The organism is Micromonospora sp. bgisy143, from assembly GCF_057708145.1.
This window is the reverse complement of record NZ_JBYIRN010000004.1, coordinates 111,758-167,388: the sequence shown is the minus strand read 5'-3', so window position 1 is coordinate 167,388 and position 55,631 is coordinate 111,758. Positions and strand designations below refer to the sequence as shown.

Genomic DNA, 55,631 nt, shown 5'->3' with positions numbered 1-55,631 from the left:
TACGCGTCCGGATAGGCGCTGACCTGGACCTGCTGCGCCACGACGGTCAGCGGTCGGTGCTGCCAGCTGCGAACCTTCACGAGCTTCTCGTAGAACTTCCGGGCGGTGTACGCGGGTGTCATCCGCTCGGCGATCGAGCCCCACCCCGGACGCTGCTGGAAGAGGCCCAACGAGTCGTGGTCGGCGCCGACGCCCTCGTGTGGCAGGGACAGCGACTCGGGTACACCACTGTTGGCCAGGTTGCGCAGGGCGGACTCCTGCATCGCCGTGGCGAGGGCGATCACCCAACCACGCGAGGGGACACCCATGTCCTGACCGACCTTGATGATGATCGCCGCGTTGCGTACCTGCGCGTCGCCGTACTCGCTGAACCGGGGCAGTTCGCCGGTGATGTCGACGGGACGCACCGGCCCGCAGCCCCAGCCGGCCAGGGTGTCCCCGTTCTCCGCGTCGCCCCCGAGACCGCTGAGGAAGAAAGCCGCCGTCCCCCCGGTGCAGCAGAGCAGGAGCAAGATCCCGGTGACAACCGAAGCGATCACACCGGCGCGGATCGGCCGACGCAGAACGCGGCCGGCTCGGCCGGCGATCACTGTCGCTCCCAGTCGACCACGTCGACCAGCCAACTCTTGTCCGCCATCACCAACTCCAACCGGAGACGACCGGTGTCGAGCGGTAGCAGCACCTCGACGAAGGTCTCGCTGCGCGACCGCACTGTCGGCGGCCCGGTCAGTTCCTCCGCCGGCACCCCGCCCGGCTCGGCGCCGGCCAACTTCTCGGTCAGCGCCGGTGTCGACATCGGCCGCAGACCGGCCTGCCACTGTTCGGTCGTCATGCCGGGCCGGCCGAGCCAGGCCGAGGCGAACCGGTCGGCGACCTGCTCCGGTGTGCGGGCTCCGCGCGGAGTGACCGGCGACGGTGGGGCCTCGGTGGCGACGACGCCGTCGTCACCGGCCGTCGGGTCAACGGTGGTGATCGGTCGGTTCGGCCGGTTGCTCAACCCGTCCGCCGGGTCGCTCGGACCGGACGCCAGGCGGGCCGCTCCGATCACCCCGAGGATGAGGACCGCGATCACCGCGGCCACCCCCAGCCGGGACCGTAGCGCCCGGGTGAAGAGGAACTCCAGTGCCCGTCGCATCGCTGTCACCGAGCCTCGGAACGCACCCGCGGTCCGGTGCGGTCCGGCGCACGCTCGGTGGAGCCCGGCCGGTAGACCACGAACGACGGGTTCTCCGCCGGGACGTCCGGTTCGGTCCAGGTCGCCGGCTGGCGGCGACGGGGCTGCGGCGGCACGGGACGATCCCGACCACCGGTGTCTGTGGTCGGCGCCTCGTCGGCGCGTTCCTGACCATCCGGTCGGGCGTCGTCGGCGCGTCGGCCTCCCGCCGGGTTGGGCGTCGGCGTCGGGGCCGGGTCTTCCCGGCGCGCTTCCGGACGCAGCCGGGTCTGTTCGGCGTCCGGTGACCGGCGACGCCCGCCCACCGGTTCCACCGTGCCGCCGGGCTCCACGATGTCGAGTCGCGCCGCTACGCGCATGTCCCGGAAGAACCGGCGGTGCCAGGAGCCGGCCGAGCTGACGGCCTCGCTGCTGTCCTTACCGCCGAGCTGGGTGATCCGCCGGTACGGCCGTAGCAGTAGCCAACCGACCACGCCGCACAGCCACACCAGCACCACCTGGAGCCATCCGGGAAGGGTGGGCGTACTCATGATCAGGTCGACCGCGAACAGGTAGATGGCGGCCCCGGTGCCGAAGATGGCGATGTTGAAGATCGCGGCGACGACGGCGTTCGCCAGCCGTCGCAGTCCGGCGCTCGCCGGTCGGAGCAGCCCGACGGTGCCCAGGATGGGTGCCGCGATCACCGCCCACCTGAAGATGAGGAAGCCCAGCAGGACCAGCAGCGACGCCGTCAGGTCGAACATGGCGAACAGCACCGAGGCCAGCACCGCGATGAACCCCGCCCCGACCCGGTCCATGTCCCGGACACCCTGGAGGTACTCGTACGCCTCCGGGTCCTCGGTCTGGATCTGCTGTGCCACCCGCGCCCACTGCTGCTGCTTTGCCTTGATCGTCGCCTCCCGGGTGGCCGGGTTGGCGCGCATTGACTGGGCTTCGCCCCACGTGAGAGATCGCGCGTCGTACAACGCCGGCCCGTACTTGCGAGCCGTCTCGCTGTCGGCCGATCCGAGGACGCCCCGGACCCAGTTTCGATAGAGCATGGTCTCGGTAGCGGTGTCGCTCGCGCGGACGGCCGGAGTGCGCAGGTCCTTGCAACGGTCGGGGTCAATGCATCGCCCGGGGTCTGGTTCCTTCGCCTGTGGGCCTACCGCATCGTGAACCACTCCGAGGCTGGTGACGAGCGCGCCGTCGGCGATGTTCGCCGACTTGACCGGCCAGGCGGCCAGCGCCGTGACCGCGACCATCACGAGGAGGGCCCAGCCCGCGGTGGTCATCGCGTTGCTCATGTCCGACTGACGGGAACGCCAGAGCAGGTAGAGCCCCACCACGCACAGCGTGACGATCCCGAAGACGCTGAACACCTTCTCGTAGACGGCCTTCGTCGCCTTCTCTACCAGCGGGTCCGCCCAGCCCCACATCGAGCCCGGGTCCCAAGCACGTTCCCTGAGAGCGTTCGATGCACCGATGATCGCGGTGGCAGCCATGAATTCGCCGTTGGCGATCGTCGTGGTGAACTTGTAGTCCGGGTGCAGCACGCTCGATGCGCAGCCGCCGTCGATGTCGTAAGTGTTGTAGCTGTAGCCCGCGTATCCATAGAGGCTGTACCGACCGGCTATGCCGTTCGCCGCCTCAGCCGGTGGTGCCGCGGCGAACCAGCCGGCGAGGCCGGAGTCGGGGGTGCCCGGGGTCGGCGCGTTGCGGCACTTGACCTCGTCCTCGCTGACCTCCTGGAGCTTCCCCACGCAGGCCCGGAAGTCGGCCTGCCACTCGGCGGTGGTGCAGAGATCGGCCCGGGCCTGGGTGACGGGTGGGGCGGCTGCGGCCGCTTCCGCGCCGAGCAGCGGCCAACTGAGGGTGGCCATCGCCAGGACGCCGAGCGCGAGCAGGAACGACGCGATCCGAACCCGGGCCCCAGCCATGTCACGCCTCCAGATCGGGCAGGGAGATGCTCGGTAGGACTCCGGCCGCCGCAGCGATCGCGGCGGGCGTCGTGTCGAGGTGGTCCAGCAGGCCGTCGACGTACGAGACGTCGACCCGGACCTTCTGCACCCGGCCGTCGACGTCGCGCATCACGAACTCCCGGAAGCCGAGGCGGGAGGCCGAGTTGCTGTCGGCGGCGGAGAGTGAGGCCAGGGTGGCCTCGTACCCGTCGTTGACCGGTACCCGCAGCAGACGCAGCGCCTCGGAGGCGATCTCGGCGTCTTCGGCGATCCGGCCGACGAAGACGGTGGAGACCAGGTTCTGCACGTCGAGGCCGAGGATGTCGCGGGGGTTCTGCGAGGCGACGAGCGCGGCGAGGTTCCACTTGCGGGAGTCGCGGGCGAGCCGGACCAGGAACGAACGCCCGGACCGCCAGCCCTCCATGAAGTGCGCCTCGTCGAGGCCGACGAGTTTGCGGGACGACATCGACCCGCCGTAGCAGCGGCGGACGGCGAGCCGGTGCGCGGTGTGCAGCATCGGCAGGGCGAGGGCCTCCTCGGCCGACCAGTACTCACGTTCGATCTTGAGGTCGGGCAGCCGGAGCCCGGCCATGGTGATCACGGTGAGCGCCGCGTCGGCGCCGAGCAGCCCTTCGGGCGGCCGGCCGAAGAACAGCATGGCGAGAGGCATCTCGGCGGTGTCCAGGAGGAGGTTCGCCAGCTCCTTGCCGGCGTCGTCGTCGAGCCGCCCGAGGCAGCTCACCACGTCGTCCAGGGTGGACGTCTCCTCGGCGGGTACCTGCCGGACGGCGTGCCGGAACAGGGTGGCGGTCGACGCCTCCCGGGCCACCTGTGGCGGCACGAGCATCATGCAGATGTCCTGAACCAGCATCCGGCGCTCGGCCCGCGCGTTGGAGACGGCGATCTCGAACTCGCGGTCGCCGGCCGCCCCGCTGGCGAACTCGCTGCGCAGGGGCGTAGGGATCAGCGAGTAGGGCGCCAGGGTGCCGTGTTCGGACCCGGTCAGGTTCAACACCCGGGAGTACGGGCGCAGTTCGGGCATGGCGCAGAGCCGGGCCAGTGGCCCGGACGGGTCGAGGAGCGTCACCTGCACACCCCGTCGGGCGGCGAGGTAGCCCAGCGCGCCGAGCAGGGTCGACTTGCCACCGCCCGGCTCGGCCACGAACACCGCGAGCCCGGAGCGTTCCCGTACCTCCATGGGGAAGTGCAGGTCGAGGAAGACCGGTCGGCGGCAGGTGCCGGCAGTGCGACCGATCAGATCGCCCCGGCGGTCGCCGACGGTGGAGGCGGCCTGGGGGAGCGCGGCGGCGAGCAGCGGGACGGGCATCCGGCGGACGTAGCCGGTGTTGGCGATCGGTTCGCCGGGGATGAACTCGCGGGCGAGCCAGTCCTGGTTCTTCGGGTGCTGCAGCGAGATGCGCAGCTCCCGCGAGTAGAGCTGGATGAGCCGGCGGGCCCGCTCCAGGCACTCCTCCCTGGTCCGGCCGCCGACCGCGATGCGGTGCCAGCCGTGTGCGCGCGCCGAGTCGACAGGGAGCCCGGTGGTCATCTCGTCGCCGATCACCAGCGCCCGCTTGGCGAGGCGTTCCAGCTCCGGGGGCGCGTCGATGCCGTGCTCGGCGTAGTCCAGCTGCTGGGAGCGGATCATGCGCAGCCGGTGTTCGAGGTTACGGAACGAGTCGCCGGAGCCGAGGATGTCGACCCGGGTGGAGATCTCCATGGGCCAGGGCAGTCGTTCGTGGAAGTGCAGCCACGGCTCGTGCCGTTCCGGGATCTCCAGCGGTTCCATCCGGCCGACGGCGAGCACGGCCACGTGTCGTTCCTCGCCGGTCATCCGGTTGACCAGCTTGACCGTCGAGCCGTACGGGGTGCGGTAGCGCTCGACCTGTTCGGTGAGGGCGAGCAGGTCACCGCGTTCCCAGTGCCCGTCGGTCACCGGTGAGAGCCGGCCCGGGGGCGCCATGCACAGCGCGACCGAGCGGTAGAGCAGCCACTCCAACTCCTGCGCGGTGACCCGTCGGCCGCGCATACCGAACGCCCCGAGCACCTCGTCGAACTGCTCGACCGTGCGGCCGAGCTTGCGGCGTTCGTTCTCCGCGGTGCCCCGGCCGAAGGTGCGCAGCAGCCGTTCGGTCATGGAGTCGCCGAGGGAACGACGGGCGAAGGTGACGCCCAGGTAGGTCTGTCCTTCGGCGTGGTTGACCGCCATCAGGTGCCGTTGCGCGGCGACCAGGTGGTCCGCCCAGCCGGTTGTGCCGGGGACGTCGGGCAGCGGCGCGGCGGTGTGGGTGTCGATGGTGCGGGCCCACTCGTCGGCCGGGAACGGCCGGGTGGTCCGGCGCAGGTGCAGCCGGAAACCGGCGAGGCCCGCGTACTGCTCGGAGATCGCCGACAGCAGCGCCTCGCGTTCGGCGTCCGGCCGGAAGGCCCAGCGCACCTCGGGCAGCCAGTACCAGGCGGTCACCGTGTTCGGCGTGAAGGTCAGGTGGCCGGCGATCTCGGTGATGGCCAGCTCGACCGACGGGTCCCGGTCGCCGAACTTGATCTTCGGGGCGCGGACCCGGACCGGCTTGATCGGCCGGTCCTGACGGTTCGTGGCCCGCTGGCGGGGCGGGGCGACCTCCGTACCGGCGCCCTTGGGCCGCTCCGACCGGCGCGGTCCGCGTTCCAGAGCCGGTCGGTCGACCGGGGTGGTGCCGCCGGCTCGTGCCGCCGGCGCGGCCGGCTGCTCCGCCGGGGCGCTCGGACGCTCGACCGGCGCTGCGGTCGGCCCGGCCGAAGCGGCGCTGGACACCCGGGATGCCGGGCCGGTGACCGTCGGCGCGGACGCGGTGGGCTGCTCCACCTCGGTCGTGGGCGGTGGAGTCTGCCGTCGGTCGCCCGCCTGGTGGGGCACCCGGGTGGGACCGGTCGGATGGGTGTCCGCCCGGTGGCCGCCGTTGGCGGGGTCGTCCGGCGTCCACGGCGGCTCCAACTCGGGAGCCGGCCGGACCGGTGTCGACGGCTGCTGCGGGAGCGCCGGCTGACGGCGGCTGGCGGGCGCGGCGGTCACGGCCCGGGGACCGGCGGGCCGCGCGCCACCGAACAGGTCCAGGAAGGGCGAGTCGATGTCGGCGTTCTCCCCGGCCGAGACCGTGCTCGGCTCGGCGGGAGGCGTCCGGCGGGTGACCGGCCGGGGCGCCTGGAACACGCCGACCGCGCCGTGGCCGGGCGAGGTCACCAGCGCGGGATCGAGCGCGACCTCATCCTCGGTCTCGGGGTAGTCGAACGACTGCGCACGGTGACTGGCCGGCACGGCCGGGCGGCCGGCCGGGGAACCCGGCGTGGAAGAGCGACTCATGCGACCGCCTCACCCGCGTGAAACAGACCGTTCGACGTACCCCCGGTCATGCCAGCTCCTCCCGAATCCTGATCCGGCTGCCGACCAGGCGCGGATCACGCTGCTCGACCGCCGGCTCCCGGGTACGTCGCCAGTCGGTCAGCGCGGTACGGATGACCACCCGCGCCGGCCGGTCCGGATCGACGTGCCGGAAGATGAACGACGTGGTCACGATGGCCAGCGCGATCTCCCAGGCAGGGAAGAGGTCGACCGTCAACGTGAACAGCCAGTGGATGAACATGTAGAGGGGGACGAGCAGGATGAAGAGCCCGTACTGGGCGTAGGGCAGGTGGACCGGAAGGGTGTAGCCGGGCGGCCCGAGGTAGACCAGGCGGGCCCGGTAGATGTCGTCGTCGGTGCGCAGCCGCATCTGGTGACCGCGCCTATTCGAAGATCAGGTCGATCAGGTAATCGCCGACGAAGAAGAGTGTTGCCGCGCCGGCGATGAAGGCCAGTCCGACGATGGCGATCGCCGAACTCGTCAGGACCTTGGAAATCTCACCCCGGCTGGCGCGACCGATGAAGATGACGCCCAGGACCGCGAGCAGGATCGGGGCGATCTTGCTGGCGAAGAAGGTGACCACACCGTTGGTGTCGATCCCCTTCGGCGCCGGTTCGGCGAGCGGAGCCGACGCCAGGGTGGAGAGCGCGTGGGCGACGCCGGACGACGCCGTCTCCATGAGCTCGAAGGCGATCACTGGAACCTCCCCATATCGCGGCCGGCGGAGCCGCGGCGGTGCAGTAGGCAAGCCTGGCGGGAAATCTGCGGACAGGGCGCAGCGATTTCGACCCTGTGTTCGTTACTCACCACGGAGGGTGGCGAGCTTTGGGCGGTTTTTCCCCGCTTCGGCCCTCCCTCCAGGCTTCGCCATCTCCATGCTGGCCAATTCCAAAGCGTACGGGCCGCCCCGGATTGCGACAAGCCGCGAAGGGGCTGCCCGTTGCTGCCCGGACGACCGATAGTACACCTGTTCTAATGCGCACGTCAGGGATGGTCGACCCGGGTCGCCGAGCTCCGTCGCCACGACCGGTACCGTCTAGTCGTGACCGATCTGGTACGGGCTCCGGGCCCGGTGGTGATGGGCGTCCTCAACGTCACGCCGGACTCCTTCTCCGACGGCGGACGGTACGCCGACCTCGACGCGGCTGTCGCACACGGCGTCCGTCTGCGGGAGGCCGGGGCGGACCTCGTCGACATCGGCGGCGAGTCGACCCGCCCGGGCGCCGACCGGGTGGACGCGGCGACCGAGGCTGAGCGGGTGCTGCCGGTCATCCGCGAGCTGAGCGCCGCCGGGGTGCCGGTCAGCATCGACACCAGCCGCGCGCGGGTGGCCGAGGCGGCGCTGGGCGCCGGCGCCGTGGTGGTCAACGACGTCTCCGGCGGACTGGCCGACCCGGACATGGCCCGCGTCGTGCGGGACGCCGGCTGTCCCTGGGTGCTGATGCACTGGCGTGGCCACTCCCGGCAGATGCGTGACCTGGCCAGCTACACCGACGTGGTGACCGAGGTACGCGCGGAACTCGGGCAACGGGTCGACGCGGCGCTGGCCGCCGGGGTGTCCGCCGACCGCATCGTCGTCGACCCCGGTCTGGGTTTCGCCAAGACGGCCGCCCACAACTGGGAACTCAGCGCGCGCCTGCCGGAGCTGCTGGACCTCGGCTACCCGCTGCTCTTCGGCGCGAGCCGCAAGTCCTACCTCGGGCGCCTGCTCGCCGCCGCTGACGGCACACCGAGACCCACCGCCCAGCGGGAGGCCGCCACCGTGGCCACCAGCGTGCTGGCCGTCGCGGCCGGCGCCTGGGGCGTACGCGTGCACGACGTGCGGGCCACCGCGGACGCGCTCGCCGTCTGGACCGCCACCGGTAGGCCGCGCCTCACGCCCGTCCGTCCAGATGGTCGGCCTGTCGACCGGGAAGAGGCGAACGACCGGGAAGAGGCGAACCGATGAGTGACCGGATCCAGCTGACCGGCCTGCGCGCCCACGGCCGGCACGGGGTGTACGACTTCGAGCGGGAGCAGGGGCAGGACTTCGTGGTCGACGCCGTCCTGGAGCTGGACCTCGCCCCGGCCGCCGCCAGCGACGACGTCACCGCCACGGTCCACTACGGCGAACTGGCCGAGCGGCTGGTGGCGGTGGTGACCGGAGAGCCGGTCAACCTGATCGAGACCCTGGCCGACCGGCTGCTGGCGGTCTGCCTGGCCGACGAGCGGGTCGTCACCGCGACGGTCACCGTGCACAAGCCGGAGGCGCCGGTGCCGCACACGTTCACCGACGTGGCCGTCACGATGACCCGGACGCGTACCCGATGACCCGGGCCGTGCTGTCGCTCGGCAGCAACCTCGGTGACCGCCTGGACCACCTCCGGACCGCCGTCGCGACGCTGGGTGACGCCGTGCTGGTGGTCTCGGGCGTGTACGAGACTCCACCGTGGGGGGACGCCGACCAGCCCGCGTACCTCAATGCCGTGGTGCTCGCCCAGGACGACAGCGCGACCCCGCGCGACTGGCTGGCGCGGGCCCACGACGCGGAGCGCGCGGCCGGTCGGGTCCGTGACCCGCAGCGGCGGTTCGGGCCGCGCACCCTCGACGTGGACGTGATCGCGGTCTGGGGCGACGACGACGAGCCGGTGCTCAGCGACGCGGAGGAGCTGACGCTGCCGCACCCCCGCGCGCACCTGCGCGCGTTCGTGCTGCGACCGTGGATCGACATCCAACCGTACGGGCGGCTGCCCGGCCACGGCTGGCTGACCGATCTGCTCACCTCCGGCCCGGCCGCCGACGACGCGCTGGAACTGCGTCCCCGGCCGGAACTGAGGTTAGAGTCGACGGCATGACCCAGTGGAGCCGGCCGGCATGAGCCAGGCGAAGTCCCCACCGCCGGGCCCGGACGGGTCGCGGATGGGCCCGACCCGGATCTCGACGCTGGTCGTGGCCGCCCTGGCTGCGGCGGCGGTGGCCTGGCTGCTGATCAGCGCGTTCTACTACAGCGGCATCCCCCGGTTGCCGTGGCTGCCGGTGGTGACGCTGGCCGCGCTCGCCGTGCTGGAGGCGTACGCGGCCGTCAACACGCGTGGGCGCATCGACCGCAAGCCCGGTCGGGATCCGGTCAATCCGCTGCTGGTCGCCCGGTTCGTGGTGTTGGCCAAGGCGTCGGCGCTGGCCGGGTCCATCTTCGCCGGCTTCTACGCCGGGCTCAGCGGATGGCTCTTCGTGGAGACCACCCGCGCCGCCACCGAGGATCGGCCGGCCGCCGGGGGCGGCTTGCTGGCGTCGCTGGCGCTGGTGGGCGCCGCGCTGTGGCTGGAGCGTTCCTGTCGCGTCCCGGAGCGTCCGGACGACGAGCGCGAGCAGGACCAGCGCGAGAGCCGCCCCGGCCAGCGCTGAGCAGGGGGTTACGTCCGGCTCCGGCCGCGGGTACGGTGCCTCCGATCGGAGAGCAACGGCCGCCCCGGTCCGTCCGTGTGCCGGGACGGAAGCGGCCGGCCACTGGGGAGGCGGTGCCATGGGGTACGAAGACACGGGCCGGGAGCGGTCGGTCGACGCCTCGTCCGCGGTTCCCGCCGCCGTCCTGGAGAACGTCTTCGACGATCCCACCCATGGCGAGCCGGGCCGCGACCGCGTCGGCGTGCACGTCTTCTGGGAACTCCTGCTGTTGGCCGGTCTGGCCGCCCTGGGCTGGCTGCTCTGGCGGGCCGACCCGGGCGCGTTGCGCGGTGCCGACCTGCGCACGTTGCTGGTCGACGCGGTCGGCCTGGGGCTGCTCGCGCTCGCCGCCGGGCTGAGCCTGCGCACCGCCGTCCCCAACCTGGCCGTCGGACCGGTGGCGGTCGCCGCCGCGCTGCACTACGCGGAACAGGGCGACCGGGGGCTGGCCGCGTCCGTCGGGTCGGCCGTGCTGGTCGCCGCGCTGGGTGGTCTCGTGCTGGCGCTGGCCGTGGTGGCGTTGCAGGTGCCCGCCTGGGCCGCGAGCCTGGCCGGCGCGGCCGGGGTGGTGGTGTACATCGAACGCCGGTCGGCGCCGGTGCTGGTGCAGGGGGACTACAACCCGGGGCGTAGCGCCGGCTACCTCTTCGCCGGGTTCGCCGCCGTCGCCGTCCTCGGAGGTCTGTTCGGCGCGATCCGGGCGATCCGCCGGCTGGTGGGCCGGTACCGGCCGGTCGCCGATCCGGCCCGCCGCCGGGGCGCGCTGGCGGCCGTGGTCGCCGCGCTGGCGCTGGTCGGCTCCACCGTGCTGGCCGCGCTCGCCGGGGTGCTGCTCGCCGCGAATCCGCCCGGCGTCGTCGTACCCACCTCCGGGCTGGACTGGACCGTGCTGGCCATCGGCGTGTCCCTGCTCGGCGGCACCAGCGCGTACGGCCGGCGCGGTGGGGTCTTCGGCACGGTGCTGGCGGTCGGTCTGGTCACCGTCTTCGAGGCGTACGCGCCGGAGCGCGACTGGTCGGTGAGCCGCTGGGCGGTGGGCGGGGTGGCGCTCGGTGTCGGGCTGTTGGTGACCCGGCTGGTCGAGACGTTCGGGCGACCCCGGCCGGGCAGCGTGGAGAAGCCCGAGCCGGTGGCCGACGGCACGATCAGCTCGGGTTGGAGCGTGCCCCGGCCCCAGCCGGCCGACAACTGGCCGCCGACGTTGCCGACCCCGCCCGCGCCGGAACCGGCCGACCCGTGGCGTGATCCCCGCTGGGAGGACGGTCCACGGCGTTGGGATGCCGGCGACCGGTGAGCCGTGTCGCGTCCGCGAGCCGACGCTGATCTCGACCGTTAGGCTCGCCGCATGACCGACACACCAGCCGCCGCCCCCGGCGGAACCTCGTTCGAGGAACTCGACGCGCTGTCCACGGAGGAATTGCGGGAGCGGGCGTTCGCCCGGGCCCGGGAGCGCCGCGACGTGGGTTTCTACTGGTCGGTGCTGCGACACCTGCCGAACGCGGACGAGGCCACGGTGCTGGACGGCGCGCCGAACTCGATCGGCCCGACGATCGACGAGGCGAACGCGTTGTGGCGGGAGCTGACCGGGCACGGCTACGAGGAGTCGGCGCCGCTGCTGCGGGCCGCGTTCATCGACTACCTGCTGAAGCACTGAGCCGCCCGACGCAGCCCAGGTCCGCCCGGTCGGCCGGCAGCGGACCCGGGCGGATCCTGGGACTCGTCCGTCCGGGCCCGGTCCGTGGCTACGGGACGGCCGCCGGCACCGGTGCGCTCGCCGTGCTGCTGCTGGTCGGCATCTGTGGCAGCCCGGCGTACACCGGTTGGGCCGCCGCGACGCTCACCGATCCGGCCTCGGCGGGCGGCTTCTACCTGCGCCTGCTCGCCTGGCCGGCCTGGCGACTGGACGCGGACGGGCAGGCCGGTGGCCTGTTCGCCGCCGATCTGCGTGCCGTCGCGCTGGTGGTCCTGGCGGTGGCGCTGCTCTATCTGCTGCCGGCCGCGCAGGTGGCCCGGGTGCCCGGGCCGATCAGCCAGTTCTTCTCCGGCTGGGCCGCGTACGTGCTGGCCGGTGGGCTCGCCGCCGTGTTGGCGGCGCTGCTCGGCCCGGACCCGTCGCTGCTCAAGGCGCTACAGGATGCGAGCAGCGGCGCCGGCTACGGGTTCCTCACCGGCTGGATCATCGGCACCGCGAGCCTCGGCGGCCGCGCCTAGCGATCCCGGCCAGGCTGGCTGGGCCAAGCCAGCCGAGCCCGCCGACGCCGAGCCCGCCGACGCCGAGCCCGCCGATGCCGAGCCGGCCGACGCCGAGCCCGCCGACGCCGAGCCGGCCGGCGCCTAGCGGCCCAGGCCGAGCAGGCTCTGCCGGGTGAGCGCGCCCACCGGGCGGCCGTCGTCGGTCACCAGGAGCCGGTCCTGTCCCGAGGTCAACAGGGCAGCCAGGGCGTCGTACGCCGTGCCGTCCAGTCCCACGGTGGGCAGGTCCGCGGAGGCGTCGCCGGGCACGGGCTCCAGGGACTCCCGGTCGAGCGGGGTGACCGCCAGCCGGCGGATGCCCCGGTCGGCGCCGACGAACTCCCGGACGAACGCGGTGGCGGGGGCGCCCAGCAGCGCGGCCGGCGTGTCGTACTGCTCGAGGTGCCCGCCCTCGGAGAGCACCGCGATCCGGTCGCCGAGTCGGACGGCCTCGTCGAGGTCGTGGGTGACCAGCACGATCGTCTTGCGCACCTCGGCCTGGAGGCGGAGGAACTCCTCCTGCAGGCGTGCCCGGACGATCGGGTCCACGGCCGAGAACGGTTCGTCCATCAGCAGCACCACCGGGTCGGCGGCGAGCGCGCGGGCCACGCCGACCCGTTGCCGCTGACCGCCCGACAGTTCGTGGGGATAGCGGCTGCCGAACTGGTTCGGGTCCAGACCCACCAGGTCGAGCAGTTCGTCGACCCGGGCGCGGGTCCGCTGGCGGGACCAGCGCAGCAGGCTCGGGACGGTGGCCACGTTCGCCCGGATCGTCTGGTGCGGGAAGAGACCGACGTTCTGGATCACGTACCCGATCCGGCGGCGTAGCCGCACCGGGTCGGCGTCCGTGACGTCCTCGTCGCCGAGCAGGATCCGGCCGGCGGTCGGCTCGATCAGCCGGTTGATCATGCGCAGGACCGTCGACTTGCCACAGCCGGACGGACCGATCAGCACCACCAACTCACCGGCCCTGACGTCCAGGCTCAGCTCCCGGACGGCCTCGGTGCCGTTCGGGTAGCGCTTCTGGATGCCCTGCAGGGAGATCGACGCCGCACGAGGGGATCCGGTCGCGCCGGAGGCCTCCGGGGTAACGTCCACGTATGTCCTTCCGCCTGAGCTACCGGGCCGACCCGGGTAATCCCTGGTTCTCCTGGCAGTACGTGCGGGACAACTCTGACACGATCCTCGCCGCCATGCGTGAACACGCCTCCCTCACCGGACGCGCGGTGCTGATCGCGGTGCTGATCGCCCTGCCGTTGTCCGTGCTCGCGTACTGGGTCCGCCCGCTGGCCGGCCCGATCCTCGGCGTCACCGGAGTGATCTACACCATCCCGTCGCTGGCGTTGTTCGCGTTCATCGCGCCGTACCTGGGCACCGGCGCCACCACGGTACTCGTCGGGTTGGTCCTGTACGCCCTGCTGCTGATCGTCCGCAACGTGGTGGCGGGGCTCAACCAGGTGCCGCCGGAGGTCGGCGAGGCCGCCGAGGGCATGGGCTACGGCCGGTGGCGGCGGCTGTTCCGGATCGACCTGCCGCTGGCCATCCCCGGTATCCTGACCGGGCTGCGGCTGGCCACCGTGTCGACCGTGGCGCTGGTCACGGTCGGCGTGCTGGTCGGGCACGGCGGCCTCGGGCAACTGATCTTCGCGGGCTTCCAGAACAACCTCTACAAGGCCGAGATCATGACCGGGACGGTGCTCTGCGTGGCGTTGGCGGTGCTGCTGGATCTGCTGCTGGTCCTCGTCGGCCGGTTGGTCACCCCCTGGGCCGCCCGGGGCGTGCGGTGAGCGCCGCCGCGAACCCCGTACAGCAGGGGGTGCTCTGGCTCAACGACCCGCTGAACTGGACCAACCCCGGCGGCATCCTGGACCGTCTCGGCGAGCACCTGACCATCTCCGCCCTGGCGGTGGCGCTCGGCTGCCTGGTGGCCTGGCCGGTCGGGCTCTGGCTCGGGCACGCCGGTCGGGGCGGCGGCCTGGTGGTGCTGGTCTCCAACGCCACGCTGGCCATCCCCACCCTGGCGCTGCTGACCATCCTGCCGCTGACGTTCCTCGGCTTCGGGCGTACGCCGGTGGTGGTGGCGCTCGCCGTCTTCGCCGTACCCCCGCTGCTGGCCAACGCCTACACCGGCGTACGGCAGGTCGACCCGGAGGCCCGCGACGCGGCTCTCGGGATGGGCCTGTCCGGCGGGCAGTTGCTGCGGCGGGTGGAGTTGCCGTTGGCGGTGCCGTACCTGGCCGCCGGTTTCCGGACCGCAGCCGTGCAGGTCATCGCCACGGCCGCGCTGGCCTCGTTCGTCAACGGCGGTGGGCTCGGCGAGATCATCCGTACCGGGTTCGGTCTGAGCATCGCCGTCGGCGGTGGGCAGATCGTGGCCGGCGGTGTCCTGGTGGCCGGGCTGGCGTTGCTGGCCGAGTTGCTGCTCGGGATCGTCGAACGCGTGGTCACCCCGCGTCCACTGCGCCGAGGTCGGCAGCGCGTGGGCCGTCCGCAGCCCGCGGACGCTACCGGCCGGGCCTGACCCGTCACCGGGCGTGGTCCGTCCGGGTGAGTGGACGCCGAAGCGGCGACCAGCGGCGGGCCCGTCGGTGACGATGCGGTGACGAAGCCCATCCCGAGTTGTCGGTCGGTCGCGGACCATGTTGGGTGGGAATTGCGGGCGGCCGACAACCTGGATCGCCCGTCGGACACGCGGCCGGCCCGGGACGGGTCGCGCCGGGACACGGAAGGCGGGCGGCACATGCGCGCACGTACACGTCTCGCGATCGGCGCCGTCGGCGTCGTGGCCGGGGCAGCACTTCTCACCGGGTGTGGCGACGCCGGCTCGTCCGGCACCGACGCCCCGCAGACCAGCGCCTCGGGCGCCGGCTGCGCACCGGTAGCCGGCAAGCAGCTCATCGCGCTGACCGACGACAAGAAGCTCCAGAACTCCGACAACGTCATCCCGGCGGTCAACAGCAAGGTGGCGAACCCACAGCTGATCGCCGCGCTGGACAAGGTCTCCGGGGCGCTCGACACGCCGAAGCTGGTCCAGCTCAACAAGGCCGTCGACGTCGACCGCAAGACCCCCAAGGTCGCGGCCGAGGAGTTCGCCGGCGCCAACAACCTCACCGCGGGCATCGCCAAGGGCCCGGGCGGCGAGATCGTGGTGGGTGCCGCCAACTTCAGCGAGAGCCAGATCCTGGGCGAGCTGTACCGCATCGCGCTTACCGCGGCCGGCTACCAGGTCAAGGTGCAGCAGATCGGCAACCGGGAGCTGTACGAGCCGGCGTTGGAGAAGGGCGAGGTCCAGGTCGTCCCGGAGTACGCGTCGACCATGGCCGAGTTCCTGAACACCAAGGCCAACGGCCAGAGCGCCAAGCCGGTCTCCTCGCCCGACATCAACACCACGGTGACCGCGCTCAAGGCCGAGGGCGAGAAGGTCGGCATCACCTTCGGCGCTCCGGCCGCCGCGCAGGACCAGAACGCCTTCGCGGTGACCCAGGAGTTCGCCGACAAGTACGGCGTGCGGACCCTCTCCGAGCTGGCCGCGAAGTGCTCCGGCAGCGCCACGGTGCTGGGCGGCCCGCCGGAGTGCCAGCAGCGGCCGTTCTGCAAGCCGGGCCTGGAGAAGACCTACGGCCTCTCGGTGGGGTCGTTCTCCTCCCTCGACCAGGGCGGACCGTTGACCAAGAACGGCCTGCGTGAGGGCAAGATCAGTGTGGGCCTGGTGTTCTCCTCGGACAGCGCCTTCGCCACGAGCTGAGCCTCATCCGGCGTAACACGGACGCCCCTTCCCCCGCGCGGGGTGGGGGCGTTCGTGCGTCCGCCGGACCCGTTCCCTCCGGTGCGGATCGTCGGTAGGCTGCACTTCCATGCCAGCCCCGGTCACCTCTGACGCCCGGCGTCAACCGCTCCTGCTGACCGTGCTCTTCTGGGGCGGCGTGGCGCTGGCGCCCGTCGCGGCGTTGATCCTCCTGGTGGCCGACGGTAACGGTCCACTGCGTCTCGCGGCGGTGCTCGCCATCGTGGCGGTGGTGCTGATCGGTCTCTCCATCGCGCTGCGCTCCGACGGGGACGGCGGTTCGGCGCGGGTCGACGAGCTGCTGGACGAGATGGAGGAGCTGCGCCGGGAGTTGCGCGCCGAGATCGTGGCCGCCGCGCAGCGCGGCAACCAGGCGCTCGACCAGGCGCAGCGCGCCCAGGAGGGGATCGCCGCCATCCGTCGTCGCCTCGACGCCACCGGTGCGGCCCTCGCCGGCGGCGCCCCGGCGGCCGAGCCGGCGGCGGCCAGCCGGGTCCGGGTGCCGGCCGTCGAGGCGGCGGACGACACCCCGTCCGTACGCAGTCGGGTACCGGCCCCCGGCGACACCCCGGCCGCCCGGGTCCGCGTACCGGCGCCCAGCGAGGTCGCCGGTCGGGTCCCGGGTCCGGCTGCCGACGACCAGGCCCCGCGCGTGCGGGTGCCGGCTCCCGACGCGGCGGCCGGTCGGTGGGGGCGCGACGAGCACGCCGACGACGAACCGGCGTACCGCCACCGGGCCGCCGACGCTCCCGAGGCCCCCGCCGGCAACGTGTACGGCGCCACTGGCCGTGCACCCGAGCACGACCGCGCGCGGGAGTACAACCCGCCGCGCGAGTACGACCGTCCGCGTGAGCGCGACCGTCCGGAGCCGACGGCCCGGCCCGTGGGCGTGGTCCGGCACACCGAGACCGTGCACGTCACGACCCGGCACACCATCGTCGACGGCGCTCCGGCCGAGTCGGCTGGACGCTACGGCGGCGGGTACGCCGGCCAGTGGACCCCGCCGGCCCAGGAGTGGACCCGGGGCGGTGGCGCGCAGGGGCATGCCCGTTCCTGGGATGACGAGCAGGAGCCCCGGTCCGGGTACGCCGACGACCGCGACCGGTCCTGGGGCGCCCAGCCGACCTCTCGGGACGAGCCGCCGGCCCGCGACGGCGCCGGTTGGGGCGGGGCAGCGCGCGGCGCCGAGGAGCCGCGCTGGACGGCTCGCGGCGACGAGCCGGAGTGGACCGACCAGCGCGACGCGTACGCACCGGCCGACGAGTGGGACGGTCGGGCGCAGCGGCGCGGCTGGTCGGAGCAGGTCGAGCCGGAGCGTACGGGTGCCCCGCAGCCCGGTCCCGCCCTGCGCGCGGACGACACCGGCGAGTACTGGTCGCAGCTGCGTGCCGGTGACCGGTGGGCGGCCGCCCGCGCCGACGACAACGGCCGTGAGCTGCATGTCGGGGAACGCCGCGCCGAGGTGCACGCCGACGCCACCGGCACCGAGTACCGGATGCAGGACCGCTGGGCGTCCGTCCGCCACGAGGATGCCCGCCGCCACGAAGAGGCCCGCCGCCACGAGGACGCCCGCCACGAGGAGGATCCGCGTTGGCAGGACGAGCGCCGGCCGGCGTTGCCGGTCGGCGGGGTGCCCGTACCGGACGAGTGGCGTCCGCCGCGTCAGCGCGGCCACGAGCCGGAACCCGCCCCCGAACGGGGTGGCCGCCGGCGCGTCGAGGAACGGTACGGCTACCCGCCGCAGGACGACGCGCCCCGAGCCGGTGGCGCCCCGGTCACCGACCGCTGGCGCTGACGGACGGGTCGACCCCGGTCACTTGTCGATGTCGCCGACCACGAAGAACATCGAGCCGAGGATGGCGATCAGGTCCGGCACGAGGCAGCCGGGCAGCAGGGTGGCCAGCGCCTGCACGTTGGCGTACGACGCGGTGCGCAGCTTCAACCGCCAGGGCGTCTTCTCGCCCCGCGACACCAGGTAGTAGCCGTTGATGCCGAGCGGGTTTTCCGTCCAGGCGTACGTGTGCCCCTCCGGCGCCTTGAGCACCTTCGGCAGGCGGGTGTTGATCGGACCGGTGAGTCGGTCCACCCGGTCCAGGCACTGCTCGGCGAGGTCCAGCGACGCGTACACCTGGTCGAGCAGCACCTCGAAGCGGGCGTGGCAGTCGCCGGCGGTCTTGGTGACCACCGGGACATCCAGCTCGTCGTACGCCAGGTAGGGGTCGTCCCGGCGCAGGTCCAGGTCGAGGCCGGAGGCGCGGGCCACCGGCCCGGACGCGCCGAACGCGGCGGCGTCGGCGGCGGAGAGCACGCCCACGCCGACGGTCCGGGCCAGGAAGATCTCGTTGCGCCGGATCAGGTGGTCCAGGTCGGGCAGCCGCCGACGGACCTCGCCGATGGCCGCGCGGGCCCGTCCCGTCCAGCCGTACGGCACCTCCTCCTTGAGGCCGCCCACCCGGTTGAACATGTAGTGGATCCGGCCCCCGGAGACCTCCTCCATCACCGCCTGGATGGTCTCCCGTTCCCGGAACGCGTAGAAGACCGGGGTGATCGCGCCGATCTCCAGCGGGTACGAGCCGAGGAACATCAGGTGGTTGAGCACCCGGTTCAACTCCGCGAGGGCCATCCGCAGCCAGGTCGCCCGCTCGGGCACCTCCATGCCCATCAGGCGTTCCACGGCGAGCACCACACCCAGCTCGTTGGAGAACGCCGACAGCCAGTCGTGCCGGTTGGCCAGCACGATGATCTGCCGGTAGTCGCGTACCTCGAAGAGCTTCTCCGCGCCCCGGTGCATGTAGCCGACGATCGGTTCGCAGGCGACCACCCGCTCGCCGTCGAGGACCAGCTTCAACCGCAGCACCCCGTGCGTCGACGGGTGCTGCGGGCCGATGTTGAGCACCATGTCGGTGCCGAGCTGCTGACCGCCGGTGCCGGCGACCAGTCCGGCCCCGGTGCCGACGGTCAGTTCACGGAGGTCCCGGGCGTCGGTGCTCATGCCCGTCATCGTGCCACGGCCGACGGGACCTCGATGCCGACCGGTTGGCGCAGCCACAGGTGCCCGCCGAGTCCGGCCGGGTCGGTCAGCTCGGCCACCGTCGACGCGGCGGCCAGCGCCCGCACGTAACCGGCCGGGTCGGTGCCGGCCAGGCTCAGCGGCGGTCGCCCGCCGTCGGCCCCGAGCGCCCGCAGCGCCTCTCGCTGAGAGCTCAGGGAGTACGCGCACCGGGCGACCGCCGCGCCGGCGGAGGCGACCGAGTCCATGGCCACGTGCGCGGTGACATCGCTCGACCCGTCCGGCACCGGAGGCACCTGCCGCCCACCCCGGTAACCGGTCAACGTCCCGTCCACCGGCCGCCCCTCCCGCAGATGCCCGTAGTCGACCGCCACCGCCAACCCTCGGCTGATCTTCCGCACCGCGTCGGCCCACGCCGCATCTCTGCTTCGGCCGATCTCGGCGCGTCGGTAGTCACTGCTGTGGGTTTCCGGGCAGCCCGGCCGGCTCCGGGCGGTCAGGCTTGATCCCTGCGCCGGCCGGGCTGCCCGGAAACCCGACCCGCTTCCGGCCGTACCGTCAGTCGAGGTGGGACCACCGGTCTCCCCACGGTCCGCGCCCCGAGAGCTTGCAGGGCTGGGCCACCAGGTGGTCAGCCAGTCGAGGTCGGCACCGCTGACCGGCCCGCCGACCGTTTCCACCCCCGTCGAGGGTTCGACCAGCACGTACCGCCAACCATCGGCGGTCTGCACCGCCACGTCGAGCGGCACGTTGTCCAACCACTCGGTCGCCAGCAGCAGTCCGGTGATCCCGTCGGGGATCTCGGTGGTCCAGTGGATCTCCTCGGGCAGGTTCTCCGGGCGGTGGGCGTACTCCACTGCTGTGAAGTGGACTCGTTCCGCGAGTGACCGATGGCGGGCGACCAACGACGGCTCGTCGGGCGACCGACGGACGGCGGCCGCAGGAGTCAGGGTTTCCGGGGAGCCCGACCACGCAGGGATCAAGCCTGACCGCCCGGAGTGGGCGGGCTCCCCGGAAACCCCGACCATGCCCCCGGCGGACTCGGCGGGCCCGAGAAGGCGGCGTAGGGACATCAGCAGCTCCCCCCGCCCAGCCCCGACGTCGACCACGTCGAGCCGCGACGGGTGACCCAGGGCGGAGTCCACCTCCGCGACCAGGCGCAGGAGGGCGGTGGCGAAGGCGGGGGAGGCGTGCACGCTGGTCCGGAAGTGGTCGGCCGGCCCGGTGCCGGCCACGAAGAAGCCGTCCGGCCCGTAGAGGGCCCGACTCATCGCGTCTCGCCAGCCGACAGGCATCAGCAGGATTCTGGCACCGCCCGCCCCTAGATGGCATGCCAAGATCACGCCGATCTTGCACTTTGAGTTGCCTTTATGCGTGACATGCACCTTATGTCGCCACCGGAAGTGCAAGATCGCGGGGGCGGGTGCGGGGGCTTTCAAGGGCGGGCTGGGGTGGGTTCTGGTTCGTGGTGAAGGTTTTCACATGTCCTGTTTCGGGTCTGTCACGCGGGCGCATACTTGCCATCGACCGGTACCCCTTCTCGAGGACTGGATCGTCACCATGAGCGCACCGTTGCGCCCGCGCCCGGCCGCCCCACACGGGCCTGCCGGGTCGTGGGATCGCGCCGACACCGGCGCCCGCGCCACCTCCCGCCCACTCACCATCGGTGTCGTCGGCGCGGGCCGCGTCGGGGCCGTGCTGGGCGCGGCGCTCGCCGCCGCCGGGCATCGGGTGGCCGCCGTCTCCGGTGACTCCGGTGCCAGCCGCGCCCGTCTCGCCCTGCTGCTGCCCGAGGTGCCCCGCCGTCCGGTCGCCTCCGTCGCCCGCGCCGCCGCCGACCTGCTGCTGATCGCCGTGCCGGACGACGCGCTGGCCGGGGTGATCACCGATCTCGCCCAGCGGGGCGCCCTGCACCCGGGCCAGGTGGTCGCGCACACCTCCGGCGCGCACGGTCTGGCCGTGCTGGCGCCGGCCGCCGCGCTCGGGGCCCGACCGCTGGCCCTGCACCCCGCCATGACCTTCACCGGTACGCCGGACGACCTGGCCCGCCTCGACGGCATCTCGTACGGCGTCACGGCCCCGGCCGACCTGCGCCCGTTGGCCGCCCGGCTCGTCACCGACCTCGGTGGCGTGCCCGAGTGGGTGGCCGAGGCGGACCGTCCGCTGTACCACGCCGCGCTCGCCCACGGCGCGAACCACCTGGTGACGCTGGTGAACGAGGCGACCGACCGGCTGCGGGACGCCGGGGTGGCCCGCCCGGAGAAGGTGCTCGCCCCACTGCTGCGGGCCGCCCTGGAGAACGCGCTCCGGCTCGGCGACGACGCGCTGACCGGGCCGGTCTCCCGGGGCGACGCGGGCACGGTGGAGCGGCACCTGGCCCGGCTGGCCGCCACCGCGCCGGAGTCGGTCCCCGCCTACCTGGCGCTGGCCCGGCGTACCGCCGACCGGGCGATCGCCGCCGGTCGGCTCCGACCGGTGGACGCGCAGTCGCTGCTCGGCGTGCTCGCCGGGACGGATCGGGAGGTGGCGGCATGACCCAGGTGGTGCACACCCGTGCCGAGTTGGACGAGGCCCGGGGCGCGTTGAAGGGCACCGTGGGCGTGGTGATGACCATGGGCGCCCTGCACGAGGGGCACGAGACCCTGCTGCGCGCGGCCCGGGAACAGGCCGACCACGTGCTGGTGACGATCTTCGTGAACCCGTTGCAGTTCGGGCCGAACGAGGACTTCGATCGCTATCCGCGCACCCTCGACGCGGACCTGGAGGTGTGCCGCCGGGCCGGTGCCGACCTGGTCTTCGCCCCCTCGGTGGCCGACATGTATCCGGACGGTCAGCCCCGGGTACGCCTCGACCCGGGGCCGCTCGGCGCGGAGTTGGAGGGCGCGAGCCGCCCCGGCTTCTTCCACGGCGTCCTCACCGTGGTCCTGAAACTGCTCCAACTCACCCGCCCCGACCTGGCGTTCTTCGGCGAGAAGGACTACCAGCAGCTCACCCTGGTTCGCCGGATGACCCGGGACCTGGACGTGCCGGTCGAGGTGGTCGGCGTACCGACGGTCCGGGAGCCGGACGGGTTGGCGCTGTCCAGCCGGAACCGTTACCTGAGCGAGTCCGAGCGGGCGGCGGCGCTCAGCCTGTCCGCCGCGCTACGTGCGGGAGCCCGGGCCGCCGACGACGGTCTGGACGCCGGAGAGGTGCTGTCCGCCGCGCACGCCGCGTTCGGCGCCGGTACGCCCGGCGCTCAGCTCGACTACCTGGTGCTCACCGATCCCGAGCTGGAGCCGGGCCCGGTCTCCGGGCCGGCCCGGCTGGTGATCGCCGCCTGGGTGGGCACCACCCGGTTGATCGACAACGCGGCGATCCACCTCGCCCCCCGCCCCTGACCTCGGCCGTACCCGCCACCACCACCTTCCGAAAGGCCAGTCCGATGCTGCGGACCATGCTCAAGTCGAAGATCCACCGCGCCACGGTGACCCAGGCCGACCTGCACTACGTCGGTTCGGTGACGGTGGACGAGGACCTGCTCGACGCCGCCGACCTGCTCCCCGGTGAGCAGGTCGCGATCGTGGACATCACCAACGGGGCCCGGCTGGAGACGTACGTCATCCCGGGTGCGCGGGGCAGCGGCGTGATCGGCATCAACGGTGCCGCCGCGCACCTCGTCCACCCCGGTGACCTGGTCATCCTGATCTCGTACGGGCAGCTGGACGACGCCGAGGCCCGGACGTACCGGCCGCGGGTGGTGCACGTCGACGCCGACAACCGGGTGGTCGAGCTGGGCGTCGATCCGGCCACGGCGGCGCCGGGCACGGCCGGTGACCCGGTACCCAACCCGTTCGCGGCGTCCGGAGTCTGATCTCGCGCGGAGATTCCGGTCTGTCACCGGAAGGTCATTTCCGGTTACCCTGGGCACGCTGGCGGAAGCCGGTAGGTGGCTGGGGGAGGCCGCGATGCGCCGTGCCATGACGACCCTGTTCGTCACTGCCGTCACGGCAGTGGTGCTGGTGGGCTGCGCCGGGTCCGGTGGTCTCGACGGCGACCTGACCGACGACTGGGCGGCCCTGCCGCCGGCCACGGCCTTCACGCCGGCGGTCGGGGTGTGCCAGGCCGCCGACTTCACCGAGGTGCTCACGTTGGCCGCCTACCAGCCGATCGACTGCGCCGGTCCGCACCGGGTGGAGACCGTGCACGTGGGGGCGTTCCCCGCCGAGCGGCCCGCCGCCCCGGCCACCGGCTCGGTGGAGCTGCGTGGCGCGTTCGCCGAGTGCGACACCAAGGCCGCCGCGTACGTGGGCGACGACTGGCGGGCGGGGCGTCTGCGACTGTCGGTGGCGCTGCCCTCCGGGCCGGGCTGGACGGCCGGCGCCCGCTGGTACCGGTGCGACCTGACCGAGCTGACCACGGTCGAGACGGCGGCCACGGTGGTGGTCCGCTCCGGCAGCCTGCGGAACGCGTTGAAGGGGACCACCGGGCTGCGGCTGGGCTGCCAGCAGACCCGTGGCGGGGCGGGTCGGGGCGTACAGACGCTGGTCCCGGTGGAGTGCGGTGGTCGGCACGACGCCGAGTTCGTCGGGGTGTGGCGCGCGCCGGACACGCCGTACCCGGCCAAGAACGCCGACTGGGCGCCCCTCTACGACGGCTGCCGCAGCGTCCTCGGCCGGTACGTGGGCGTGCCGGACGATTCCGACCTGCGGTTCCGCAGCGGCGTGGTGGTACGCCCGCCTGGCGCGGGGCGCTGGCGGGTGGGTGACCGGGGGGTCCGCTGTTACCTGTGGCTGAGCGACCGTACGGTCACCGCGTCGTTGAAGGGCGCGGGTCCGACCGGCCTGCCGGTACGGACGAAGTGAGGCCGGCGGGGCGCGGCCCGGGCCGGACGGGGTAGCCCAAACCACTCGTTGAGCCCCCGCCGCCCCCGGCGAGGATCGTTCGGGTTGACTGGGGGGATGGACCTTCCGACCGTCGACCTGCCGGCCCTGCCCAGTCTGCTGGCCGCGCCCGAGCCCGGCTGGGTCGAGACCACCGATGTGATCGTGGTCGGGTCCGGGGTGGCGGGGCTGACCGCCGCGCTGCACCTGCGGGAGGCGGGTCTGCACGTCACCGTCGTCACCAAGGTCAACATCGACGACGGTTCGACCCGGTGGGCGCAGGGTGGCATCGCCGCGGTGCTCGACCCGGCGGACACTCCGGCGGCGCACGCGCGGGACACCGAGATCGCCGGGGTGGGGCTCTGCGACCCGGCGGCGGTACGGGTCCTCGTCGAGGAGGGCCCGGCCCGGCTGCGGGAGCTGATGCGGATCGGCGCGGAGTTCGACCGCCATCCGGACGGCTCGCTGATGTTGACCCGCGAGGGTGGGCACCGGGCGGACCGGATCGTGCACGCGGGCGGCGACGCGACGGGTGCCGAGGTGCAGCGGGCGCTGCACGCCGCGGTGCAACGCGACCCGTGGATCCGGCTGGTCGAGCACGCTCTTGTGCTGGACCTGCTGCGCGCGCCCGGTGACGGCCCGGACGGCCTCGGCCCGGCCTGCGGGATCACCCTGCACGTACTCGGTGAGGGCAGTGCGGACGGCGTGGGCGCGCTGCTGGCCCGGGCGGTGGTGCTGGCCACCGGCGGGATGGGGCAGGTCTTCGCGGCCACCACCAACCCGGCGGTCTCCACCGGCGACGGGGTGGCGTTGGCGCTGCGGGCCGGCGCGGCGGTGACCGACGTCGAGTTCGTCCAGTTCCACCCGACCGCGCTGATCACCCCGTCCGGCACCGGGGTGCCCGGTGCCGGGCACGCGCAGCAGCCGCTCGTCTCCGAGGCGCTGCGCGGCGAGGGCGCGTACCTGGTGGACGGTGACGGCAAGCGGTTCATGGTGGGCCAGCACGAGCTGGCCGAGCTGGCCCCCCGCGACGTGGTGGCCAAGGGCATCCACCGGGTGCTGCTGGCCAGCGGCGCGGACCACGTCTTCCTCGATGCCCGGCACCTGGGCGGCGACTTCCTGGCCGCGCGGTTCCCCACCATCGTGGCGTCCTGCCTGGCGATCGGCGTGGACCCGGCCACCGACCTGATCCCGGTCGCACCGGCCGCGCACTACGCCTCCGGCGGCGTGCGCACCGACCTGCGCGGCCGTACGTCGATCCCCGGCCTGTACGCCTGCGGCGAGGTCGCCTGCACAGGCGTGCACGGCGCGAACCGGTTGGCCAGCAACTCGCTGCTGGAGGGGCTGGTGTTCTCCCGGCGCATCGCCGAGGACATCGCGGCCGGCCTGCCCGAGCAGGCGCAGCCGGCGGACGTCGGCGCGTGGCGCGGCGGCGCGGGCTGGGTGGTGCCGGCCGAGGCGACGTCGACGTTGCAGCGGGCGATGACCCGGGGCGCCGGGGTGCTGCGGTCGGCCGCGACGTTGGCCGGGACGGCGGCGACGCTGACCGAGCTGGGCGCGGCGCGGGGCCGACCCCGGACCGCCGACTGGGAGGCGACGAACCTGCTCACGGTGGCGTCGACGCTCGTCGCGGCGGCGTACGCGCGCGCCGAGACGCGGGGTTGCCACTGGCGGGAGGACTTCCCGACGGCCGACGAGCGGTGGCGGGGCCATTTCGTCGGCTCGGTCGGGGCACAGGGCGCGGTGACGCAGCAGTGGGAGGCAAATTCATGATCGAGTCGACCCGGACGGCGCTGCAGGCGGCCGGACTGGACCCGGAACAGGTACGACGGGTGGTCGAGACGGCGCTGGTCGAGGATCTGGGGCCGGATTTCCTGGACGTCACCAGCGTGGCGACCATCCCGGTCGAGCAGACCGACAGCGCCGACCTGGTGGCCCGCGCGGACGGCGTGGTGGCCGGGTTGGCCGTGGCCGCCGCCGTGTTCGAGTTGGTGGGCGAGGTGACGGACTTCGGTCGTACCGTCGAGGTGTCGGTGTCGGCCCGCGACGGCGAGCGGGTGGCCCGCGGCGACGTGCTGGCGACGGTGACCGGCCCGACCCGGCTGCTGCTCACGGCCGAGCGGACGGCGCTGAACCTGCTCTGCCGGATGTCCGGGGTGGCCACCCACACCCGGGCCTGGGCGGACGCCCTGGCCGGCACGAAGGCGATGGTGCTGGACACCCGCAAGACCACGCCGGGCCTGCGGGCGCTGGAGAAGTACGCGGTCCGGGCCGGCGGTGGCACCAACAAGCGGATGGGCCTCTATGACGTGGCCATGATCAAGGACAACCACAAGCTGGCGGCGGGGGGCATCACGGCGGCGTACCGGCGGGTCCGGGAGTCGTTCCCGGAGGTGCCGGTGCAGGTCGAGGTCACCACTGTCGCCGAAGCCGTGGAGGCGGTGGAGGCCGGCGCGGACTTCCTGCTCTGCGACAACATGACGCCGGAGCTGCTGGCCGAGGCGGTCGCCGCGGTGGGTGACCGGGCGGAGCTGGAGGCCACCGGCGGGCTGACCCTGGAGGTGGCGGCCCGCTACGCCGCCACCGGCGTCGACTTCCTCTCGGTGGGCGCGTTGACCCACTCGTCGCCGATCCTGGACATCGCGCTGGACCTGCGCACGAAGTAGTTGTCTAGGCTTCGAGCGTGCTGCTCTGCATCGACATCGGAAACACCAACACCGTGCTGGCGACCTTCGACGGCGACAAGCTGGTGCACTCCTGGCGGATCAAGACTGATGCCCGCTCCACGGCGGACGAGCTGGGCCTGATGTTCCGGGGTCTGCTCGCCGGGGACAACGTCGAGATCACCGGCGTGGCCGCCTGCTCGACGGTACCGGCCGCGCTGCGGTCGCTGCGCACCATGCTCAGCCGCTACTACGCTGACCTGCCGAGCGTGATCGTCGAGCCGGGAGTGCGGACCGGGGTGCAGCTCGCCATCGACAACCCGAAGGAGGTGGGCGCCGACCGGGTGGTGAACACCCTGGCCGCGTACACGCTCTACGGCGGGCCGTCGATCGTCGTGGACTTCGGCACCACCACCAACTTCGACGTGATCAGCGGTCGCGGCGAATTCCTCGGTGGCGCGTTCGCCCCGGGCATCGAGATCTCCTTCGACGCGCTCGCGGCCCGCGCCGCCCAGCTGCGCAAGGTCGAGGCGACCAGGCCCCGTTCGGTGATCGGCAAGAACACCGTGGAGTGCCTCCAGTCCGGCCTGTACTTCGGCTTCGCCGGGCAGGTGGACCGGATCGTCGAGCGGATGACCGAGGAGTTGGGCGAGGTGAAGGCCGTGATCGCCACCGGCGGCCTCGCCTCGCTGGTGATGAACGAGTGCCGGAGCATTACCCACCACGAGCCGATGATCACGCTGATCGGCCTGCGGATGGTCTACGACCGCAACGTCTGACCCCGGCCGCCGTCGAGGTCGGCCGCCGCGCCGGCCTCAGCGCCGCCGGGCCCGCAGCACGATCGTCCGGTACGGCAGGTCGACGGTCTCCCGTCCGACGAGATCGGGATGGCCCGCGAACAGGTCGCGCAGTTCCCGGTCGATGCGGGCGCGGCGGTCGGCCGGGGCGGTGAGCCAGTACGAGCGGGTGTGCAGCATCGCCACCACCTCGTCCGGCGTGAGGGTGGTGTGGTGCGGGAACTCGCCGGGTTCGATCGGTGTGAAGCCGGGGCCGAAGTCGTCGTACCTGCCGATCACGTCGCCGGCGTTGTCGCCCAGGTGGGCGATACGTCCCAGCTCGGCCACCCATCCGACCCGATCGTCCCGCAGGTTCCAGATCGGGGCGAACGTCCCGCCGGCCCGCAGCACCCGTGCGATCTCGGCGTGGGCCCGGTCCCGGTCGAACCAGTGGTACGCCTGGCCCACCACCACGGCGTCCGCGTCGCCGTCCGGCAGCGGGACGGCCTCCGCGTTGCCGGCCAGCGCGCTGCTTCCCGGAGTGACGGCGTCGAGTTGGGCGCGCATCCCCGGGTCCGGCTCCACCGGCGTCACGCGGTGCCCGAGGGCGAGCACCTGGCGGGTGAGGATGCCGGTGCCCGCGCCGAGGTCGACCACGCGGGCGTCGCGCAACCCGTCGAGTGCCCAGCGCAGCGCCGCTTCGGGATAGCGGGGTCGGAACCGGTCGTAATCGCTCGCCGCGACGCCGAACGAGAGCGCCTGAGTGTGATCGACCATGACGGGCAGGTTATCCCGTAACAGCCTCCGGAGCGCTTGAGTACGCTCGGGCCTGACCCCTGAATCTCCCGTGACGAGGAAGCGTGCCGTGAGCGAGCAGAACGCCGTGCCAGTGGACCCCGCCGACGACCTTCCGGAGCAGATGAAGGTCCGCCGGGAGAAGCGGGACCGGATGCTCGCCGAGGGCGTCGAGCCCTATCCGGTCGGATTCCCCCGGACCACCACCCTGGCCGAGATCCGGGAACGCTACGCCGACCTGGAGACGGACACCGCCACCGGCGACGAGGTCTCGGTCACCGGCCGGGTGATCTTCGTACGCAACACCGGGAAGCTCTGCTTCGCGACCCTGCGCGACGGCGACGGCACCGAGTTGCAGGCCATGCTCTCCCTCGACCGGGTCGGCCCGGAGCGGCTGGAGGCATGGAAGCGCCTGGTCGACCTGGGTGACCACGTCGGCGTGACCGGCGAGGTGATCACCAGCCGCCGGGGCGAGCTGTCCGTGCTGGCGCAGCGGTGGGAGATGACCGCCAAGGCGCTGCGACCGTTGCCGGTGGCGCACAAGCCGCTCTCCGAGGAGGCCCGGGTCCGGCAGCGCTACGTGGACCTGATCGTCCGCCCGCAGGCCCGGCAGATGGTCCGTACCCGGGCGGCGGCGGTACGCAGCTTGCGCGATTCACTGCACGGTCAGGGTTTCATCGAGGTGGAAACTCCGATGCTGCAACTCCTGCACGGCGGTGCGGCGGCCCGACCGTTCGTGACCCACAGCAATGCGTTGAGCACCGATCTGTATCTGCGAATCGCGCCGGAACTGTTTTTGAAGCGCGCCGTCGTCGGTGGTGTCGACCGCGTCTTCGAGATCAACCGCAACTTCCGTAATGAGGGTGTCGACTCTTCGCACTCGCCGGAGTTCGCGATGCTGGAGACCTACCAGGCGTACGGCGACTACGACACGATGGCCGAGTTGACCCGCAATCTCGTGCAACAGGCCGCCATCGCGGTCGGCGGCTCGACGGTGGTGACCCACGCGGACGGGCGGGAGTTCGACCTGGGCGGCGAGTGGCGATCGGTGACCCTGTTCGGGGTCCTTTCCGAGGCGCTCGGGGAGGAGGTCACGGTCCGCACCGAACGCTCCCGGCTGGTCGAGTACGCGGACAAGGTGGGATTGGCCGTGGACCCGAAGTGGGGCCCCGGCAAGCTCGCCGAGGAACTGTTCGAGGAACTGGTCGTCCCCGGCCTGCAGGCGCCCACCTTCGTGCGCGACTACCCGGAGGAGACCAGCCCACTGACCCGGGCGCACCGCAGCGAGCCGGGGCTGGCCGAGAAGTGGGACCTCTACGTGCTCGGCTTCGAGCTGGGCACCGCGTACTCCGAGCTGGTCGACCCCGTGGTGCAGCGGGAACGGCTGGTGGCCCAGGCGCAGCTCGCGGCCCGGGGCGATGACGAGGCGATGCGTCTCGACGAGGACTTTCTCCGGGCCATGGAGTACGGAATGCCGCCGGCCGGGGGTATGGGAATGGGAATCGACCGGCTGTTGATGGCCCTGACCGGCCTCGGAATTCGGGAAACGATCCTCTTCCCGTTGGTCCGCCCGGAGTAGTCGCCCGCCGACTCCCTGCGAGTCGTAACGGCATCCTATTGACGAGGCGAGCAGCGCGCGGGTTATTGTGCTCTCATTAGCAGGAGCGCCCTGCTCGAAAGGAATGTGGGACGTGGCCAAGCAGATCATTCACAAGCTGGTCGATGACCTGGACGGCGGGGACGCGGACGAGACCGTCAAGTTCGCGCTCGACGGCGTTCAGTACGAGATCGACCTGTCCGGCGCCAACGCCGCGAAATTGCGCGACGTATTCGCGCCGTACGTCGGGGCCGGCACCAAGGTGGGTCGCGGTGGCGTGGTGATCGGTGGGCGGGCCGCCCGCGGTCGCGGTGGCGCCACCGCCGACCGGGAGCAGAACAAGGCGATCCGGGAGTGGGCCAAGAAGGCCGGCAAGGACATCTCGGACCGCGGTCGTATTCCGCAGGAGATCGTCGACGAGTACCACGCCAAGCGCTGATCCCTCAGCTGACCGGTGGCGGCGGCCACCGCAGGGCGACACCGACGCCGGGCCGGAGCATTCTCCGGGCCGGCGTCGCCGTCTTCGTGCCCCGTCGGGCCGGCGTCGCCGTCCGGCTGGCGTCGGCGGCCCGGTCGGAGGCGGGAATGTCGGACGGCCCGACCGACGTTGTCCACAGGCGGTGGAGAAGTTTTCCACAACCTGTGGATGACCGTCCCAGACCCCCGCCGGGCCCATTCGAGGGCGGCGGAGGGCTTCCGCGTGGTCGACCGGATTTCGCTCTACGCGTAGCGACAGGGGTACCGGAACACCTCCTGAGCGCGGACGGTTGTGCAAAACGACGTGGAACCGACCCGGACCGGAGAGACACGACCTCAGCTGAGTCGGTCAGCGACGATAGAGTAAGGAGGCACGGACGCCCGTCCCGGACGTTCGTGCACCGGCCCCGCCAAGATCTTGACCATCAAGGCGCACGGCACGTGAGGAGCACGAGGGCATGTTCGAGCGGTTCACCGACCGAGCGCGACGGGTTGTCGTCCTGGCCCAAGAAGAGGCCCGGATGCTCAACCACAACTACATCGGTACGGAGCACATCCTGCTGGGCCTCATCCACGAGGGTGAGGGTGTCGCCGCCAAGGCTCTGGAGAGCCTCGGCATCTCCCTGGAGGGCGTGCGCCAGCAGGTCGAGGAGATCATCGGCCAGGGCCAGCAGGCGCCGAGCGGGCACATCCCGTTCACGCCGCGGGCCAAGAAGGTGCTGGAGCTGTCGCTGCGCGAGGCGCTGCAGCTCGGCCACAACTACATCGGCACGGAGCACATCCTGCTCGGGCTGATCCGCGAGGGTGAGGGCGTCGCCGCCCAGGTGCTGGTCAAGCTCGGCGCCGACCTCAACCGGGTCCGCCAGCAGGTGATCCAGCTCCTCTCCGGCTACCAGGGCAAGGAGCCCGCCGCGGCGGGTGCCGCGCCGGGTGAGGCCGCGCCGTCGACCAGCCTGGTGCTGGACCAGTTCGGCCGTAACCTGACCCAGGCCGCCCGCGAGGGCAAGCTCGACCCGGTCATCGGGCGCGAGAAGGAAATCGAGCGGGTCATGCAGGTGCTCTCCCGCCGTACCAAGAACAACCCGGTCCTGATCGGTGAGCCCGGCGTCGGTAAGACCGCCGTGGTGGAGGGGCTGTCCCAGAAGATCATCAAGGGCGAGGTGCCCGAGACTCTGAAGGACAAGCAGCTCTACACGCTCGACCTCGGTGCGCTGGTCGCGGGCTCCCGCTACCGCGGTGACTTCGAGGAGCGCCTCAAGAAGGTGCTCAAGGAGATCCGCACCCGGGGCGACATCATCCTGTTCATCGACGAGATCCACACCCTGGTGGGTGCGGGTGCCGCCGAGGGCGCGATCGACGCCGCCAGCATCCTCAAGCCGATGCTGGCCCGTGGTGAGCTCCAGACCATCGGCGCCACCACGCTCGACGAATACCGCAAGCACCTGGAGAAGGACGCCGCACTCGAGCGTCGTTTCCAGCCGATCCAGGTGGGTGAGCCGTCGCTGGCGCACACCATCGAGATCCTCAAGGGCCTGCGGGACCGTTACGAGGCGCACCACCGGGTCAGCATCACGGACGCCGCGCTGGTGGCCGCCGCGACGCTCGCCGACCGGTACATCTCGGACCGCTTCCTTCCGGACAAGGCGATCGACCTGATCGACGAGGCCGGTGCCCGGATGCGTATCCGTCGGATGACCGCGCCGCCAGACCTGCGTGACTTCGACGAGCGCATCGCCCAGGTGCGCCGCGACAAGGAGTCCGCGATCGACGCGCAGGACTTCGAGCGCGCCGCCCAGCTGCGTGACAAGGAGAAGCAGCTCCTCGGTCAGAAGGCGCAGCGGGAGAAGGAGTGGAAGGCCGGTGACCTGGACGTCGTCAGCGAGGTCGATGACGAGCAGATCGCCGAGGTGCTCGGCAACTGGACCGGCATCCCGGTCTACAAGCTGACCGAGGAGGAGACCTCGCGCCTGCTGCGCATGGAGGACGAGCTGCACAAGCGCGTCATCGGCCAGGAGGACGCGGTCAAGGCGGTCTCGAAGGCGATCCGGCGTACCCGGGCCGGCCTGAAGGACCCGAAGCGCCCGTCCGGCTCGTTCATCTTCGCCGGTCCGTCCGGTGTCGGTAAGACCGAGCTGTCCAAGGCGCTCGCCGAGTTCCTCTTCGGCAGCGAGGACGCCCTCATCCAGCTGGACATGTCCGAGTTCCACGACCGGTACACGGTGTCCCGCCTCGTGGGTGCCCCTCCCGGCTACGTCGGTTACGACGAGGGTGGCCAGCTGACCGAGAAGGTGCGTCGTCGGCCGTTCTCGGTGGTCCTCTTCGACGAGATCGAGAAGGCCCACCCGGACGTGTTCAACACGCTCCTGCAGATCCTCGAGGACGGTCGGCTCACCGACGGTCAGGGCCGGATCGTGGACTTCAAGAACACGGTCATCATCCTGACCACCAACCTGGGCACCCGCGACGTGGCCAAGGCGGTGTCGCTGGGCTTCCAGGCGTCGGAGGACTCCGAGTCCAACTACGACCGGATGAAGCAGAAGGTCAACGACGAGCTCAAGCAGCACTTCCGGCCTGAGTTCCTCAACCGGATCGACGACACCATCGTCTTCCACCAGCTGCGCCAGAACGAGATCCTCTCGATCGTGGACATCATGATCCAGCGGATCGAGACGCAGCTGCGGAACAAGGACATGGGTCTGGAGCTGACCGACAACGCCAAGAAGTACCTGGCCGCGAAGGGCTTCGACCCGGTGCTCGGTGCCCGTCCGCTGCGTCGCACGATCCAGCGCGACATCGAGGACAACCTCTCCGAGCGGATCCTGTTCAACGAGCTGACCCCCGGTCAGATCGTCGTGGTGGACTGCGAGGGCGACCCGAACGACATCGACAAGTCCAAGCTCGTCTTCCGGGGCGCGGACAAGCCGGTGGAGGTTCCGGACGCCGTTCCGGCCGACCTCGGTGGCACCGCCGCCGGCACCACGGCAGCGGCGACGGACGAGGTGGCATAACCAGCAGCACAAGGGGCGGGGCTCCGGCGGCGCAAGCCACCGGGGCCCCGCCCCTTGTCGTGTGCCTGCCCAGCGGCCGCGCCCGCCGTCCGGGCGCTGCCTGCCCAGGGGTGGGGCGTTCGGCGGTCCGGCGTGCCTGCCCCGGGGGTGGCGTCCGGTGGTCCGGCGTGCCTGCCCAGTCGTGCGCCAAACGCCACGCCTGCGCTGCCTCAGCGGCGTATCCGCCGATCCCTGTCACGCAACATCAGGGAAACTGCTGCCTCCCGGCGGTCGGAAGCAGCAGTTTCCCTGATGTTGTGCGGCGGTCCGGCCGGGAACGCTGGCAAGATCGCGCAGCATCCTGGATGTAGTGGCATCCGACGCGTCCGAGACCACTACATCCAGGATCGAGCGTGATCTAGCGCCGAACGCCGAACGCCGAACGCCGAACGCCGAACGCCGAACGCCGAACGCCGAACGCGTGGGCGCAGAGCGCGTGGGCGCCCAAAGACCCGGCGGCTCAGTGGGTGAGGTCGGCGGTGGGGTTGGCTGGGCCGTCGCCGGCCAGCCGGAACGAGTCGGCGCCGACCGGTTCCACCAGGCCGTCCTGTACCAGGCCGGCCAGGGCGCGGGCGCGCTGTACGTCGTCGGTCCACACCTGGTCGAGTCGCTGGTGCGGGACCGGGCCGGTGCTTTCCCGGAGCACCCCGAGCAGCAGTCCGCGTACCTGCCGGTCGGTGCCCGCGTACCGCTGCGGTCGGCGGGTCGGGCCGGTCGGCGGCTCCTGCCCGGAGGCCCGCCAGGCGCAGATCGACTCGACCGGGCAGGCCGTGCAGCGCGGCGTACGGGCCGTGCAGAGCACCGCCCCCAACTCCATGAACGCGGCGCTGGCCAGCGCGGCGGCGGCCGGCTCCGGGGGCAGCAGCTCCTCGGTGGCGACCAGGTCGGCGGGGCGGGTGACGGGTCCGGCGTCCGACTCACCGGCCACGGCGCGACAGACCACCCGTCGTACGTTGGTGTCGACCACCGGGTGCCGCTGCCCGAACGCGAACGCCGCCACCGCACGCGCGGTGTACGTGCCCACGCCGGGCAGCGCCAGTAGCTGCTCCAGCCGGTCGGGCACCTGGCCGCCGTGCCGGTCCACGATAGCCACGGCGCACTCCCGCAGCCGGACGGCGCGGCGGGGATAGCCGAGACGCCCCCACATGCGGATCGCCTCGGCCGGGGTGTCGGCCGCCAGGGCCGCCGGGTCGGGCCAGCGGGCCAGCCAGGCGTGCCAGGCCGGCACCACCCGGACCACCGGCGTCTGCTGGAGCATGACCTCGCTGACCAGGATGGCCCACGGGCTCACGTCGGGTCCCCGCCACGGCAGGTCACGGGCGTGCTGCTGGAACCATCGGCTGACCAGCGCGGCGAAATCGGGTTGAGTCATGGCGTCGTCGATGATGTCACGCGGTCCGGTCCCGCTGGTTGGGCGGCTCGGGCGGGGTGTGGTGGGGGTGGTGGGCGGATCGGGCAGAATGCGCGGATGAACGAGCTCGCGATCACCGTCATCGGCCGGGACCGGCCGGGCATCGTGGCCGACGTCGCCGAGGTGCTGGCCCGGCTGGGCGCGAACCTCACCGACAGCACGATGACGCGGCTGCGGGGGCATTTCGCGATGACCCTCATCTGCACCGGCCCGGCCGCCGCCGAGGTGGAGGCGGCGTTGGCGCCGCTCGCGGCCGAGGGGCAACTGCTGGCGACCGTACGCGCGGTGACGCCGGACGGTGCGGTGACGCCGGCCGGCGAGCCGTACGTGCTGGCGGTGCACGGGTCGGACCGGATGGGCATCGTGGCGGCGATGACCCGGGTGCTGGTGGACGCCGGTGGCAACGTCACCGACCTGAGCACCCGGTTGGCCGGTTCGCTCTACGTGGTGTTGGCCGAGGTCGAGCTGCCGGCGGGGGTCGTCGAGTCGTTGACCGAACGGTTGCACCGGACGGCCGCCGAGGTGGGGGTCGAGGTCACCCTCCGGCCGGCAGACCCGGATCTGCTGTGAGTGACGGGCGGGGCGAGGCGTACGCCGGTCTGGGGGACTGGACGCCGGATTCGCTGGCGGTGGTGGGTGAGGTACGGGCCGTCGTGTCCGCCCCGCACCCGGTGCTGAGCCGGGCCGGCGGCGATGTCGATCCAACCGCCGAGGAGACCGTCCGGCTGGCCGCCGACCTGGTCGCCACGATGCGGGTGTCGCCGGGCTGTGTGGGTCTGGCGGCGCCGCAGGTCGGCGTGGGCGCCCGGGTCTTCGCCGTCGACGTGACCGGTCATCCGAAGGCGGTCACCGTGCACGGCACGTTCGTGCTGTGCAATGCCCGGGTGGTCGAGGCGACCCGGTGGAAGCCGGGCCGGGAGGGGTGCATGTCCGTGCCGGACCTGACCGGCGACGTGAAGCGGGCCAGTCGGCTCGTGGTGGAGGGTGATCTGCCGGGCACGGGCGCGGCGGTCCGGTTGGTGACGGACGGTTTCGAGGCGCGGGCGTTGCAGCACGAGATCGACCACTGTGAGGGGCTGCTCTTCCTGGACCGGGTGGCCGGCGCGCACGCGGTCTACCAGCGCAAGGTCTATCTCTGAGCGGGCGGCTGCCAGTCCTCAGTGGACGATTGACGCGCTGCCCCGCTGACGCTCCGGCGCGTCGTGACCCGCCGGTGGGTGCGGCGCGACTACGGTGGGGGGCATCATGCGTCTGACGGTCGGCCCCCTGCCACCCGCCGTGTACTGGCGGCGTCGCGCCGTCGTATTCGGAGCGGGGCTTCTTTTCCTGATTGTCCTGCTCTACTCCTGCACCGGCTCGAATCGCTCCGGCGGTCAACCGCGGGCCGGGGCGACGTCGACCCCCACTTCGACGGCGAGCCCGGGAGCGGTGGGGCCGGTCCTGACCCCGCAGTCGGGGGCCCCGGCGGCGTCCGGGTCCGCGGAGCCGAACGCCACCGAGTCCGGCGGTCCGGATGCCACGGGTACGAACGACGCGAATCCGGGGTCCGGGACCACCACCGACGACCCACCGCCGGGTTCGGCCGCGGGCTCGGTCGACGACGGCACCTGCACCGACGCGGAGATCAGCGTGACGTCGGTGGCGCGGCCCACCTCGGTACAGCGCGGCGCGGTGGTCGACCTGCAACTGAAGATCAAGAACACCTCGGACCGTACGTGCAGCCGTAACGTCGGCGCCGACCTCCAGGAGATCTTCGTCAAGGCCGGTGCCGAGAAGGTGTGGTCGTCCGACACCTGCGGCAAGGTCCAGGGCTCGGACGTGCAGTCGTTCACACCCGGGTTCGAGCGCTCCTACACGGTGGGCTGGAACGGGCGGGACACCAGCCGCTGCGACGGCGCGGGGCTCGCGGCGGGGCCGTTCGCGCCGGCGGGGACGTACCAGGTGTTCGCCCGGGTCGGCACCAAGTACAGCGCGCCCGCGAAGATCACCATCACCGGCTGAGTCGGCACCCCACGCCGCCGGGGCGGCGGCGGATCAGACGTACCGCTCGAGGATGGAAGCCTCGGCGAGCCGGGACAGGCCCTCGCGGACGCCGCGGGCCCGGGCGTCGCCCACCCCCTCGACGGCCTGCAGGTCCTCCACCGTCGCGCCCAGCAGCCGCTGGAGGCTGCCAAAGTGCAGCACCAGGCGGTCGACCACGGCCACCGGCAGGCGCGGAACCTTGGCCAGCAGCCGGAAACCACGCGGGCTGACGGCGGCGTCCAGCGCGTCCGACGCGGACGGGTAGCCGATCGCCTTGGCGACCGACACCAGGTCGATCAGCTCGGTGGCACCCAGCAGATCCAGCTCGACCAGCGCCTCGTCGAGCGTGCGGGACTTACGGCCGACGGGCAGGTAGTCCCGGATGACGAGGGTGCGGTCGGCGTCGACGCCGGCCATCAGCTCGTCGAGTTGGAGAGCGAGCAGCCGACCGTCGGTGCCCAGCTCCACGACGTAGCCGGCGATCTCGTCGGCGATCCGGCGGACCATCTCCAGCCGCTGCACCACCGCCACCGCGTCCCGCACGGTGACCAGGTCTTCGATCTCGAGTGCGGAGAGCGTGCCGGAGACCTCGTCCAGCCGGAGCTTGTAGCGCTCGAGGGTGGCCAGCGCCTGGTTGGCCCGGGAGAGGATCGCCGCCGAGTCGTCCAGGACGTGTCGCTGACCGTTGACGTAGAGGCTGATGATCCGCATCGACTGGCTGACCGAGATCACCGGGTAGCCGGTCTGCCGGGCGACCCGCTCGGCGGTGCGGTGCCGGGTGCCCGACTCCTCCGTCGGAATGGACGGATCGGGCATCAGGTGCACGGCCGCCCGGACGATGCGGGTGCCGTCGCTGGACAGCACCACGGCGCCGTCCATCTTGCACAGCTCCCGGACCCGGGTCGCGGAGAACTCGACGTCCAACGGGAAGCCGCCGGTGCAGAGCCCCTCGACCACCTTGTCGTAGCCGAGCACGATGAGCGCGCCGGTGCGGCCCCGCAGGATGCGCTCCAGGCCGTCGCGGAGGGCGGTGCCGGGTGCCATCAGGGCGAGATTCGCCCGCAGCGGATCGCCGGCGCCCCCGGCAGCGGCGGTTACGCTCACGCTGACCGGGCGGGCCGGCGAGCCCACGGTGCCGGTGCGGGCCTGGGGCGGCGCTCCGGCAGGCTTGGTGGTATCGCGGTCGATCGGCACGGGCACAGTCTACGGACTGCCGTGCGGTGGGTGCTGTCGTGGTTACTGTGATGTGTCACGATGCCGCCCTTCGAACCGTTTCCACTTGCGCCGATGCTGTCCGTTATCGCCGTTGGCGTCGGCACGCTGAGTCACTCGGCGGACGCGCGAGCCGCGTGTTGCAGGGCCGAGCGCACGTCAGTGACCTCCGTCACCCGCATCTGGTCGGGCCCGGCGCCGGTGCTGGCCGGGCCACAACCCGGCGGCACCAGTGCCACCTTGAACCCGAGGCGGGCGGCCTCGGCCAACCGTCGCGGCACCGCCCCGACCCGGCGCACCTCGCCGGTCAGCCCCACCTCGCCGATCGCCACGAGATGCGGCGCGATCGCCAGGTTGAGCCCTCCCGAGGCGACCGCCAGCGCGACGGCCAGGTCGGCCGCCGGCTCCACCACCCGGATGCCGCCCACGGTGGCCGCGAAGACCTCCCGGTCGTGCAGGGTCAACCGCTCGGTACGCCGTTGCAGGACCGCGAGCACCATGGCCAGGCGGGCCGAGTCCAGGCCCGAGACCGTCCGGCGGGGCGAGCCGGCAACCGTCGCACCGATCAGCGCCTGCACCTCGGTGACCAGCGCCCGTCGCCCCTCCATCGCCACCGTCACGCAGGTGCCGGGTACGGGTTCGGAGTAGCGGGTGAGGAAGAGCCCGGACGGGTCGGCCAGACTGCTGATGCCGCCCTCGTGCATCTCGAAGCAGCCCACCTCGTCGGCGGCCCCGAACCGGTTCTTGACGCCGCGTACCAGCCGCAGCGAGGAGTGCTTGTCGCCCTCGAAGTGCAGCACCACGTCGACCAGGTGCTCCAGCACGCGGGGCCCGGCGACCTGGCCGTCCTTGGTGACGTGCCCGACCAGCACGGTGGCGATGCCCCGCTCCTTGGCGACCGACACCAGCGCGGCGGTGACCGCGCGTACCTGTGTCACGCCGCCCGGCACCCCCTCGGTGCCGGTGGTCGAGATGGTCTGCACCGAGTCGAGGACCAGCAGGCCCGGCTTGACCGCGTCGAGGTGCCCGAGCACCGCCGCCAGGTCGCTCTCGGCCGCCAGGTAGAGCTGGTCGTGCAGGGTGCCCATCCGCTCGGCGCGCAGCCGGACCTGACTGACCGACTCTTCCCCGCTGACGACCAGGGACGGGCTGCCGGCGCCCACTGCCCACTGCTGCGCCACGTCGAGCAGGAGGGTCGACTTGCCCACGCCGGGCTCGCCGGCGAGCAGCACGACCGCCCCGGGCACCAGGCCGCCACCGAGCACCCGGTCCAGCTCGCTCACGCCGGTCGGCCGGGCGCGGGCCGGAGCGGCGCTGATGGTGGCGATCGGTCGGGCCGGTTCGGCCGGCATTCGCGAGCTGACCACCCGACCGGAGACGGTCGGCCCGGTCAGCGTCGACTCCACCACCGAACCCCACTCGCCGCACTCCGGGCAGCGACCCACCCACTTGGGCGGCTGGTGCCCGCAGGCGTCGCACTCGTACGCCGGGCGCGGCTCTCGGGTGGCGGACCGGGCACGGGGTGCACCGGCCGCGCCGCCACGGCCGGAGGTCGATCGGGAGGTGGTCACATCAGGACGCTAGCCCTCTCGTACGACGAAAACACCCCGGCGTGGTGGTTCCCACGCCGGGGTGTTCGCGGTACTCAGGATCGGCTCACTCGTGGGTGGTGCCGCCCTCGTCGCCCTCGTGGCCGCCCTCGCGCTCGATGATCGGCGAGGCGGGGGCCGCCGGGGTGAGCGGCACCGCGATCGGCGCCGGGCCGGTGACCGTGTTGCCGTTGCCGAAGTCGAAGGTCACCATGACGTTCTGGCCGGAACGCAGCGCCTCGGTCAGACCGACGAGCCGCAGCTGCGAGGTGGCCTCCGAGTTGAGCTGGAGGTAGCTCAGCGGGGCCAGCTCGATGCGGGCGGGCTGACCCGGCGCGGCCGGGCTGGCGGAACCGGAGGCCCGCGCCGACTCCGGGGCGGACGGGGTCGCCGACGACGAGCCGGTCTCGGACGGGGTCGCCGACGGGCTGGCCGAGCCGGACTCGCGGGTCGACGGGCTGGCCGAACCCGACGGGGTCGCGGACGCCGACTCCGAGGCCGACTCCGACGGCGTCGGGCTGGCCGAGCCACCCGAGATCAGCACCTCGCGGGCGCTCTGGGTGGTGACGGTGACCGTCACGGTGCTCTTCGAGTCGTTGTAGATCACCGCGTTGAGCGGGGCGTCCTGACCGGCCCGGTATCCCTCGGTGCCGGGGTAGGCCACCAGCAGGCCCCGCACCGAGTAGGCGCCGTTGGGGGTCGTGAGGTTGACGCCCTGGACCGACGGCTCCTTCTCGGCGGTCTCGGCGACCTGACCGGCGCCGCAGCCTGACGCAAGCAGGCTGGTGGCCGCCGCGATCCCGGACAGCAGCAGGGCTGCCCGCCGGGATCCCCTGATCGAGCGCGTCACGTCGGTCCTCCTCGTTACGATCCCCACCCGGGCGCACGCCGGGCGAGGTGGCCATACCCGCGCAGACCGCGCTCCAGGGTAGTTGGAGCTGATCGAGGCCCGCACGGGGACCCGGCAATGCCACCCGCCGGGGTGCCCTCACACCACCCGACCGCTCGCCACCAGCAGCGCGACGTCGATGAGCGCCACCAGCATCACCGCCCGGAAGGCAGCCACCGGCCGCCGACCCGCCCGGGCCGCCGAGCGCCCGGCGTACCAGCTCAGCGGTGGCACGACCGCGGCCGTGCCGACCGCCGCGAGCCCGAGGACGGACGGCGGCCCGGGCGGTCCCAGCACCAGGACGGCGGTCGCGGCGAGCAGCAGCCCGGCCGCGGCGGCCCGGCTGCCCGCCGCGCCGAGGCGGTGCGGCAGGCCGCGTACGCCGGTGCGGGCGTCGTCGGCGAGATCGGGCAGCACGTTGGCGAAGTGCGCGCCGGCCCCGAGGCAGGCCGCCGCCGTCAGCAGCCAGAGCGGCGGGGTCGGCTCGCCCGGCAGCGCCAGCACCACGAAGCCGGGCAGCGCGCCGAAGGAGACCGCGTACGGCACCACCGAGAGGACGGTGGCCTTGAGCGGCCAGTCGTAGAGCAGCGCGGAGACCAGGGCGACCGTGAGCCAGAGGGCCGCCCGGGGGTTCGTGGTCAGCGCCAGCAGCGGGCAGGCCAGCGCGGCCACCGCCGCGGCCCAGGCCGTGCCGCGCCGGCCCACCGCGCCGGCGGCGACCGGTTTGTCGGTACGCCCCACCGTGGCGTCCCGCTCGGCGTCCAGCGCGTCGTTGGTCCAGCCGACCGCGAGCTGGCTGGCGAGCACCGCGAGCACCACCGAGGCGATTCCCGTCGGCCGGTGCCCCACTCCCCAGGCCAGCAGACCGGACACTGTGGTCACCGCGGCGGCCGGTTCCGGATGGCTCGCTCTGACCAGCCCTAACACCCTCGACGACATAAGGGAAGTCTGGTCGTTACCGAGCAGTCGTGCCACGCTCGGAGCCATGCGAGACGTGGCGTCGACCGCTCAGCGGGTGCTGCCGCGCAACGACCCGCGCCAGTACGACGACCTGGCCGGCGAGTGGTGGCGACCCGACGGCGCGTTCGCGATGCTGCACTGGCTGGCCGAGGCCCGCGCGGCACTCGTACCGCCGGCGAGGAGTCCGGGCGCGGTCCTGGTCGATCTGGGCTGCGGCGCCGGGCTGCTCGCGCCGCACCTGGCCGGCAAGGGCTACCGGCACGTCGGGGTGGACCTGACCCGGTCGGCGCTGGTCCAGGCCGCCGGGCACGGCGTACGCGTGGTGCAGGGCGACGCCATGGCGGTGCCGCTGCCCGACGGGTGCGCCGACGTGGTCTCCGCCGGTGAACTGCTCGAACATGTGCCGGACTGGCCGCGCGCGGTGGCCGAGGCGTGTCGCCTGCTGCGCCCCGGCGGGCTGCTGGTGCTGGACACGCTCAACGACACGGCGCTGGCTCGGCTGGTCGCGGTGCGGATCGCCGAACGGCTGCCGACCGTGCCGCGCGGCATCCACGATCCACGGTTGTTCGTGGACGCCCGGGCGCTGGTGGCCGAGTGCGCCCGGCACGGTGTCGAGCTGCGCCTGCGTGGGATACGGCCGCAGGTCGGCGGGTTGCTCGCCTGGCTGGTGCGGCGGGCCCGTGGGGCCCGGACGCCCGGTACGCCGTCGACCGGCCGCGCGCCGCGCATCGTGCCGACCCGGTCCACCGCCGTGCTCTACCAGGGCCGGGGGGTCCGCAGAGGATAGTCGGCTCGTGGCGGGGTATGGGACGCCGAGGAGGGAGCGATATGACGGTGCACGCGCTTGCGGCGGCCCGCCGATTGACGCCGCGGTTCGCCGCGCGGGCGGCCGAGCACGACCGGGACGGCTCCTTCCCGGCCGACGACTTCCGGGACCTGCGGGAGGCCGGCCTGTTCGGGCTGATGGTCCCGCGCGAACTCGGTGGCCTCGGGGCGAGCTTCGCGGAGTACACCGCGGTCGCCACCGAGCTGGCCCGGGGCAACGGCGCGACGGCGCTGGTGTTCAACATGCACGCCTCGGTGACCGGCGCGCTGGGCGCGGTCACCGAGGAGTTGGCCGAGGCGCTGGGCGTGTCGGAGGAGGCGCTGGCCGCCCGGGACCGGCTGCTCACCGCCGCCGCCCAGGGCGCTTGGTACGGCGTGGCGATGAGCGAGCGGGGCACCGGCGCCCGGCTGTCGCAGTTGAGCACCGTCTACCAGCCGACCGACGACGGTTGGCACCTCAAGGGCAGCAAGACCTTCTGCTCCGGGGCCGGGCACGCCGACGGCTACCTGGTGGCCGCGCGCAGCTCCACCGACCAGTCGGTGGTGTCGCAGTTCCTGGTGCCGGCCGGTGCCGGTCTGAGCGTCGAGCCGACCTGGGACGCCCTCGGCATGCGTGCCACCTCGTCGCACGACCTGCACCTGGACGTCACCGTGCCGGGCGACCGCCTGCTCGGCGGGGTCGAGGGGCTGGCGCTCGTGATCGCCCAGCTCATGCCGCACTGGCTGGTGGCCAGCTACGCGGCCGTCTACGTGGGGGTGGCCCGGGCGGCCATCGACGCGGCGGCCGAGCATCTCAACGCCCGTAACCTGGCCGGCCTGCCGGCGGTGCGCTCGCGGCTGGGCCGGGCCGACGCGGCGACGGCGGCGGCCGAACTGGCGGTGGCCGAGGCGGCCCGCCGGGTCGACGACGCGCCGGGTGACGCGGAGACCAACCGCTGGGTGTGGCGGGCGAAGCTGCTGGCCGGGACGACCGCCGCCGAGGTGGCGGCGTCGATGCTGGAGGCGGCGGGCACGTCGGCGACCCGGCGTGGCCATCCGTTGGAACGGCTCTACCGGGATGCCCGGTGCGGCTCACTGCACCCGGCGACCTCGGACGTCTGCGCGGACTGGCTGGGCATCGCCGCGCTGGGCGGGGACCCGGACCGCGACGGATCGGTACCGCGTTGGTGAGCCGGTGTCGCGGTACGCGCACGGTGCAGGGGCCGGCCGAGTCGGCCGGTGGGACGGCCAGGGGGAGGACAGCGTCTGACGAGAGGTGGGGATCGTGTCCGTACCAGTGATCGCGGGGCTCGGGACAGCACAGCCGCCGGCCGCTTCGCAGGACGAGTTGTGGGAGGGCTTCTTCTCCCGGCACTTCACCGGCAGCACCCGGGCGTTGGCCGAGCGGATCTTCGCGAACTCGGGGGTGACCCGACGGCAGGCCGCGGTCAACCCGTTGCTCGAGGATGTCTCGGACTGGCCGACCGAGCGCCGGATGCGTCGCTACCAGGTGGAGGCGCTGCCGCTGGGTAAGGAGGCGGTGGGGCGCGCGTTGACCGCCGCCGGCCTGGACGCCGGCGACGTCGGGATGTTCATCGTCTGTTCCTGCACCGGGTACGCCACGCCGGGGCTGGACATCCTGCTCGCCCGCGACCTGGGCATGGCGGCGGACACCCAGCGCATGTTCGTCGGCCACATGGGCTGCTACGCGGCGCTGCCCGGGCTGGGCGCGGCGAGTGACTTCGTCACCGCCCGGGGGCGGCCGGCGTTGCTGCTCTGCGCGGAGCTGACCAGCCTGCACATCCAGCCGTCCACGGCCCGCGTAGACACCCAGCAGATCATCTCGCACGCGCTCTTCTCGGACGCCGCCGTCGCCGCCGTGGTGGTGCCCGGCGGCCGGGGGTACGCGTTGCGCGAGGTCGCCTCGGTCACCGACACCTCGACGGCCGACCACATGACCTGGGACGTCACCGACGCCGGGTTCCGGATGGGGCTGTCGTCGAAGGTCCCGCAGGTCCTGTCCCGGCACGTACGCGGTCTGGTCGACGACCTGTTGGCCCGGCACGGCGGCACCGTCTCCGAGGTGGACGGTTGGGCCGTGCACCCGGGTGGGCCACGGATCCTCAACGTGGTGGAGCGGGAGTTGGCCCTGCCGCCGCAGGCGTTGGCCGCGTCCCGTGCGACGCTCGACGAGCACGGCAACTGCTCGTCGCCGACGGTGCTGTTGATCCTGGACCGGCTGGCCCGTTCGACGCCGCCGCCCCGGCGGGTGGTCATGCTGGCGTTCGGTCCGGGACTCACCCTGTACGCGGTCCTGCTCGATCGACAGGAGTGAACGAGGACGACCCGGCCGGTACGCTCCCCGTATGAGTGCGGCGGGGGACGATCGGGTGCGCTCGGCGGTGCTGGTCGGTATGGCCCTGGGCGCGCTGGCGGTCGGCGGCTGGTGGTGGCGTGCCGCCGCGCCCGCCCCGGTGGCCGGGCCGGTGCGCCCACCCGTGGTCGCCCCCAGCGTCAGCACCGAACTGGAACGTTTCCTGGCCCGTGTTGAGCCCGGGGAGCAGCTGACGATGCGGGTCGATCCGCAGAGGGGCGAGGTCGTCCGGGTGGACGGCAACCGGCGGGTCGTCATCAACCCGGAGACGGGCGAGGCCACCGACATCGACGGCGACGTGGGGGTTCTCGTCCCCGGCAGTGATCTGCCCTCGTTCCGCAGCACGATCTGGCGGGAGGAGCGGGAGCTGGCGCCCGGCGAGGAGCGGACCCGGCAGGCTTCCGACGACGGTTCGCGCTTTCTGCTCCAGTACCGGTGCACCCGACCGGGCGCGCTGGCGGTGACGAGCACCGGTGCCGAGATCGCCGGCCCACCGCGCATCGACTGCGACGGCACGCTCGCCTCCGCCCGGGTGTTGCCCGGCGGCGGACCGTTCCGGGTGTCGCTGTCGGCCGTCGGCGACCAGCCGATCGACGTGGCGGCGCAGCTCGTCGCGCTGCCCCCGTCGTAAGGGCGGCTCGCTCAGCGGGCCAGGGCGGTCAGGTCGTCCTGGTACGCGTCGACCGGCCCGACACCGGGCAGTACCCGGGTCACCACGCCGGTGCGGTCGACCAGCAGCGCGTTCGCGGCGCCCGGGCCCAGGAACGAGCGCAGGCCGCCGGCGGGGTCCGCCAGCGCACGGACGCCGGCGACCGGCGGTGCGGTTGCGACGGCTCGGCCTTCGGTCACGGTGACCACCGTGACGCCGACGGGTGCCGCCGTCACGGCCTCGACGACGACGTCGGGGCAGCCGCAATCGTCCACCAGGATGATCATGGCGGGCAGCAGGCCGCGCAGCGGCACGGGCGCCTGCTCGGCGTCGACCAGGTCCAGCGCTGGCAGCGCCTGGCCGGTCAGGGACACCGGTGGCGGGGAGGGTGCCGGAGTGGGTCGGTCGGTGCTCCGGCCGGCGCGGGGCCAGGTCACGGCGAGCAGGCCGGTCAGGGTGGTGAGCACCGCCACCAGCAGGACGAGCAGCGGCAGCGCGAGCACCCGGCGCGCGGGCTGCTGGCCGTTGGCCCGGCGTAGCTCACGGCGCACCTGGGCGGCCTCGCCGGCGAGGGCCGAGGCATCGTCGGGGATGACGATGCGTCCCCACTCGGGCGGTAGGTCGGGCAGGCCGTCGGGTGGCCCGTGGCCCTCTGCGTCCGGCTTGCCCATCGGACCCCCCAGGAAGCGTCTCGAGAGCGGAGTGTGGCTCGGTCTCCAGGGTCCCGCACCGGGGGCACCTCCCGCTACATCTGGGCGCGGTCCCGCACGCCGGGATACCATGGGAGGAGCGCATAGCCCTTGATCTCGACGTTCTGTTCACCCGTATCGGGAAGTCATCCGATCGTCACGGAGCGTGTTCGAACCATCGGTTTGACCGCCTGTCAAGCTGAAGAAAGACCTCTCACAGGGCCCCTGAGCTGCGCCAACGGTCAGGACATCGGTGAGACATCGTTGCCTGAGCGTGTTACCCTAGACACAGCGAAAGGGGTTTCGAACCTATGGTTTTCAGTGTCGGCGAGACCGTTGTTTACCCCCACCACGGGGCCGCACTCATCGAGGCAATCGAGACTCGGGTCATCAAGGGCGAGCCTAAGCAATATCTCGTCCTGAGGGTCGCGCAGGGTGACCTGACGGTCCGGGTGCCGGCTGAGAATGCCGAGATCGTGGGCGTTCGTGAGGTGGTCGGCGAAGAGGGCCTCGGTAAGGTCTTCGACGTTCTCCGGGCTCCGCACACCGAGGAGCCGACCAACTGGTCGCGGCGTTACAAGGCCAACCTGGAAAAGTTGGCCTCCGGCAACCCATTGAAGGTCGCCGAGGTCGTGCGTGACCTCTGGCGTCGTGAGCGGGAGCGGGGCCTGTCCGCAGGCGAGAAGCGGATGCTGGCCAAGGCCCGCGACATTCTCGTCGGCGAGGTCGCGCTGGCTGAGAAGAGCACCAAGGACGAGGCGGAGACGCTGCTCGACAAGGTCCTCACCGAGGCCTAGTCCGCACAGCATCGTCGTACCCACTTCGTAGCGAAGAAACCACCGAGGACCGCGACGTGACCGCGCAGCTCAACCCGCGCGGTGACGTCGCGGTCCTCGTGCCTGCGGCGGGTGCCGGCGTACGTCTCGGTCCCGGGCGACCCAAGGCGCTGCGCCTGCTCGCCGGCGAACCGCTGCTGGTGCACGCCGTGCGCCGGCTCGCCGCCGCCGCGTCGGTCCACACGATCGTGGTGGCCGCGCCCGCGGCCGAGGTGACGGGCGTCCGTGCGCTGCTGGCCCCGGTGGCGCCGGTGACCGTGGTGGCCGGTGGCGCCGAGCGTCAGGCGTCGGTCGCCGCCGCGCTCGCGGCCGTACCGGAGGGCCCGACGATCATCCTGGTGCACGACGCCGCCCGCGCGCTGACCCCACCCGAACTGGTCGAGTCGGTCGCCGCCGCGGTCCGGGACGGCCAGCCGGCGGTGATCCCGGTCCTGCCGGTCGTCGACACGATCAAGGAGGTCGACGCCGACGAGGTGGTGTTGGGCACCGTCGACCGGTCCGCCCTGCGCGCGGTGCAGACCCCGCAGGGCTTCCGCCGATCCGTGCTGGCCGCCGCGCACGCCGCCGCGGGAGATCCGCTCACCGACGACGCCGGCCTGGTCGAGAAGCAGGGCGTGGCGGTGGCCTGTGTGCCCGGTTCGGAGTACGCGCTGAAGATCACCCGCCCGTTCGACCTGGCCCTGGCGGAGCACCTGCTCGCCGCCGCCGGCTGAAGCGCCGGCACCTTCGGCGCGGGCGGGACCGTGAGGTCGGCTACGCGTACGCTCGGATCATGATCGTTCCTCGGGTGGCCATCGGCACCGACGTGCACGCGTTCGAGCCCGGCCGACCCTGCTGGGTGGCCGGCCTGCTCTGGCCGGACCAGGATGGTCTCGCCGGGCATTCGGACGCCGACGTCGTCGCCCACGCCGCCTGCAACGCGCTGCTCTCCGCCGCCGGTCTCGGTGATCTCGGCTCCGCGTTCGGGGTGGACCAGCCGGAGTGGGCCGGGGCGTCCGGCGTGGCGCTGCTGACCGAGACGGCCCGCCGGGTACGGGCTGCCGGCTTGGCGATCGGCAACGTGTCGGTGCAGGTCATCGGCAACCGGCCCAAGATCGGCCGCCGTCGGGAGGAGGCGCAGCGGGTGCTCTCCGAGGCCGTCGGCGCACCCGTGACCGTCTCCGCCGCGACCACCGACGGGCTCGGTTTCGCCGGCCGCGAGGAGGGTCTGGCGGGCGTCGCCGTGGCGCTGGTGTACGACGCCCCGGCCGCCTAGGCTCGCCGCGATGTCCACCGATCCCGCCCCCGACCGGTTCGCCGCCGACGGTTACCTCGAACGCGCGCAACTCCTCGCCGAGTTGGGTCGCCACGACGAGGCGGCCGGCGAGTTGACCGAGAGGCTCGCGCTGAAGCCCGCCGACCCGGAAGCCCTCACCATGCTGGCCCGGGTGCAGCTCGCCGCCGACCGGCCGGTCGACGCGCTCACCGCCGCCGATTCGGCCGTGGCGGCCGCACCGGACGCCCTGCCGGCGCTCGTCGTACGGGCGATGGCTCTGGTCGACCTGGGTCGGTACGCCGAGGCGGCCGCCGCCGCCGACCGGCTGCTGGCGCTCGGGCCGGCCGACGCGTACGCCCAGCGCAGCGCAGCGGCGATCCTGGCCGACGCGCGCAACGGCCAGCCGGCGCTGAACGCGGCCTGGCGCGGGGTCGAGCTGGCGCCCCAGGAGCCGCAGGCGCATCTGGTGCTCAGCCTGGTCGCGGCTCGGCTGGAGTTGTTCGACCTGGCCGAGCGGGCCTACCGGGAGGCGCTGCGGCTCGACCCCCGCCTCGCCGAGGTCGGGCACGACGTCGGCGTGCTGCGCCTGGAGCAGCGCCGCTGGTCGGCGGCGCTGGAGCAGATGGCCGAGGCGGTGACGTTCGGTCCGAGCCGCATCGACTCCCCCCGCACGCTCGCGCACGGCCTGCACCGGCTGGTGCACTACGGCGCGGGCTGGTCGCTGGTCGCCGCGGTGGTGGTGGCGTTCGCGGCGTCGACGAGCGGTGGCTTCTCCCGGGTCCTGGCGGTGCTCGCCGCCCTGACCGGCGGTGTCCTGGTCTGGCAGCTCGCGGCGCGGCTGCCCGGGTTCACCCGGACCGTCCTGCCCACCATGCTGCACGCCGACCGGACGATGGCCCTGGCGGTCTACGCGGTGGCGGCCGCTCCGCTGCTGCTGCTGGTGTACGCGGTGGTCGGCTCACCGTGGCCGCTGGTGCTCGCCATCGTCACCACGGTGATAGCCGAGTTCGCCGCCTTCCAAAGAACAACCTTCCGCTAGAGGCGGCGCGCCCAAGTCCAGGCGTACCCCTCGTCCTCGCAGGCGGGTGCCGCGTCGCAGAGGTCGAGGGGGCGGAAGGTGTCGACCATGACGGCCAGCTCGTCGAAGTAGTCCGCGCCGATGGAGCGTTCGGCGGCGCCCGGCTGGGGGCCGTGGGTGAACCCGGAGGGGTGCAGCGAGATCGAGCCCTGCTCGATGCCGGAGCCACGCCGGGCCTCGTAGTTGCCGCCGGTGTAGAAGAGCATCTCGTCGGAGTCGACGTTGTGGTGGTTGTACGGCACCGGGATCGACTGCGGGTGGTAGTCGACCTTGCGCGGCACGAAGGAGCAGATGACGAAGTTGGGCCCCTGGAAGGTCTGGTGCACCGGCGGGGGCTGGTGGATGCGGCCGGTGATCGGCTCGAAGTCGTGGATGGAGAACGCCCACGGGTAGAGGTGGCCGTCCCAGCCCACCACGTCGAACGGATGGTTCGCGTAGACGTACCTCGTCCAGCCGCGCCGGTGTTTCACCAGCACCTCGACCTCCTCGCCGTCGACGAGCAGGGGCGTGTCCGGGCCGCGGACGTCGCGTTCGCAGTACGGCGAGTGCTCCAGGAACTGCCCGCGTACGGAGAGGTAGCGCTTGGGCGGGCCGATGTGCCCGGACGCCTCGACGGTGAGCAGGCGTACCGGCTGGTCGCCGGTGGGGACCAGCCGGTGGATGGTCGAGGTGGGGATGACGACGTAGTCGCCGGCGACCGCGTCCAGCGCCCCGAACGGCGACTCGACCCGCAGGGTGCCCGCCTCGACGTAGAGGCAGTGGTCGCCGGTGGCGTCGCGGAACAGCGGGGAGGGCCGGTCGGCGAGCACGTAGCCGATGCGGACGTCGTCGTTGGCGAGCAGATACTGCCGGCCGAGGATCGGGTCGGCGGCGCCGGCGTCGAGCTTGTGGGTGCGCAGGTGGCGGGGCTTGAGCGGCAGGTTCGGCGTCCGAGTGACGGCGGGCGGGGTGAACTCGTCGGCGGCCAGGATCGCGGTGGGCGCGTGCCGGTGGTAGAGCAGGGACGAGTCGGAGGAGAAACCCTCCTGGCCCATCAGCTCCTCGGCGTACAGGCTGCCGTCGGGCTGGCGGAACTGGGTGTGGCGCTTGCGCGGCACCTCGCCGACGCTGCGGTAGTACGGCATCTCGCCTCCCGATGGATCCCGTTCACCGGCCGAAGGCGTCCGATAATCGGACGCTGTTGTCCGTTCCTCGTAGCGTCCCGTACATTCTTGTGCCGTGTCAACGCAGGTGCCCGCGCTCCTTCACGGCCTGGTGGACGACGCCGCCGTCTTCCCTCCGGGCAGCGCCACGCTGCCCGACGCTCTGCGGGCACACCGCCAACACCGCGCCGCCTGGTACGACGACCTGGTCGGCCCGCTGCTCGTCCCCGCCTCGACCGTTGCGGCCGGCGACCTGAACCGTCTCGTCGATCGTGCCGAAGGCTTCGTCGTCGGGCTGATCGGTGACACCGGGATCGCCCAGCTGCCGTTCGCGCTCTCGTTCCTGCCGCCGGACGGCATCACGGCCCGGCAGGTCGAGGTGGCCGTCGCCAAGCGGGGCGAGGACCCGCTCCCCGGCGTCGCCGAGCTGCTACGGCTCACCGAGGCCATGCCGGGCGTTGAGGCCGTCTACGCCGAGCTGCCGCTGACCTTCGGACTGATGGGCGCGGTGGATGCGCTCGCCGCCGCCCGGGCCGACGGGGTGCCGATCGCCGCCAAGTTCCGCACCGGGGGCCTCGCCGCCGAGCTGTTCCCCACCCCTGCCGAGCTGGCGGCGGTGGTCTGCGCCTGCCGCGACCGCGCCCTGCCGTTCAAGCTCACCGCCGGACTGCACCAGGCCGTGCGGCACCTCGACCCGGAGACCGGGTTCACCCACCATGGCTACGCCAACGTGCTGGCCGCGACGCTCGCCGCCGCCGACGGGGAGAGCGTGCGGGTCGTCGCCGAGCTGCTGGCCGCGCTCGACCCACGTCCGCTGCTCGAACGCATCAACGGACGGCTGGACGCGCCGCGCCCACTCTGGGTCGGCTTCGGCTCGTGCAGCATCCTGGAACCACTTACCGATCTGATCCGGCTGGGGCTGGTGAACGGGGGCTACGACGGATGACCTGGGTGAGCGGCGTTGACGGTTCGCCGTACGGCGTGACGAACCTGCCGTACGGGGTGTTCTCCGCCGGCGGGGACGAGCCGCGGATCGGCGTACGCATCGGGTCGTGGATTCTCGACCTGGCCGGGGCGGAGGCCGCCGGCCTGGTGCTCGCCGCCGGCGCGCTGGGCCGACCCACCCTCAACGACTTCATGGCGCTCGGGCGTCCGCAGTGGACGGCGGTCCGCCAGCGGATCGTGGAGCTGCTCACCGACCCGGCGCACCGGCCGGCGGTCGAACCGCTGCTGGTGCCCCTGGCCGACGTGGAGCTGCTGCTTCCGATCGAGGTGGCCGACTACGTCGACTTCTACTCCTCGGAGCACCACGCGTCGAACGTCGGGCAGATCTTCCGCCCGGGCCAGCCGCCGCTGCTGCCCAACTGGAAGCACCTGCCGATCGGCTACCACGGCCGCGCCGGGACCGTCGTGGTCTCCGGCACGCCGGTGGTCCGGCCCACCGGACAGCGGGCGTCCGCCGAGGGTCCGGTGACCGGCCCGTCGGTACGCCTCGACATCGAGGCCGAGGTGGGCTTCGTGGTGGGGGTGCCCAGCGCGTTGGGCGACCGGGTCGCGGTGGACGACTTCGCCGACCACGTCTTCGGAGTGGTGCTGGTCAACGACTGGTCGGCCCGCGACATCCAGGCCTGGGAGTACCAGCCGCTCGGCCCGTTCCTCGGCAAGTCCTTCGCGACCTCGATCTCGGCCTGGGTGACGCCCCTCGAAGCGTTGGCCGCGGCCTTCGTGCCGGCCCCGGACCAGGACCCACCGGTCGTCGACTACTTGCGCGACGTACCGCACCTGGGGCTCGACCTCCGGCTGGCGGTCGAGTGGAACGGCGAGCGGGTCAGCGAGCCGCCGTTCGCCGGCATGTACTGGACGCCGGCCCAGCAGTTGGCGCACCTGACCGTCAACGGCGCGTCCCTGCGCACCGGTGACCTGTACGCCTCGGGCACCGTCTCCGGCCCGGACCGCTCCCAGGTCGGCTCGTTCCTGGAGCTGACGTGGGGCGGGGCGGAGCCGGCGAAGGTCGGCACCGAGAGCCGTACCTTCCTCGCCGACGGCGACACGGTCACCATCACCGCCACCGCGCCCGGCCCGGACGGCACCACCATCGCCCTGGGCGAGGTCACCGGCAGGGTCCAGCCGGCCCACTGAGCAGGCCAATCGCGCGTGCCCACGCCCGGCCCGCCGGGCACCTGGCCCGACGTCGGCTTCCTTTGCTCTGCTTCACCCCACGCAACACCTGGGGCCGCTCGTTGTTGCGTCCGTTGAAGCAGAGCAAAGGGCCCGCCGGGTCCACCTCGGCCCGCTTCGGAGCCGCCTGAACGCCTGCCCGTCCGGCCGTCCCATCGACGAGACTCTTGGTCGCACCGTCTGTGCGATCACCACACCCCGTTTCCCCGTTGATCACGCGGATCAGTCGCCCCGCCACCCCCCTGGGGAGTGGTGGGGCATTCCGACGTACACGGAGGTAACAACCATGCACGATCTCACCGGAGCGCTCTGGCGCACCAGCAGCCGGTCCAACGACCAAGGGCTCTGCGTGGAGGTGGCGGACAACCTGGTCGACGTGATCGGCCTGGTCGCGGTCCGCGATTCCAAGGACCAGAGCGGCCCCACACTGGCCGTCAGCCCGCCGGGATGGACAGCGTTCGTCGGCGCGATCAGGTCCGGTCGCTTCGAACGCTGAGCGGCGTCGCACCGGGCGAAACGGTGCGACCGAACCGCCGAAACGGACAACGTGGCCTCCGGGTGGTGGAAATTCCGTCCGGGGGCCTCGTCCGGCCCGCACCGCGCGTACCGTCGGTGGCACGGGAGGGTGGCATGTCGACGGTCGCGGTTACCGGTTTCATCGAGGCGGACGCCGTCGATGTCTGGTGCCTGCTGACCGACCTGTCCGGCCGGGCCGACCGACTGACCGGGGCCGGCCCGGTCGAGGTGCTGACCCCGGGCCCGTTCGGGCCGGGCACCGCCTGGCGTGAGGAGCGCGCCCAGCCCGGCGGCGGCACTCTCACCGAGGAGTTCCTGGTGGTGGAGGCGGTCGCGCCCCAACGGCTGGTGCTCTGCTCCTCCGGCGCCGGTGCGGACTACCGGATCACCTGGCGTCTGCGCCCGGACCGGCGACGCCGTCGCCCGCGCACCGCGGTCACCGTCACCCAGGAGGCGGTGCCCACCGATCCGTACGGTCGGGTGGTGGCGCTGCTGCTCGGTGGCCTCGCCGCCCGGGCGGTCGAGGTGGCGCTCCGGCGTGACCTCGCCGACCTGACCGTCGCGGCGGGCGCCGCCGGCTCGCTCGAAGCGGCCTGACCGCCCGCCGCCTGCCCGGTTCCGCTGGGTAGGGTGCCGGGCGGAGGTGCGGCATGGGGTTCCCGAGGGGCCGGCGACGGCTCGTGCTGGCGGTGGCGGTGGTGCTCGCCGTGGCGGCCGTCGCGGTCGTCGTGCACCGGGTGCTCGCGCCGGCCGAGGTGAGTACGCCGGCCCGGGCTGACTATCCGGCCGCGCCCCAACCCGCGCCCGGTGTGATCGGCCGTCTCCCGGTCGCCCCGTTGATCGTGGACGGAAGGCTGCGGGTGTACGCCGCCCACCGCCAGGTCTACGCCGACCGGCCGGTCGACGGTCGCTACCGGACCACGCCGTTCTGGTCCTACCGGCGCTGGCCGGCGGAGCTGACCGGGGTGGTGGCCGGCGGTCGTACCGTCGTCAGTCGCTGGTCCGACGGTCAGCTCGTCGCCCTCGACGCGGCTACCGGTCGGGTGCGGTGGCGCGCCGACGGTCCGGTACCGGCCGAGGTCGGCGCGGTGAACCGACGTACCAGGGCGGCCGTCGTCTGGGACCCGCCCGGGCTCTACCGCGTTCATCTGAGCGACGGACGGATGGCGCTGGTGGTCACGGGCGACAGCGAGGCGCGCGCCGTCGAGCTGACGGACGGCCGGGAACTCTGGCGGGTCGCGCTGCCCGGTGCCTGCCGCGGTGACGTGGGTACCACCGTGACCGGCCAGCTCGTCGGACTGGACACCTGCGCGGGGCCGGCGACTGTCGAGTTCCGTGATGGGGCCACCGGCGTGGTCCGGGCGCGCTGGCGACCGGAGGGATCTCCGGACAGGTTGGTAGTGATTCCGCTGGGTTGCCGTGCCGGCCGATCGGACTGTTCCGCCCTGCGCACCACTGGACCGGGTGACGCGGATGGTCGGGGGTGGCTGGTGGACGTGGGCGGTCCCGTCCCCGCACCGTCCCTGGACCCGGTTGGCGCGACAGTGGTCGACGAGGTGGCGGTGACGGTGCGCGACGGTACGGCAGTGGGGCGTTCGGCGCGTTCCGGCGCCGAGCTGTGGCGGGTCGATGGTCTGGGCGCGGGGGCCCGGGTGCTCGCCGCGCAGCCGGGCCGGGCGTACCTGCTCACCCAGGAGAACGACCTGGTGACGCTGAACCCGGTGACCGGTGCGCAGCTTTCCCGCTTCCGGTTGAACGTCGGCTCGGACGGTACCGGTTGGGAGCCGGGAGCGGTGTTCGCCGGGGACGGATACCTGGTGCTGGAGCGACTCCGGCGCCCGATCGCCCCCGATGCCGATGACCAGCGGTACTTCCTGTCGTCCGAACCGGTGATCCTCGCGGCGGGCTGAGGTGCGGAGCCGGTAAGCACGGCTCGGATTCACGTTCGGCGGTATCGTCCCCTCAATATCACTCTGCGTGACTCGGGGGTTACCGCCATGTCGCACCGACGACTTCCCGCCGTTCTCGTCGCCGGTCGGCTGGGTCTGGTCGCGCTCGCCGCGGTGGGGGCGGTGCTCCTCGCGCCTGTTGCCCCGAGCGCCGTCGGTCAGTTCGCGGCTCGGGCGGCGGTGGCGCCGAGCGCCGGCACCGGGGTCACCTTCGAGGTGCGTCCCGCGCCGACCACGGCTTCTCCCACGCAGCCGCCCACCCCGTCGGCGCAGCCGGCTCCCACCGGGACCGCCCAGCCGCAGCCGCCGACCCGCTCGCCGCAGCACGGCGGTGAACTGCCGCGAACCGGGATGGGATCGTGGCCTCTCCTGTTGGTCCTGGCGGGTGCGACGCTCGTGGTCGGTGGGTTGCTGCTGCGTCGACGACGCGGTGCCAATTAGCTAAATAAAGGACAAACAGCACCATATGTCCTTCAGACTGCTAGACGGCGGACAGCAGACTGAAGGGCCGGGCCTCGATGCGGTTTCTACGACGAATGGTGGCCATCGCCGCCTCCCTGCTCGTGTTGCTCGGCGGTCTCGTGGTCCTGCCCGCCCAGCCGGCCCTGGCGGCGCTGGTCCGCACCTTCAGCCCACGCTTTCAGGAGAGTGAGCGCGGGGACGTGGTGTTCGCCGGCAACACCCTGGTCACCTGCTCGACGCCCACCAGCCAGTGCGCCACCGCGCAGACCGGCACCACCGCGAACAACAACGACTTCAACGCCCGCTACGTGGACGTGGACAGTGTCGCCGCGACGACCAATTCCAGCAGCGCCACTCTCACCGTGCCGACCGGAGCCACAGTGCTCTGGGCCGGCCTCTGGTGGATGGGCAGCGCCGCGAGCGGCGATCCCGGACGCCCGAGCATCCGACTCGCGC

56 protein-coding genes (2 of these 56 running past the window's edge) are annotated in these 55,631 nt (G+C 72.7%); 39 read left to right on the top strand and 17 right to left on the bottom strand.

What is annotated here, in order from left to right; all coding sequences use genetic code 11:
• The 6 genes in view from AC3EN4_RS08775 to AC3EN4_RS08750 are tightly spaced (at most 46 nt apart) and all read right to left on the bottom strand, a layout consistent with a single transcriptional unit that may run on beyond the window.
• Positions 1-590 carry the 5' portion of a M23 family metallopeptidase gene (locus AC3EN4_RS08775; protein WP_435205418.1) on the bottom strand. Its footprint begins 586 nt before the window's first position, so the window shows 590 of its 1,176 coding nt (coding positions 1-590); its start codon is at positions 588-590; its stop codon lies beyond the left edge, outside the window.
• Positions 587-1,144 carry a hypothetical protein gene (locus AC3EN4_RS08770; protein ID WP_435205417.1) on the bottom strand — a complete coding sequence of 186 codons (558 nt, stop codon included), beginning with the start codon at positions 1,142-1,144 and terminating at the stop codon, positions 587-589. The genes AC3EN4_RS08775 and AC3EN4_RS08770 overlap by 4 nt, the downstream gene beginning before the upstream one ends.
• Entirely contained in the window at positions 1,141-3,093 is a 1,953-nt protein-coding gene (locus AC3EN4_RS08765; RefSeq protein ID WP_435205416.1) for an MFS transporter, read from the bottom strand. The genes AC3EN4_RS08770 and AC3EN4_RS08765 overlap by 4 nt, the downstream gene beginning before the upstream one ends.
• 1 nt (position 3,094) lies before the next feature.
• Entirely contained in the window at positions 3,095-6,454 is a 3,360-nt protein-coding gene (locus AC3EN4_RS08760) for an ATP-binding protein (protein WP_435205415.1), read from the bottom strand.
• A 46-nt stretch (positions 6,455-6,500) separates the two neighbouring features.
• Entirely contained in the window at positions 6,501-6,863 is a 363-nt protein-coding gene (locus tag AC3EN4_RS08755; RefSeq protein ID WP_393221499.1) for a hypothetical protein, read from the bottom strand.
• Positions 6,864-6,876: 13 nt separating this feature from the next.
• A complete protein-coding gene (locus AC3EN4_RS08750; protein WP_053654780.1) occupies positions 6,877-7,191 on the bottom strand; it encodes a hypothetical protein in 315 nt (104 codons plus the stop codon).
• A gap of 345 nt (positions 7,192-7,536) precedes the next feature.
• Here AC3EN4_RS08750 and folP point away from each other — a divergent pair, with 345 nt between their 5' ends.
• The 7 genes from folP to AC3EN4_RS08715 all read left to right on the top strand — a co-directional run bounded on the left by folP (position 7,537) and on the right by AC3EN4_RS08715 (position 12,128).
• The gene (gene folP / locus AC3EN4_RS08745; RefSeq protein WP_435205414.1) at positions 7,537-8,442 is read left to right on the top strand and encodes a dihydropteroate synthase; all 906 of its coding nucleotides are present in this window, start codon (positions 7,537-7,539) and stop codon (positions 8,440-8,442) included.
• Positions 8,439-8,804, top strand: a complete 366-nt coding sequence (gene folB / locus AC3EN4_RS08740) for a dihydroneopterin aldolase (protein WP_422737283.1) — start codon at positions 8,439-8,441, stop codon at positions 8,802-8,804. The genes folP and folB overlap by 4 nt, the downstream gene beginning before the upstream one ends.
• The gene (gene folK / locus AC3EN4_RS08735) at positions 8,801-9,328 is read left to right on the top strand and encodes a 2-amino-4-hydroxy-6-hydroxymethyldihydropteridine diphosphokinase (protein WP_435205413.1); all 528 of its coding nucleotides are present in this window, start codon (positions 8,801-8,803) and stop codon (positions 9,326-9,328) included. Before folB ends, folK begins: the two co-directional genes overlap by 4 nt.
• Positions 9,329-9,347: 19 nt before the next feature.
• Positions 9,348-9,878, top strand: coding sequence for a DUF3180 domain-containing protein (locus tag AC3EN4_RS08730; RefSeq protein ID WP_435205412.1), 531 nt, complete (start codon positions 9,348-9,350; stop codon positions 9,876-9,878).
• Positions 9,879-9,996: 118 nt separating this feature from the next.
• The gene (locus AC3EN4_RS08725; protein WP_435205411.1) at positions 9,997-11,211 is read left to right on the top strand and encodes an ABC transporter permease; all 1,215 of its coding nucleotides are present in this window, start codon (positions 9,997-9,999) and stop codon (positions 11,209-11,211) included.
• 51 nt (positions 11,212-11,262) lie between these two features.
• A complete protein-coding gene (locus AC3EN4_RS08720; RefSeq protein ID WP_355238523.1) occupies positions 11,263-11,571 on the top strand; it encodes a hypothetical protein in 309 nt (102 codons plus the stop codon).
• 122 nt (positions 11,572-11,693) lie between these two features.
• Entirely contained in the window at positions 11,694-12,128 is a 435-nt protein-coding gene (locus tag AC3EN4_RS08715) for a hypothetical protein (protein ID WP_435205410.1), read from the top strand.
• Positions 12,129-12,251: 123 nt separating this feature from the next.
• On the opposite strand, the gene AC3EN4_RS08710 is transcribed toward AC3EN4_RS08715, so the two are convergent.
• A complete protein-coding gene (locus AC3EN4_RS08710) occupies positions 12,252-13,247 on the bottom strand; it encodes an ABC transporter ATP-binding protein (protein WP_435205409.1) in 996 nt (331 codons plus the stop codon).
• Positions 13,248-13,249: 2 nt separating this feature from the next.
• Between AC3EN4_RS08710 and AC3EN4_RS08705 the strand changes: the two genes are divergently transcribed.
• The 4 genes from AC3EN4_RS08705 (at position 13,250) to AC3EN4_RS08690 (ending at position 17,728) form a co-directional block, all read left to right on the top strand.
• Positions 13,250-13,936 carry an ABC transporter permease gene (locus AC3EN4_RS08705; RefSeq protein ID WP_422737277.1) on the top strand — a complete coding sequence of 229 codons (687 nt, stop codon included), beginning with the start codon at positions 13,250-13,252 and terminating at the stop codon, positions 13,934-13,936.
• Positions 13,933-14,670, top strand: a complete 738-nt coding sequence (locus AC3EN4_RS08700) for an ABC transporter permease (RefSeq protein WP_435205408.1) — start codon at positions 13,933-13,935, stop codon at positions 14,668-14,670. Before AC3EN4_RS08705 ends, AC3EN4_RS08700 begins: the two co-directional genes overlap by 4 nt.
• A 219-nt stretch (positions 14,671-14,889) precedes the next feature.
• On the top strand, positions 14,890-15,894 hold the full coding sequence (locus AC3EN4_RS08695; protein ID WP_435205407.1) for a glycine betaine ABC transporter substrate-binding protein: 1,005 nt from the start codon (positions 14,890-14,892) through the stop codon (positions 15,892-15,894).
• Positions 15,895-16,003: 109 nt separating this feature from the next.
• Entirely contained in the window at positions 16,004-17,728 is a 1,725-nt protein-coding gene (locus AC3EN4_RS08690) for a hypothetical protein (protein ID WP_435205405.1), read from the top strand.
• Positions 17,729-17,746: 18 nt separating this feature from the next.
• On the opposite strand, the gene AC3EN4_RS08685 is transcribed toward AC3EN4_RS08690, so the two are convergent.
• Both AC3EN4_RS08685 and AC3EN4_RS08680 read right to left on the bottom strand, forming a co-directional pair.
• Positions 17,747-18,934, bottom strand: a complete 1,188-nt coding sequence (locus AC3EN4_RS08685) for an NADH-quinone oxidoreductase subunit D (protein WP_435205404.1) — start codon at positions 18,932-18,934, stop codon at positions 17,747-17,749.
• Positions 18,931-20,238, bottom strand: a complete 1,308-nt coding sequence (locus AC3EN4_RS08680) for an SAM-dependent methyltransferase (protein WP_435205403.1) — start codon at positions 20,236-20,238, stop codon at positions 18,931-18,933. The genes AC3EN4_RS08685 and AC3EN4_RS08680 overlap by 4 nt, the downstream gene beginning before the upstream one ends.
• A 265-nt stretch (positions 20,239-20,503) precedes the next feature.
• Here AC3EN4_RS08680 and AC3EN4_RS08675 point away from each other — a divergent pair, with 265 nt between their 5' ends.
• The 7 genes from AC3EN4_RS08675 (at position 20,504) to AC3EN4_RS08645 (ending at position 27,247) form a co-directional block, all read left to right on the top strand.
• Positions 20,504-21,478, top strand: coding sequence for a Rossmann-like and DUF2520 domain-containing protein (locus tag AC3EN4_RS08675; RefSeq protein ID WP_435205402.1), 975 nt, complete (start codon positions 20,504-20,506; stop codon positions 21,476-21,478).
• Entirely contained in the window at positions 21,475-22,323 is an 849-nt protein-coding gene (gene panC / locus AC3EN4_RS08670) for a pantoate--beta-alanine ligase (protein WP_435205401.1), read from the top strand. The genes AC3EN4_RS08675 and panC overlap by 4 nt, the downstream gene beginning before the upstream one ends.
• Before the next feature lie 44 nt (positions 22,324-22,367).
• Complete coding sequence (gene panD / locus AC3EN4_RS08665) at positions 22,368-22,796, top strand: aspartate 1-decarboxylase (RefSeq protein WP_435205400.1); 429 nt, start codon at positions 22,368-22,370, stop codon at positions 22,794-22,796.
• A 94-nt stretch (positions 22,797-22,890) separates the two neighbouring features.
• Entirely contained in the window at positions 22,891-23,787 is an 897-nt protein-coding gene (locus AC3EN4_RS08660) for a septum formation family protein (RefSeq protein WP_435205399.1), read from the top strand.
• Positions 23,788-23,883: 96 nt separating this feature from the next.
• Positions 23,884-25,578, top strand: coding sequence for an L-aspartate oxidase (locus AC3EN4_RS08655; protein ID WP_435205398.1), 1,695 nt, complete (start codon positions 23,884-23,886; stop codon positions 25,576-25,578).
• Complete coding sequence (gene nadC / locus AC3EN4_RS08650; protein WP_435205397.1) at positions 25,575-26,471, top strand: carboxylating nicotinate-nucleotide diphosphorylase; 897 nt, start codon at positions 25,575-25,577, stop codon at positions 26,469-26,471. Before AC3EN4_RS08655 ends, nadC begins: the two co-directional genes overlap by 4 nt.
• Before the next feature lie 17 nt (positions 26,472-26,488).
• Positions 26,489-27,247: a type III pantothenate kinase gene (locus tag AC3EN4_RS08645; protein WP_422737264.1), complete on the top strand. Its 759-nt coding sequence runs from the start codon at positions 26,489-26,491 to the stop codon at positions 27,245-27,247.
• Between the two features lie 36 nt (positions 27,248-27,283).
• Here the strand turns inward: AC3EN4_RS08645 and AC3EN4_RS08640 are convergent, their stop codons facing one another.
• Entirely contained in the window at positions 27,284-28,021 is a 738-nt protein-coding gene (locus AC3EN4_RS08640) for a class I SAM-dependent methyltransferase (protein ID WP_435205396.1), read from the bottom strand.
• Positions 28,022-28,109: 88 nt separating this feature from the next.
• Here AC3EN4_RS08640 and lysS point away from each other — a divergent pair, with 88 nt between their 5' ends.
• From lysS to AC3EN4_RS08625, 3 genes are all read left to right on the top strand, one after another.
• Positions 28,110-29,618: a lysine--tRNA ligase gene (lysS, locus tag AC3EN4_RS08635; RefSeq protein WP_422737262.1), complete on the top strand. Its 1,509-nt coding sequence runs from the start codon at positions 28,110-28,112 to the stop codon at positions 29,616-29,618.
• 112 nt (positions 29,619-29,730) lie between these two features.
• Entirely contained in the window at positions 29,731-30,075 is a 345-nt protein-coding gene (locus AC3EN4_RS08630) for a histone-like nucleoid-structuring protein Lsr2 (RefSeq protein ID WP_007466057.1), read from the top strand.
• Between the two features lie 496 nt (positions 30,076-30,571).
• Positions 30,572-33,121 (top strand): ATP-dependent Clp protease ATP-binding subunit, encoded by a 2,550-nt coding sequence (locus AC3EN4_RS08625; protein WP_435205395.1) that lies wholly within the window; start codon positions 30,572-30,574, stop codon positions 33,119-33,121.
• 499 nt (positions 33,122-33,620) lie between these two features.
• Here the strand turns inward: AC3EN4_RS08625 and AC3EN4_RS08620 are convergent, their stop codons facing one another.
• Positions 33,621-34,532, bottom strand: a complete 912-nt coding sequence (locus AC3EN4_RS08620) for an HhH-GPD family protein (RefSeq protein WP_435205394.1) — start codon at positions 34,530-34,532, stop codon at positions 33,621-33,623.
• Positions 34,533-34,628: 96 nt separating this feature from the next.
• On the opposite strand from AC3EN4_RS08620, the gene AC3EN4_RS08615 reads away from it, so the two are divergent.
• From AC3EN4_RS08615 to AC3EN4_RS08605, 3 genes are all read left to right on the top strand, one after another.
• Positions 34,629-35,141 carry a glycine cleavage system transcriptional repressor gene (locus AC3EN4_RS08615; RefSeq protein ID WP_435205392.1) on the top strand — a complete coding sequence of 171 codons (513 nt, stop codon included), beginning with the start codon at positions 34,629-34,631 and terminating at the stop codon, positions 35,139-35,141.
• Positions 35,138-35,710 carry a peptide deformylase gene (locus AC3EN4_RS08610; protein WP_422737257.1) on the top strand — a complete coding sequence of 191 codons (573 nt, stop codon included), beginning with the start codon at positions 35,138-35,140 and terminating at the stop codon, positions 35,708-35,710. Before AC3EN4_RS08615 ends, AC3EN4_RS08610 begins: the two co-directional genes overlap by 4 nt.
• A gap of 106 nt (positions 35,711-35,816) precedes the next feature.
• Positions 35,817-36,572 carry a hypothetical protein gene (locus AC3EN4_RS08605; RefSeq protein WP_435205391.1) on the top strand — a complete coding sequence of 252 codons (756 nt, stop codon included), beginning with the start codon at positions 35,817-35,819 and terminating at the stop codon, positions 36,570-36,572.
• Between the two features lie 33 nt (positions 36,573-36,605).
• Here the strand turns inward: AC3EN4_RS08605 and disA are convergent, their stop codons facing one another.
• The 4 genes from disA to AC3EN4_RS08585 all read right to left on the bottom strand — a co-directional run bounded on the left by disA (position 36,606) and on the right by AC3EN4_RS08585 (position 41,222).
• Positions 36,606-37,787: a DNA integrity scanning diadenylate cyclase DisA gene (gene disA, locus AC3EN4_RS08600; RefSeq protein ID WP_435205390.1), complete on the bottom strand. Its 1,182-nt coding sequence runs from the start codon at positions 37,785-37,787 to the stop codon at positions 36,606-36,608.
• 131 nt (positions 37,788-37,918) lie between these two features.
• Positions 37,919-39,376, bottom strand: coding sequence for a DNA repair protein RadA (gene radA, locus AC3EN4_RS08595; protein ID WP_422737254.1), 1,458 nt, complete (start codon positions 39,374-39,376; stop codon positions 37,919-37,921).
• 85 nt (positions 39,377-39,461) lie between these two features.
• On the bottom strand, positions 39,462-40,244 hold the full coding sequence (locus AC3EN4_RS08590; RefSeq protein WP_422737253.1) for a hypothetical protein: 783 nt from the start codon (positions 40,242-40,244) through the stop codon (positions 39,462-39,464).
• 138 nt (positions 40,245-40,382) lie between these two features.
• Positions 40,383-41,222, bottom strand: coding sequence for a UbiA family prenyltransferase (locus tag AC3EN4_RS08585; RefSeq protein ID WP_435205389.1), 840 nt, complete (start codon positions 41,220-41,222; stop codon positions 40,383-40,385).
• A gap of 46 nt (positions 41,223-41,268) precedes the next feature.
• Between AC3EN4_RS08585 and AC3EN4_RS08580 the strand changes: the two genes are divergently transcribed.
• The 4 genes from AC3EN4_RS08580 to AC3EN4_RS08565 all read left to right on the top strand — a co-directional run bounded on the left by AC3EN4_RS08580 (position 41,269) and on the right by AC3EN4_RS08565 (position 45,052).
• Positions 41,269-42,030 carry a class I SAM-dependent methyltransferase gene (locus AC3EN4_RS08580; protein WP_435205388.1) on the top strand — a complete coding sequence of 254 codons (762 nt, stop codon included), beginning with the start codon at positions 41,269-41,271 and terminating at the stop codon, positions 42,028-42,030.
• 41 nt (positions 42,031-42,071) lie between these two features.
• A complete protein-coding gene (locus AC3EN4_RS08575; protein ID WP_435205387.1) occupies positions 42,072-43,238 on the top strand; it encodes an acyl-CoA dehydrogenase family protein in 1,167 nt (388 codons plus the stop codon).
• 85 nt (positions 43,239-43,323) lie between these two features.
• Entirely contained in the window at positions 43,324-44,382 is a 1,059-nt protein-coding gene (locus AC3EN4_RS08570) for a type III polyketide synthase (protein ID WP_435205386.1), read from the top strand.
• A gap of 31 nt (positions 44,383-44,413) precedes the next feature.
• Positions 44,414-45,052 (top strand): hypothetical protein, encoded by a 639-nt coding sequence (locus tag AC3EN4_RS08565; RefSeq protein WP_435205385.1) that lies wholly within the window; start codon positions 44,414-44,416, stop codon positions 45,050-45,052.
• An 11-nt stretch (positions 45,053-45,063) separates the two neighbouring features.
• Here the strand turns inward: AC3EN4_RS08565 and AC3EN4_RS08560 are convergent, their stop codons facing one another.
• Positions 45,064-45,741 (bottom strand): hypothetical protein, encoded by a 678-nt coding sequence (locus tag AC3EN4_RS08560; RefSeq protein WP_435205384.1) that lies wholly within the window; start codon positions 45,739-45,741, stop codon positions 45,064-45,066.
• 329 nt (positions 45,742-46,070) lie between these two features.
• Here AC3EN4_RS08560 and AC3EN4_RS08555 point away from each other — a divergent pair, with 329 nt between their 5' ends.
• The 4 genes from AC3EN4_RS08555 to AC3EN4_RS08540 are packed head-to-tail and all read left to right on the top strand — an operon-like array spanning position 46,071 to position 48,889.
• Complete coding sequence (locus AC3EN4_RS08555; protein WP_007073334.1) at positions 46,071-46,556, top strand: CarD family transcriptional regulator; 486 nt, start codon at positions 46,071-46,073, stop codon at positions 46,554-46,556.
• 56 nt (positions 46,557-46,612) lie between these two features.
• Positions 46,613-47,308 carry a 2-C-methyl-D-erythritol 4-phosphate cytidylyltransferase gene (ispD, locus tag AC3EN4_RS08550; RefSeq protein WP_435205383.1) on the top strand — a complete coding sequence of 232 codons (696 nt, stop codon included), beginning with the start codon at positions 46,613-46,615 and terminating at the stop codon, positions 47,306-47,308.
• Positions 47,309-47,364: 56 nt separating this feature from the next.
• Positions 47,365-47,850, top strand: coding sequence for a 2-C-methyl-D-erythritol 2,4-cyclodiphosphate synthase (ispF, locus tag AC3EN4_RS08545; protein WP_422740848.1), 486 nt, complete (start codon positions 47,365-47,367; stop codon positions 47,848-47,850).
• Positions 47,851-47,860: 10 nt separating this feature from the next.
• The gene (locus AC3EN4_RS08540) at positions 47,861-48,889 is read left to right on the top strand and encodes a tetratricopeptide repeat protein (protein ID WP_435205382.1); all 1,029 of its coding nucleotides are present in this window, start codon (positions 47,861-47,863) and stop codon (positions 48,887-48,889) included.
• Here AC3EN4_RS08540 and AC3EN4_RS08535 read toward each other — a convergent pair.
• The gene (locus tag AC3EN4_RS08535) at positions 48,886-50,052 is read right to left on the bottom strand and encodes a homogentisate 1,2-dioxygenase (protein ID WP_435205381.1); all 1,167 of its coding nucleotides are present in this window, start codon (positions 50,050-50,052) and stop codon (positions 48,886-48,888) included. The genes AC3EN4_RS08540 and AC3EN4_RS08535 overlap by 4 nt on opposite strands.
• 94 nt (positions 50,053-50,146) lie before the next feature.
• Between AC3EN4_RS08535 and AC3EN4_RS08530 the strand changes: the two genes are divergently transcribed.
• From AC3EN4_RS08530 to AC3EN4_RS08500, 7 genes are all read left to right on the top strand, one after another.
• Positions 50,147-51,016 carry a hypothetical protein gene (locus AC3EN4_RS08530; RefSeq protein ID WP_435205380.1) on the top strand — a complete coding sequence of 290 codons (870 nt, stop codon included), beginning with the start codon at positions 50,147-50,149 and terminating at the stop codon, positions 51,014-51,016.
• Positions 51,013-52,209 (top strand): fumarylacetoacetase, encoded by a 1,197-nt coding sequence (gene fahA, locus AC3EN4_RS08525; protein WP_435205379.1) that lies wholly within the window; start codon positions 51,013-51,015, stop codon positions 52,207-52,209. The genes AC3EN4_RS08530 and fahA overlap by 4 nt, the downstream gene beginning before the upstream one ends.
• A 325-nt stretch (positions 52,210-52,534) precedes the next feature.
• A complete protein-coding gene (locus tag AC3EN4_RS08520; protein WP_355050986.1) occupies positions 52,535-52,744 on the top strand; it encodes a DUF397 domain-containing protein in 210 nt (69 codons plus the stop codon).
• Between the two features lie 134 nt (positions 52,745-52,878).
• The gene (locus AC3EN4_RS08515) at positions 52,879-53,361 is read left to right on the top strand and encodes an SRPBCC family protein (protein ID WP_435205378.1); all 483 of its coding nucleotides are present in this window, start codon (positions 52,879-52,881) and stop codon (positions 53,359-53,361) included.
• Between the two features lie 53 nt (positions 53,362-53,414).
• Positions 53,415-54,674, top strand: a complete 1,260-nt coding sequence (locus AC3EN4_RS08510; RefSeq protein ID WP_435205377.1) for an outer membrane protein assembly factor BamB family protein — start codon at positions 53,415-53,417, stop codon at positions 54,672-54,674.
• 87 nt (positions 54,675-54,761) lie between these two features.
• Complete coding sequence (locus AC3EN4_RS08505; RefSeq protein WP_435205375.1) at positions 54,762-55,154, top strand: LPXTG cell wall anchor domain-containing protein; 393 nt, start codon at positions 54,762-54,764, stop codon at positions 55,152-55,154.
• 77 nt (positions 55,155-55,231) lie between these two features.
• Positions 55,232-55,631 carry the start of an Ig-like domain-containing protein gene (locus AC3EN4_RS08500; protein WP_435205374.1) on the top strand. It continues 2,093 nt past the right edge of the window, so only the first 400 of its 2,493 coding nucleotides appear in the window; it begins with the start codon at positions 55,232-55,234; the stop codon falls past the right edge of the window.

Coding starts and splice junctions, on each gene's coding strand:
- AC3EN4_RS08575 (WP_435205387.1), top strand. CDS start 42,072: ATGACGGTGCACGCGCTTGCGGCGGCCCGCCGATTGACGCCGCGGTTC.
- nadC (WP_435205397.1), top strand. CDS start 25,575: ATGATCGAGTCGACCCGGACGGCGCTGCAGGCGGCCGGACTGGACCCG.
- AC3EN4_RS08640 (WP_435205396.1), bottom strand. CDS start 28,021: ATGGTCGATCACACTCAGGCGCTCTCGTTCGGCGTCGCGGCGAGCGAT.
- panD (WP_435205400.1), top strand. CDS start 22,368: ATGCTGCGGACCATGCTCAAGTCGAAGATCCACCGCGCCACGGTGACC.
- AC3EN4_RS08535 (WP_435205381.1), bottom strand. CDS start 50,052: ATGCCGTACTACCGCAGCGTCGGCGAGGTGCCGCGCAAGCGCCACACC.
- AC3EN4_RS08720 (WP_355238523.1), top strand. CDS start 11,263: ATGACCGACACACCAGCCGCCGCCCCCGGCGGAACCTCGTTCGAGGAA.
- AC3EN4_RS08615 (WP_435205392.1), top strand. CDS start 34,629: ATGAACGAGCTCGCGATCACCGTCATCGGCCGGGACCGGCCGGGCATC.
- AC3EN4_RS08520 (WP_355050986.1), top strand. CDS start 52,535: ATGCACGATCTCACCGGAGCGCTCTGGCGCACCAGCAGCCGGTCCAAC.
- AC3EN4_RS08755 (WP_393221499.1), bottom strand. CDS start 6,863: ATGCGGCTGCGCACCGACGACGACATCTACCGGGCCCGCCTGGTCTAC.
- AC3EN4_RS08655 (WP_435205398.1), top strand. CDS start 23,884: ATGGACCTTCCGACCGTCGACCTGCCGGCCCTGCCCAGTCTGCTGGCC.
- AC3EN4_RS08540 (WP_435205382.1), top strand. CDS start 47,861: ATGTCCACCGATCCCGCCCCCGACCGGTTCGCCGCCGACGGTTACCTC.
- AC3EN4_RS08675 (WP_435205402.1), top strand. CDS start 20,504: ATGAGCGCACCGTTGCGCCCGCGCCCGGCCGCCCCACACGGGCCTGCC.
- AC3EN4_RS08585 (WP_435205389.1), bottom strand. CDS start 41,222: ATGTCGTCGAGGGTGTTAGGGCTGGTCAGAGCGAGCCATCCGGAACCG.
- fahA (WP_435205379.1), top strand. CDS start 51,013: ATGACCTGGGTGAGCGGCGTTGACGGTTCGCCGTACGGCGTGACGAAC.
- folB (WP_422737283.1), top strand. CDS start 8,439: ATGAGTGACCGGATCCAGCTGACCGGCCTGCGCGCCCACGGCCGGCAC.
- AC3EN4_RS08765 (WP_435205416.1), bottom strand. CDS start 3,093: ATGGCTGGGGCCCGGGTTCGGATCGCGTCGTTCCTGCTCGCGCTCGGC.
- AC3EN4_RS08555 (WP_007073334.1), top strand. CDS start 46,071: ATGGTTTTCAGTGTCGGCGAGACCGTTGTTTACCCCCACCACGGGGCC.
- AC3EN4_RS08580 (WP_435205388.1), top strand. CDS start 41,269: ATGCGAGACGTGGCGTCGACCGCTCAGCGGGTGCTGCCGCGCAACGAC.
- AC3EN4_RS08680 (WP_435205403.1), bottom strand. CDS start 20,238: ATGCCTGTCGGCTGGCGAGACGCGATGAGTCGGGCCCTCTACGGGCCG.
- AC3EN4_RS08730 (WP_435205412.1), top strand. CDS start 9,348: ATGAGCCAGGCGAAGTCCCCACCGCCGGGCCCGGACGGGTCGCGGATG.
- AC3EN4_RS08510 (WP_435205377.1), top strand. CDS start 53,415: ATGGGGTTCCCGAGGGGCCGGCGACGGCTCGTGCTGGCGGTGGCGGTG.
- AC3EN4_RS08620 (WP_435205394.1), bottom strand. CDS start 34,532: ATGACTCAACCCGATTTCGCCGCGCTGGTCAGCCGATGGTTCCAGCAG.
- AC3EN4_RS08695 (WP_435205407.1), top strand. CDS start 14,890: ATGCGCGCACGTACACGTCTCGCGATCGGCGCCGTCGGCGTCGTGGCC.
- AC3EN4_RS08565 (WP_435205385.1), top strand. CDS start 44,414: ATGAGTGCGGCGGGGGACGATCGGGTGCGCTCGGCGGTGCTGGTCGGT.
- AC3EN4_RS08660 (WP_435205399.1), top strand. CDS start 22,891: ATGCGCCGTGCCATGACGACCCTGTTCGTCACTGCCGTCACGGCAGTG.
- AC3EN4_RS08505 (WP_435205375.1), top strand. CDS start 54,762: ATGTCGCACCGACGACTTCCCGCCGTTCTCGTCGCCGGTCGGCTGGGT.
- AC3EN4_RS08605 (WP_435205391.1), top strand. CDS start 35,817: ATGCGTCTGACGGTCGGCCCCCTGCCACCCGCCGTGTACTGGCGGCGT.
- AC3EN4_RS08725 (WP_435205411.1), top strand. CDS start 9,997: ATGGGGTACGAAGACACGGGCCGGGAGCGGTCGGTCGACGCCTCGTCC.
- AC3EN4_RS08625 (WP_435205395.1), top strand. CDS start 30,572: ATGTTCGAGCGGTTCACCGACCGAGCGCGACGGGTTGTCGTCCTGGCC.
- panC (WP_435205401.1), top strand. CDS start 21,475: ATGACCCAGGTGGTGCACACCCGTGCCGAGTTGGACGAGGCCCGGGGC.
- AC3EN4_RS08515 (WP_435205378.1), top strand. CDS start 52,879: ATGTCGACGGTCGCGGTTACCGGTTTCATCGAGGCGGACGCCGTCGAT.
- folK (WP_435205413.1), top strand. CDS start 8,801: ATGACCCGGGCCGTGCTGTCGCTCGGCAGCAACCTCGGTGACCGCCTG.
- AC3EN4_RS08685 (WP_435205404.1), bottom strand. CDS start 18,934: ATGACGGGCATGAGCACCGACGCCCGGGACCTCCGTGAACTGACCGTC.
- AC3EN4_RS08690 (WP_435205405.1), top strand. CDS start 16,004: ATGCCAGCCCCGGTCACCTCTGACGCCCGGCGTCAACCGCTCCTGCTG.
- AC3EN4_RS08705 (WP_422737277.1), top strand. CDS start 13,250: ATGTCCTTCCGCCTGAGCTACCGGGCCGACCCGGGTAATCCCTGGTTC.
- AC3EN4_RS08560 (WP_435205384.1), bottom strand. CDS start 45,741: ATGGGCAAGCCGGACGCAGAGGGCCACGGGCCACCCGACGGCCTGCCC.
- AC3EN4_RS08760 (WP_435205415.1), bottom strand. CDS start 6,454: ATGAGTCGCTCTTCCACGCCGGGTTCCCCGGCCGGCCGCCCGGCCGTG.